General features: G+C 53.6%; 51 protein-coding genes. 33 read left to right on the forward strand and 18 right to left on the reverse strand.

What is annotated here, in order from left to right:
* Window positions 1-91: 91 nt before the first annotated feature.
* The 5 genes from rbsB to kup all read right to left on the reverse strand — a co-directional run bounded on the left by rbsB (window position 92) and on the right by kup (window position 5,969).
* Window positions 92-982 carry a ribose ABC transporter substrate-binding protein RbsB gene (rbsB, locus tag ABLU67_RS04920; protein ID WP_004855794.1) on the reverse strand — a complete coding sequence of 297 codons (891 nt, stop codon included), beginning with the start codon at window positions 980-982 and terminating at the stop codon, window positions 92-94.
* A 27-nt stretch (window positions 983-1,009) separates the two neighbouring features.
* Window positions 1,010-1,975 (reverse strand): ribose ABC transporter permease, encoded by a 966-nt coding sequence (gene rbsC, locus ABLU67_RS04925; protein ID WP_004855792.1) that lies wholly within the window; start codon window positions 1,973-1,975, stop codon window positions 1,010-1,012.
* A gap of 5 nt (window positions 1,976-1,980) precedes the next feature.
* Window positions 1,981-3,486 carry a ribose ABC transporter ATP-binding protein RbsA gene (gene rbsA, locus ABLU67_RS04930; protein WP_009653315.1) on the reverse strand — a complete coding sequence of 502 codons (1,506 nt, stop codon included), beginning with the start codon at window positions 3,484-3,486 and terminating at the stop codon, window positions 1,981-1,983.
* Window positions 3,487-3,496: 10 nt separating this feature from the next.
* Window positions 3,497-3,916 carry a D-ribose pyranase gene (gene rbsD, locus ABLU67_RS04935; protein WP_004855789.1) on the reverse strand — a complete coding sequence of 140 codons (420 nt, stop codon included), beginning with the start codon at window positions 3,914-3,916 and terminating at the stop codon, window positions 3,497-3,499.
* A gap of 184 nt (window positions 3,917-4,100) precedes the next feature.
* Entirely contained in the window at window positions 4,101-5,969 is a 1,869-nt protein-coding gene (gene kup / locus ABLU67_RS04940; protein ID WP_014227355.1) for a low affinity potassium transporter Kup, read from the reverse strand.
* Window positions 5,970-6,186: 217 nt separating this feature from the next.
* Here kup and ravA point away from each other — a divergent pair, with 217 nt between their 5' ends.
* Window positions 6,187-7,686: an ATPase RavA gene (gene ravA, locus ABLU67_RS04945; protein ID WP_014227354.1), complete on the forward strand. Its 1,500-nt coding sequence runs from the start codon at window positions 6,187-6,189 to the stop codon at window positions 7,684-7,686.
* On the forward strand, window positions 7,683-9,131 hold the full coding sequence (gene viaA / locus ABLU67_RS04950; protein WP_014839869.1) for an ATPase RavA stimulator ViaA: 1,449 nt from the start codon (window positions 7,683-7,685) through the stop codon (window positions 9,129-9,131). The genes ravA and viaA overlap by 4 nt, the downstream gene beginning before the upstream one ends.
* A 7-nt stretch (window positions 9,132-9,138) precedes the next feature.
* Here viaA and asnA read toward each other — a convergent pair whose 3' ends face one another.
* Complete coding sequence (gene asnA / locus ABLU67_RS04955) at window positions 9,139-10,131, reverse strand: aspartate--ammonia ligase (protein ID WP_064377609.1); 993 nt, start codon at window positions 10,129-10,131, stop codon at window positions 9,139-9,141.
* Between the two features lie 152 nt (window positions 10,132-10,283).
* Here asnA and asnC point away from each other — a divergent pair, with 152 nt between their 5' ends.
* The 13 genes from asnC (at window position 10,284) to ABLU67_RS05020 (ending at window position 21,783) form a co-directional block, all read left to right on the forward strand.
* On the forward strand, window positions 10,284-10,742 hold the full coding sequence (asnC, locus tag ABLU67_RS04960) for a transcriptional regulator AsnC (RefSeq protein ID WP_004107306.1): 459 nt from the start codon (window positions 10,284-10,286) through the stop codon (window positions 10,740-10,742).
* Between the two features lie 92 nt (window positions 10,743-10,834).
* Window positions 10,835-11,275, forward strand: a complete 441-nt coding sequence (mioC, locus tag ABLU67_RS04965) for an FMN-binding protein MioC (RefSeq protein WP_009653317.1) — start codon at window positions 10,835-10,837, stop codon at window positions 11,273-11,275.
* 381 nt (window positions 11,276-11,656) lie between these two features.
* Window positions 11,657-13,546 (forward strand): tRNA uridine-5-carboxymethylaminomethyl(34) synthesis enzyme MnmG, encoded by a 1,890-nt coding sequence (gene mnmG, locus ABLU67_RS04970; RefSeq protein ID WP_004855773.1) that lies wholly within the window; start codon window positions 11,657-11,659, stop codon window positions 13,544-13,546.
* A gap of 113 nt (window positions 13,547-13,659) precedes the next feature.
* Complete coding sequence (gene rsmG, locus ABLU67_RS04975; protein ID WP_064375107.1) at window positions 13,660-14,283, forward strand: 16S rRNA (guanine(527)-N(7))-methyltransferase RsmG; 624 nt, start codon at window positions 13,660-13,662, stop codon at window positions 14,281-14,283.
* Window positions 14,284-14,899: 616 nt separating this feature from the next.
* A complete protein-coding gene (gene atpI / locus ABLU67_RS04980) occupies window positions 14,900-15,280 on the forward strand; it encodes a F0F1 ATP synthase subunit I (protein ID WP_004127040.1) in 381 nt (126 codons plus the stop codon).
* An 8-nt stretch (window positions 15,281-15,288) separates the two neighbouring features.
* On the forward strand, window positions 15,289-16,104 hold the full coding sequence (gene atpB / locus ABLU67_RS04985; RefSeq protein ID WP_004127037.1) for a F0F1 ATP synthase subunit A: 816 nt from the start codon (window positions 15,289-15,291) through the stop codon (window positions 16,102-16,104).
* A gap of 47 nt (window positions 16,105-16,151) precedes the next feature.
* The gene (gene atpE / locus ABLU67_RS04990; protein ID WP_000429386.1) at window positions 16,152-16,391 is read left to right on the forward strand and encodes a F0F1 ATP synthase subunit C; all 240 of its coding nucleotides are present in this window, start codon (window positions 16,152-16,154) and stop codon (window positions 16,389-16,391) included.
* A 56-nt stretch (window positions 16,392-16,447) separates the two neighbouring features.
* Window positions 16,448-16,918 carry a F0F1 ATP synthase subunit B gene (gene atpF, locus ABLU67_RS04995; protein WP_004107293.1) on the forward strand — a complete coding sequence of 157 codons (471 nt, stop codon included), beginning with the start codon at window positions 16,448-16,450 and terminating at the stop codon, window positions 16,916-16,918.
* A 14-nt stretch (window positions 16,919-16,932) separates the two neighbouring features.
* Window positions 16,933-17,466 carry a F0F1 ATP synthase subunit delta gene (atpH, locus tag ABLU67_RS05000; RefSeq protein WP_004855764.1) on the forward strand — a complete coding sequence of 178 codons (534 nt, stop codon included), beginning with the start codon at window positions 16,933-16,935 and terminating at the stop codon, window positions 17,464-17,466.
* A gap of 12 nt (window positions 17,467-17,478) precedes the next feature.
* Window positions 17,479-19,020 (forward strand): F0F1 ATP synthase subunit alpha, encoded by a 1,542-nt coding sequence (gene atpA / locus ABLU67_RS05005; RefSeq protein ID WP_004127029.1) that lies wholly within the window; start codon window positions 17,479-17,481, stop codon window positions 19,018-19,020.
* 50 nt (window positions 19,021-19,070) lie between these two features.
* Window positions 19,071-19,934, forward strand: a complete 864-nt coding sequence (gene atpG / locus ABLU67_RS05010) for a F0F1 ATP synthase subunit gamma (protein WP_004107278.1) — start codon at window positions 19,071-19,073, stop codon at window positions 19,932-19,934.
* Window positions 19,935-19,960: 26 nt separating this feature from the next.
* Complete coding sequence (atpD, locus tag ABLU67_RS05015; RefSeq protein WP_004107276.1) at window positions 19,961-21,343, forward strand: F0F1 ATP synthase subunit beta; 1,383 nt, start codon at window positions 19,961-19,963, stop codon at window positions 21,341-21,343.
* 20 nt (window positions 21,344-21,363) lie between these two features.
* Window positions 21,364-21,783: a F0F1 ATP synthase subunit epsilon gene (locus tag ABLU67_RS05020; RefSeq protein ID WP_004107274.1), complete on the forward strand. Its 420-nt coding sequence runs from the start codon at window positions 21,364-21,366 to the stop codon at window positions 21,781-21,783.
* Between the two features lie 413 nt (window positions 21,784-22,196).
* On the opposite strand, the gene ABLU67_RS05025 is transcribed toward ABLU67_RS05020, so the two are convergent.
* Complete coding sequence (locus tag ABLU67_RS05025; protein ID WP_224384580.1) at window positions 22,197-24,368, reverse strand: right-handed parallel beta-helix repeat-containing protein; 2,172 nt, start codon at window positions 24,366-24,368, stop codon at window positions 22,197-22,199.
* 345 nt (window positions 24,369-24,713) lie between these two features.
* Between ABLU67_RS05025 and glmU the strand changes: the two genes are divergently transcribed.
* The 10 genes from glmU to ABLU67_RS05075 all read left to right on the forward strand — a co-directional run bounded on the left by glmU (window position 24,714) and on the right by ABLU67_RS05075 (window position 37,301).
* The gene (glmU, locus tag ABLU67_RS05030; protein WP_038423896.1) at window positions 24,714-26,084 is read left to right on the forward strand and encodes a bifunctional UDP-N-acetylglucosamine diphosphorylase/glucosamine-1-phosphate N-acetyltransferase GlmU; all 1,371 of its coding nucleotides are present in this window, start codon (window positions 24,714-24,716) and stop codon (window positions 26,082-26,084) included.
* 182 nt (window positions 26,085-26,266) lie between these two features.
* Window positions 26,267-28,096 (forward strand): glutamine--fructose-6-phosphate transaminase (isomerizing), encoded by a 1,830-nt coding sequence (glmS, locus tag ABLU67_RS05035; RefSeq protein WP_064357576.1) that lies wholly within the window; start codon window positions 26,267-26,269, stop codon window positions 28,094-28,096.
* A 315-nt stretch (window positions 28,097-28,411) separates the two neighbouring features.
* Window positions 28,412-29,452, forward strand: a complete 1,041-nt coding sequence (gene pstS, locus ABLU67_RS05040; protein WP_004127017.1) for a phosphate ABC transporter substrate-binding protein PstS — start codon at window positions 28,412-28,414, stop codon at window positions 29,450-29,452.
* A 188-nt stretch (window positions 29,453-29,640) separates the two neighbouring features.
* Window positions 29,641-30,600 (forward strand): phosphate ABC transporter permease PstC, encoded by a 960-nt coding sequence (gene pstC / locus ABLU67_RS05045; protein WP_004107261.1) that lies wholly within the window; start codon window positions 29,641-29,643, stop codon window positions 30,598-30,600.
* Window positions 30,600-31,490, forward strand: a complete 891-nt coding sequence (gene pstA, locus ABLU67_RS05050) for a phosphate ABC transporter permease PstA (RefSeq protein ID WP_004855748.1) — start codon at window positions 30,600-30,602, stop codon at window positions 31,488-31,490. Before pstC ends, pstA begins: the two co-directional genes overlap by 1 nt.
* 47 nt (window positions 31,491-31,537) lie before the next feature.
* The gene (pstB, locus tag ABLU67_RS05055; RefSeq protein WP_004855746.1) at window positions 31,538-32,311 is read left to right on the forward strand and encodes a phosphate ABC transporter ATP-binding protein PstB; all 774 of its coding nucleotides are present in this window, start codon (window positions 31,538-31,540) and stop codon (window positions 32,309-32,311) included.
* Window positions 32,312-32,360: 49 nt separating this feature from the next.
* Window positions 32,361-33,086 carry a phosphate signaling complex protein PhoU gene (phoU, locus tag ABLU67_RS05060; protein WP_004107251.1) on the forward strand — a complete coding sequence of 242 codons (726 nt, stop codon included), beginning with the start codon at window positions 32,361-32,363 and terminating at the stop codon, window positions 33,084-33,086.
* Between the two features lie 583 nt (window positions 33,087-33,669).
* Window positions 33,670-35,316: a carbohydrate porin gene (locus tag ABLU67_RS05065; RefSeq protein WP_348852184.1), complete on the forward strand. Its 1,647-nt coding sequence runs from the start codon at window positions 33,670-33,672 to the stop codon at window positions 35,314-35,316.
* A 41-nt stretch (window positions 35,317-35,357) separates the two neighbouring features.
* Window positions 35,358-36,524 carry an alpha/beta hydrolase-fold protein gene (locus ABLU67_RS05070; RefSeq protein WP_224384579.1) on the forward strand — a complete coding sequence of 389 codons (1,167 nt, stop codon included), beginning with the start codon at window positions 35,358-35,360 and terminating at the stop codon, window positions 36,522-36,524.
* 54 nt (window positions 36,525-36,578) lie between these two features.
* Entirely contained in the window at window positions 36,579-37,301 is a 723-nt protein-coding gene (locus ABLU67_RS05075; RefSeq protein ID WP_224384578.1) for a glucosamine-6-phosphate deaminase, read from the forward strand.
* A gap of 55 nt (window positions 37,302-37,356) precedes the next feature.
* Here ABLU67_RS05075 and yieH read toward each other — a convergent pair whose 3' ends face one another.
* Window positions 37,357-38,022 (reverse strand): 6-phosphogluconate phosphatase, encoded by a 666-nt coding sequence (gene yieH / locus ABLU67_RS05080; RefSeq protein ID WP_032718760.1) that lies wholly within the window; start codon window positions 38,020-38,022, stop codon window positions 37,357-37,359.
* Between the two features lie 167 nt (window positions 38,023-38,189).
* On the opposite strand from yieH, the gene adeP reads away from it, so the two are divergent.
* Window positions 38,190-39,527: an adenine permease AdeP gene (gene adeP, locus ABLU67_RS05085; protein ID WP_014839859.1), complete on the forward strand. Its 1,338-nt coding sequence runs from the start codon at window positions 38,190-38,192 to the stop codon at window positions 39,525-39,527.
* A gap of 48 nt (window positions 39,528-39,575) precedes the next feature.
* On the opposite strand, the gene ABLU67_RS05090 is transcribed toward adeP, so the two are convergent.
* The 5 genes from ABLU67_RS05090 to ABLU67_RS05110 all read right to left on the reverse strand — a co-directional run bounded on the left by ABLU67_RS05090 (window position 39,576) and on the right by ABLU67_RS05110 (window position 43,763).
* Window positions 39,576-40,142 (reverse strand): NADPH-dependent FMN reductase, encoded by a 567-nt coding sequence (locus tag ABLU67_RS05090; protein WP_004855733.1) that lies wholly within the window; start codon window positions 40,140-40,142, stop codon window positions 39,576-39,578.
* Window positions 40,143-40,179: 37 nt separating this feature from the next.
* Window positions 40,180-40,917 (reverse strand): hypothetical protein, encoded by a 738-nt coding sequence (locus ABLU67_RS05095; RefSeq protein WP_025107549.1) that lies wholly within the window; start codon window positions 40,915-40,917, stop codon window positions 40,180-40,182.
* 146 nt (window positions 40,918-41,063) lie between these two features.
* Entirely contained in the window at window positions 41,064-42,023 is a 960-nt protein-coding gene (gene yidZ, locus ABLU67_RS05100) for an HTH-type transcriptional regulator YidZ (protein ID WP_025107550.1), read from the reverse strand.
* A complete protein-coding gene (locus ABLU67_RS05105; RefSeq protein ID WP_224384577.1) occupies window positions 41,992-43,176 on the reverse strand; it encodes an MFS transporter in 1,185 nt (394 codons plus the stop codon). The genes yidZ and ABLU67_RS05105 overlap by 32 nt, the downstream gene beginning before the upstream one ends.
* Before the next feature lie 179 nt (window positions 43,177-43,355).
* Window positions 43,356-43,763, reverse strand: a complete 408-nt coding sequence (locus tag ABLU67_RS05110; protein WP_224384576.1) for a GNAT family N-acetyltransferase — start codon at window positions 43,761-43,763, stop codon at window positions 43,356-43,358.
* 923 nt (window positions 43,764-44,686) lie between these two features.
* On the opposite strand from ABLU67_RS05110, the gene ABLU67_RS05115 reads away from it, so the two are divergent.
* The 5 genes from ABLU67_RS05115 (at window position 44,687) to ABLU67_RS05135 (ending at window position 50,187) form a co-directional block, all read left to right on the forward strand.
* Window positions 44,687-45,229, forward strand: coding sequence for a fimbrial protein (locus ABLU67_RS05115; RefSeq protein WP_025107553.1), 543 nt, complete (start codon window positions 44,687-44,689; stop codon window positions 45,227-45,229).
* Between the two features lie 76 nt (window positions 45,230-45,305).
* The gene (locus ABLU67_RS05120) at window positions 45,306-46,013 is read left to right on the forward strand and encodes a molecular chaperone (protein ID WP_032751796.1); all 708 of its coding nucleotides are present in this window, start codon (window positions 45,306-45,308) and stop codon (window positions 46,011-46,013) included.
* A gap of 2 nt (window positions 46,014-46,015) precedes the next feature.
* A complete protein-coding gene (locus ABLU67_RS05125; RefSeq protein WP_025107555.1) occupies window positions 46,016-48,616 on the forward strand; it encodes a fimbria/pilus outer membrane usher protein in 2,601 nt (866 codons plus the stop codon).
* Between the two features lie 189 nt (window positions 48,617-48,805).
* Window positions 48,806-49,675 carry a fimbrial protein gene (locus ABLU67_RS05130; RefSeq protein WP_025107556.1) on the forward strand — a complete coding sequence of 290 codons (870 nt, stop codon included), beginning with the start codon at window positions 48,806-48,808 and terminating at the stop codon, window positions 49,673-49,675.
* A gap of 11 nt (window positions 49,676-49,686) precedes the next feature.
* Window positions 49,687-50,187: a fimbrial protein gene (locus ABLU67_RS05135; protein ID WP_025107557.1), complete on the forward strand. Its 501-nt coding sequence runs from the start codon at window positions 49,687-49,689 to the stop codon at window positions 50,185-50,187.
* A gap of 298 nt (window positions 50,188-50,485) precedes the next feature.
* On the opposite strand, the gene mnmE is transcribed toward ABLU67_RS05135, so the two are convergent.
* The 5 genes from mnmE to rpmH all read right to left on the reverse strand — a co-directional run bounded on the left by mnmE (window position 50,486) and on the right by rpmH (window position 54,430).
* A complete protein-coding gene (mnmE, locus tag ABLU67_RS05140) occupies window positions 50,486-51,850 on the reverse strand; it encodes a tRNA uridine-5-carboxymethylaminomethyl(34) synthesis GTPase MnmE (protein ID WP_025107558.1) in 1,365 nt (454 codons plus the stop codon).
* Between the two features lie 194 nt (window positions 51,851-52,044).
* Entirely contained in the window at window positions 52,045-53,691 is a 1,647-nt protein-coding gene (gene yidC / locus ABLU67_RS05145) for a membrane protein insertase YidC (protein ID WP_004855708.1), read from the reverse strand.
* Between the two features lie 2 nt (window positions 53,692-53,693).
* Window positions 53,694-53,951, reverse strand: a complete 258-nt coding sequence (yidD, locus tag ABLU67_RS05150) for a membrane protein insertion efficiency factor YidD (RefSeq protein ID WP_004871831.1) — start codon at window positions 53,949-53,951, stop codon at window positions 53,694-53,696.
* Entirely contained in the window at window positions 53,915-54,274 is a 360-nt protein-coding gene (rnpA, locus tag ABLU67_RS05155) for a ribonuclease P protein component (protein WP_004871829.1), read from the reverse strand. Before rnpA ends, yidD begins: the two co-directional genes overlap by 37 nt.
* Before the next feature lie 15 nt (window positions 54,275-54,289).
* A complete protein-coding gene (gene rpmH / locus ABLU67_RS05160; protein ID WP_004871828.1) occupies window positions 54,290-54,430 on the reverse strand; it encodes a 50S ribosomal protein L34 in 141 nt (46 codons plus the stop codon).
* Window positions 54,431-55,051: 621 nt separating this feature from the next.
* Between rpmH and dnaA the strand changes: the two genes are divergently transcribed.
* Window positions 55,052-56,452 (forward strand): chromosomal replication initiator protein DnaA, encoded by a 1,401-nt coding sequence (gene dnaA / locus ABLU67_RS05165; RefSeq protein ID WP_004871826.1) that lies wholly within the window; start codon window positions 55,052-55,054, stop codon window positions 56,450-56,452.
* Between the two features lie 4 nt (window positions 56,453-56,456).
* Window positions 56,457-57,557, forward strand: coding sequence for a DNA polymerase III subunit beta (gene dnaN, locus ABLU67_RS05170; protein WP_004107206.1), 1,101 nt, complete (start codon window positions 56,457-56,459; stop codon window positions 57,555-57,557).
* Window positions 57,558-57,671 lie beyond the last annotated feature (114 nt).

Below are 57,671 nucleotides of genomic sequence, written 5' to 3' on the forward strand. Positions count from 1 at the left end.
CCCCTAACGCCCCCCACGGCAAGCGGGGGGCCCATGCCCTGCTTTTCTTTATTATGTTGTCCCTCGGACCGTCGCCGATCCGAATCGCACATTATTGCTTAATGACCAGTTTCAACTCAACCGGATAGCTGGTTTCCACTTTTTCGCCCTTCAGCACTTTATCGGCTGTCTCAACGCCTTTCACGCCGATCTGCTCCGGTAACTGGGCGATGGTCGCTGCCAGTTTGCCACTATTTACCGCTTTTTCGCCATCCGGAGTGCCGTCAAATCCAACAACCATCACATCAGATTTGCCTGCCGTTTGCAGGGCACGCAGCGCGCCCAGCGCCATTTCATCGTTTTGGGCGAATACGGCCTGCACATCAGGATGCGCCGTCAGCAGGTTCTGCATGACGTTGAGGCCCTTGGTACGGTCAAAATCTGCCGGCTGGCTGGCCAGAACGTTAAACTTATGCGCAGCAACGGCCTGCTGGAAACCTTCTCCACGCTCGCGCGCCGCGGACGTCCCGGCAATGCCCTGTAGTTCAATGATCTTCGCGCTTTCACCGACTTTCTTCGCGATATAGTCACCGGCCATCTTACCGCCCAGCACATTATCAGACGCGATATGGCTCACCACGTCGCCTTTTGACGCCTGACGGTCGAGGGTGATAACCGGAATTTTAGCCTGGTTAGCCAGCTTCACGGCGTTACCCACCGCATCGGAATCCGTTGGGTTGATCAGCAGCAGTTTGGTACCACGAACGGTTAAATCCTGCACGTTAGCCAGCTCTTTGGCCGGGTTATTCTGCGAGTCCAGAACCACCAGGTTATAGCCCAGTTTGTCCGCTTCTTTTTGCGCGCCATCCTTCAGCGAGACAAAGAACGGGTTGTTAAGGGTTGAGATAACCAGAGCGATAGTGTCTTTTGCCATCGCGTTTGCGCTTACGGTCGCACTTAACGCTACAGCAGAGACCAGGGTCGCCAGTTTTTTCATATTCATAGTTAAGATGTCCTGTAGAGTTATCAGTTACTGCTTCTTGTTATCTACCAGTACCGCCAGCAAAATAACCACCGCTTTCACGATCATCTGGTAATAGGATGAAACGCCTAATAAATTCAGTCCGTTGTTCAGAAAGCCAAGGATCAACGCGCCAATCAGCGTCCCGACAATACGGCCTTTACCGCCCGCAAGGCTGGTACCGCCGAGCACCACCGCCGCAATCGCATCCAGTTCATATCCGGTGCCCGCCGTCGGCTGCGCGGAAGAGAGACGCGCGACCTCAATAATGCCGGCCAGCGAGGCCAGCATGCCGCACAAAGAATAGACGATGATTTTAACTTTATTCACGCTGATGCCGGAAAGACGCGTTGCCGCTTCGTTGCCGCCGAGCGCGTAGATATAACGACCCAGGCGGGTATGGTGCAGCATGTACCAGGCGGCCAGGAAGACGATCGCCATAATCCACACCGGCGTTGGGATCCCAAGCGGACGGCCAATCCCGAACCAGCCAAACAGATCGGCGTTGTCGGTAAAGCCGGTGTTTACCGGGCTGCCGTTGGTATACACCATCGTCACGCCGCGCAGCAGCAACATCATGACCAGCGTGGCGATAAATGCCTGTACGCGCCCTTTCGCCACGATTACGCCGGTCACGGCGCCAATTGCCGCACCTAACGCCAGCGCAGCGGCCACCGCCACCAGCGCGTTGACCTCAATCCCTACAATGGAAGCCGCCACCGCGCCGGTCAGCGCCAGCAGGGAGCCGACGGACAGGTCGATGCCCGAAGTCAGGATAACCAGCGTCATCCCAACCGCCATAATGGCGTTAACTGAAGTCTGCTGCAGAATATTGAACAGGTTATTCACGGTAAAAAAGTTGGGGCTCATGGTCGAGACAATCGCAATCAGCACCAGCAGGGCAATCAGCGATTTTTGCTCCATCAGCCACGCTTTTGTGAAGTAGCGACGACCAGAAACAGCCGGGTTATTCATCTTTTTTACTCCTGATTCACACGGTTAAGCTTGCCCACAGCGGCAGCCATCAATACTTCCTGGGTGGCCTGCTCGCGTGTGAATTCACCGCCGAGGTGCCCTTCATGCATCACCATGATGCGATCGCTCATGCCCAGCACTTCCGGCATCTCCGAAGAGACCAGAATGATGCTCAGGCCTTCGGCTTTAAACTGGTTAATCAGCTGGTAGATCTCTTTCTTCGCCCCGACGTCGACGCCGCGGGTCGGTTCATCAAGGATCAGCACCTTCGGACGGGTCATCAAGCCGCGGGCAATCGCCACCTTCTGCTGGTTACCGCCCGATAGCAGCCCAATAGCCTGCTCCATCGACGGCGTTTTCACATTAAACAGGCGGATAAAATCACCTACCGCCTGCTGTTCATCTTTATGCTTCAGGCTACCGCCGCCGCGGCTGAAGTAACGCAGCGCGGTGAGCGACATATTCTCTTTAACCGACATGCCGAGCACTAAACCATCGCGCTTGCGGTCTTCGGAGATATAAACAATGCCGTTGGCCAGGCCATCCTGCGGAGAACGCGTAATGACCTCATGCCCATCCAGGGTAACCGATCCGCTGCTGCGCGGCAGCGCACCGTACAGCACCTTCATCAGTTCGGTTCGTCCGGCGCCCATCAGCCCGGCGACGCCGAGGATTTCGCCCTGGCGCAGAATAAAGGAGATGTTCTCCACTCCTGATCCACACAGGTTGTCGACCTTAAGGCGAACCGCGCCCGGAGCTTTGTCCAGATGCGGATACTGATCCTCCAGCTTGCGGCCGACCATCATCTCAATCAGCAGATCTTCATCCAGGCTGGCCACTTCGCGCTCGGCGATAAACTGCCCATCGCGGAAGACCGTGACGTCATCGCAAATCTCGAAGATCTCTTTCATACGGTGAGAGATATAGACAATACCGCGCCCCTGCGATTTCAGTTCGCGGATCACGCGGAACAGGGATTCGGTCTCGGTGTCGGTTAGCGCGTCGGTGGGCTCATCCATAATGATGACCTTCGACTCAAAGCTCAGCACTTTAGCGATCTCGACCATCTGCTGATCGCCGATCGACAAATCGCCCACCAGCTTTTGGCTGTTGAAGCGTAAGTTCAGCTTTGCCAATAGCTTGTCAGCTTCGGCATACATCGTTTTCCAGTCAATTTTGCCAAAGCGATTCACAAACTCACGACCGAGGAAAATATTCTCGGCGATCGTCAGCTGGGGGATCAGGTTGAGTTCCTGGTGAATGATGCCGATTCCGGCTTCCTGAGAAGATTTAGGTCCGTTGAAGGTGGTCTCTTTCCCCAACCACAGCAGCGAACCGGCATCGCGGGAGTAGATACCGGTCAGCACCTTCATCATGGTGGACTTGCCGGCACCGTTCTCCCCGACCAGCGCCATCACGCGGCCTGGATAGACATTTAGCGAGGCGCCGGAGAGCGCCTTGACGCCAGGGAACGCTTTATCGATCCCTTTTAGTTGCAATAAGGCTTCCATATCGGCGACCTCAGAACGTCACGCCGGCACAGAGAATAACGTTCGCATACGGGGAACACTCCCCGCTGCGAATCACCGCCTGACTGTCTGCGGTTTCTTTTTTAAACTGCTCATGACTGGTGTAACGAATTTCAATGGTGTTTCCCTGGTGCTGCTGCAGCTGCTCAAGGTGAGTGAGCAACGTCGCATGGAGCTGCGGATTAAGGGTTTTAATCTCTTCCGCCAGGATAGCCGCTTCAACCTGCATTTCGCTCGTCACCACCTCCAGAACCTGCATAAAGGAGGGAACCCCGTGGGTTAACGCCATATCAATACGCGCGCTGCTGCGGGGAACCGGTAAACCAGCGTCGCAAACAACCAGCGTATCGGTATGCCCCAGACGGGAGATGACCGACGAGATATCAGCATTGAGGACGGTACCTTTTTTCATTTTCTCTTTTGCTCCATTAGCGAAACGTTTCGCTGGTATAAGTATTAGCAATAAGAGAACAGAAAACCATCACCAGATGTGAGAATTGTGATCGTCATCGAAACGTTTCGCAACGCAGCAGCGAGAAAGTCTGAAGCGAGCAGATAAAACAAAAAAGCCCTTCATTAAGAAGTGCCCTAGTGAATCAAATCTCAACCTGGGTGCCGAGTTCAATAACCCGGTTAGGCGGGATTTCGAACTGATCCGGCGCCCGCAGGGCGTTGCGCTGCAGCAGCAGATACAGCTTGCCGCGCAGGCGCAGATACCACGGCCGCTTGCCGATGATCAACGACTCATGCGACATAAAGAAGGAGGTCTCCATCATCCGGCAGCTCAGGCCTTCCAGCCCGCAGCGGTGGAAAACCTCTTCGACGTTCGGCGTTTCGCGCCAGCCGTAGCTGGCAACGACGCGCCAGAACGACGGCGATATCTGTTCAATCTGTACGCGACGAACGTTATGTACGTACGGCGCGTCTTCGGTACGCAGCGTGAGCAAAATCACCCGCTCGTGCAGCACCTTGTTATGCTTCAGGTTGTGCAACAGCGCGAAAGGAATCACGTTCAGCGCCCGGGACATATAAACAGCGGTACCCGGCACGCGAACCGGCGGCGATTTTTCAAGAGAAGAGATCATCGCCTCCAGAGAATTACCGTGCTCATGCATCCGACGCAGAAGGCGGAAACGCTCGCTCTTCCAGGTGGTCATGATGGTAAACATCACCAGACCGAGGGTCAGAGGCAGCCAGCCGCCGGAGACGATTTTATCGAGGTTCGCGGAGAAGAGCGGGATATCAATGCACATAAAGGCAACCAGCAGCAGCGCCACAATAAACTTATTCCAGTGCCAGTTTTGCCGCGCCACCGTCGTGAACAAAATGGTGGTCAGCACCATCGTTCCCGTCACCGCAATACCGTATGCCGCCGCCAGATTCGAGGAGTGCTCAAAGTTAACAATAACGATGACCACCGAGATATAGAGCAGCCAGTTGATAAACGGGATGTAAATCTGCCCGGACTCCATTTCCGAGGTGTGAATAATACGCATCGGCGACAGGTACCCCAGACGCACGGCCTGGCGAGTCAGAGAGAAGACGCCGGAGATAACCGCCTGGGAAGCGATAACCGTCGCCAGGGCGGCAATGATCAGCATTGGGATCAGCGCCCACTCCGGCGCCAGCAGAAAGAACGGGTTTTTAATCGCTTCCGGATGTTTAAGCAGCAGCGCCCCCTGACCAAAGTAGTTCAGTACCAGCGAAGGCAGCACGACCGAAAACCAGGCCAGGCGAATCGGCAATTTGCCGAAATGCCCCATGTCGGCATACAGCGCTTCCACGCCGGTAATCGACAGCACCACCGCCCCCAGCGCCACAAACGAGACGGTTTTATATTCGAGGAAGAAATGAACCGCCCAGTAAGGGTTCAACGCCTGCAGCACTTCAGGGTTAGCGAAAATACTGCGCGCGCCCAGTACCGCCAGCAGCAGGAACCAGATCAGCATAATCGGCGCGAACAGCTTACCCACCATGCTGGTACCGTGCTTTTGAATGGCAAATAGCAGCGTCAGGACAATGATGGATATGGGCACAACCCAAGTATCCAGGTCCGGAGCGATAATTTCCAGACCTTCTATCGCCGACATCACCGAGATGGCAGGGGTAATGACCACCTCGCCATAAAAGAAGCTGCCGCCGATAAGCCCAAGGATCACCAGGATGGACGTGGCGCGCGCGGAAGTGTTTCGCCCCGCCAGCGACATTAACGTCAGGATCCCGCCTTCACCGGCGTTATCTGCCCGCATCACGAAGGTGATGTATTTGAGTGAAACGGTAAGAATTAATAGCCAAAAAATGAGCGACAGGAAGCCAAAAACAGCATCACGCTCAACGCCAAAGCCAAACTGACCTGACAGACATTCACGAAGTGTATACAGTGGACTGGTGCCGATATCGCCGTATACCACGCCGATTGCCGCCAGCGTTATTGCCGGCAGCGATTGCTTATTATCAGTGCTCATAGACTAGTCTTTTCGTTTATAAAACAAATGTGTGCCTAGTCCCTTGGCCCACAAAAAGCGCACAGTATGCACGATTATTTGCTGAATCGTACCCCTAACTGACATCATCTTAACCTGACTCAAAGAAAATAAATCGATTCTTCAGGCTATTACCACCCCTAATCAAACATCTATACTCGACCTAACAACGACATTCTAAAAAGCACGCAACTCTATTATGGCTCAATCACATTTACTGGCAGAAAGAATTTCCCGGCTCAGCGCCGCGCTGGAAAAAGGACTCTTCGAACGCAGCCACGCAATACGCCTTTGCCTGCTTGCCGCCCTCAGCGGCGAGAGCGTTTTTCTGCTGGGCCCGCCGGGGATCGCCAAAAGCCTGATTGCCCGTCGCCTCAAGTTCGCCTTCCAGCAGGCTCGCGCATTTGAATACCTGATGACCCGTTTCTCCACGCCGGAAGAGGTCTTTGGCCCACTCTCCATTCAGGCGCTGAAAGATGAAGGGCGCTACGAACGTTTGACCGCCGGCTATCTTCCGGAAGCTGAAATTGTTTTTCTCGATGAGATCTGGAAAGCGGGCCCGGCGATTCTCAATACGCTGCTGACGGCGATAAACGAACGCCATTTCCGCAACGGGGCGACCGAAGAGAAGATCCCCATGCGCCTGCTGGTGGCGGCGTCGAACGAGCTCCCGGAGGCAGACAACAGTCTGGAAGCCTTATACGATCGTATGCTTATCCGCCTATGGCTGGATAAGGTACAGGATAAAACGAACTTCCGCTCAATGCTGATAAGCCAGCAGGACGAGAACAGTAATCCTGTCCCGGCGAGTTTGCAGGTCAGCGACGAGGAATTTCTGCAATGGCAGCAGGATATCGGCAGCGTGAAGCTACCGGACAGCGTATTTGAACTGATTTTCCAGCTGCGCCAGCAGCTGGATACGTTGCCAAACGCGCCTTACGTCTCAGATCGTCGCTGGAAAAAAGCCATTCGTCTGCTGCAGGCCAGCGCCTTTTTCAGCGGCCGCGACACCATTGCGCCAATAGACCTGATCCTGCTGAAGGATTGCCTGTGGCACAATATTGAGACGATGAATCTGATGTCCGTGCAGATTGAGACCTTAATGACCAGCCACGCCTGGCAGCAGCAGGCGATGCTCACCCGCCTCGGGTCGATTATTCAACGGCGCATTCAGCTTCAACAGCAGCAAAGCGATAAGACCGCGCTAAAAGTCACCCGTCTCGGCGGGATGTTCAGCCGTAAACCTCATTATGAACTGCCTGCTGAAGTGCAGGACCCCACGCTAACGCTGCTTCTCCAGCAGCCGCTAAAACTGCACGACCTGGAAGTGATTCATATTACGTTTGTTCGTGAAGAGCTTGCTCACTGGCTGGAGAAAGGGGGTGAGATCCGCGGCAAGCTCAACGGCATTGGTTTTGCCCAGCAGCTGAATATGGATGTCGATACCAGCCAGCATCTGGTCGTGCGCGATGTGAGCCTGCAGGGGTCGCGACTCTCCCTGCCCGGTAGCGAATCACGGGAAAATATGCCGGCAGAAATCAGGCAACAGTTGGAGGCGCTGGACGACGAATGGCATCAGCAACATAACCGCTTCAGCGAACAGCAAAAATGTCTGTTTATTCCCGGCGAGTGGCTGGGGCGCATTGAAGCCAGCCTGCAGGACGTGGGAACGCAGATTAAACAGGCCCGCCAGTCATGACGCTGGACATGCTGAATGTCATGCTGGCAGTCGGCGAAGAGGGCATGATCGATGAGATGCTGCTGGCCCTGCTGGCAGCGCCTCAACTCGCGGTATTCTTTGAAAAATTTCCGCGGCTCAAAAATATTATCGCCGCCGACATTCCTCGCTGGCGGGAAGCGGTCAGATCGCGACTAAAAGAGACCAACGTCCCGCCCGAGCTGGATGCGGAAGTTCAGTGCTATCAGCAATCACAGCGGCTTTCCACCTCGCAGTTTATCGTCCAGCTGCCGCAAATTCTGAGCCAGCTGCATAAGCTGCACTCCCCTTTTGCCAGCCAGGCGCAGCAGCTGGTGGACAACAACAGCACCTTTACGCCGGCGCTGCACACGTTATTCCTTCAGCGCTGGCGTCTGAGCCTGGTGGTGCAGGCAACCTCTCTTAATCAGCAGCTGCTGGATGAAGAGCGCGATCAGCTTCTGAGCGAAGTTCAGGAGCGCATGACCCTCAGCGGCCAGCTCGAGCCCGTGCTGGTGGAGAATGATAATGCGGCGGGACACCTGTGGGACATGAGCGCCGGAGAACTGAAGCGAGGCGATTACCAGCTGATCGTTCGCTACGGGGACTTTTTAAGCCAACAACCTGAACTCATGCAGCTCGCCGAACAGCTGGGGCGCTCGCGTGAAGCGAAAGCGGTGCCGAAAAAAGATGCGCCGATGGAGACCTTCCGCAGCCTGGTGCGCGAACCGGCTACCGTACCGGAGCAGGTCGACGGTCTTCAGCAGAGCGACGATATTCTACGTCTGCTGCCGCCTGAGCTGGCTACCCTCGGCATCACCGAGCTGGAGTTTGAGTTCTACCGCAAGCTGGTTGAAAAGCAGCTGCTGACCTATCGACTACATGGCGATGCGTGGAAGGAAAAGATCACCGAACGGCCGGTAACGCGCCAGGACGTTGATGAACAGCCGCGCGGGCCGTTTATCGTCTGCGTCGATACTTCCGGCTCAATGGGCGGTTTCAATGAACAGTGCGCCAAGGCGTTTTGTCTGGCGCTGATGCGGGTCGCTCTGGCGGATAACCGCCGCTGCTTCATTATGCTGTTTTCCAGCGAAGTGGTGCACTACGAACTCACCGGCCCGCAGGGGCTGGAACAGGCGATTCGTTTCTTGAGCCAGCGCTTTCGCGGCGGCACCGATCTGGCCAGCTGCTTCCGGGCGGTGATTGAGCGTATGCAGAATCCGCAGTGGGTCGATGCTGATGCGGTGGTGATTTCTGATTTTATCGCCCAGCGCTTGCCGGATGAGGTGATCAATAAGGTGGGAGAGCTACAGCATAAACATCAACATCGTTTTCATGCGGTGGCGATGTCGGTACACGGCAAGCCCGGCATTATGCGCGTATTCGATCATATCTGGCGCTTTGATACCGGGTTGCGTAGCCGCCTGCTGAGACGCTGGCGGCGTTAATCACTGATTAAAGAAGCGCAGCAATGCTCTGACGAACCTGGGTTGGCCACACGCCGCACTGCACCTGGCCGATATGCTCAAGCTGCAGCAGCAGCATCGTCAGGCGAGACTGGCCAATGCCGCCGCCAATCGTCTGCGGCATCTCTCCGCGCAGCAGCGCCTGGTGCCATTCCAGCTGCAGGCGATCTTCGTCGCCGGTCATCGCGAGCTGACGCTTCAGCGCTTCGGCATCGACGCGGATCCCCATTGAAGAGAGCTCGAATGCATCTTCAAGCACCGGGTTCCACACCAGAATATCACCGTTCAGACCGGCATAGCCTTCAGCGGCAGGCGTGCTCCAGTCATCGTAATCCGGCGCGCGAACGTCGTGACGCTGGCCATCGGAAAGCTTGCCGCCGATACCGATCAGGAATACCGCGCCCAGCTCTTTCGCGATCGCCCGCTCGCGGCCCTTGGCATCAAGATCCGGATAGCGGCTTAAAAGCTCCTCGCTGTGAACAAACTGGATCGTCTCCGGCAAGAAAGGCGTAAGGCCAAATTCTTTACTGACGGCGTCTTCGGTCGCTTTGATCCCGGCATAGATCGCTTCAACGGTTGCTTTCAGCGTGCCGCTGTGGCGCTCTCCGTCGCCCATTACGCGCTCCCAGTCCCACTGGTCAACGTAAACGGAATGGATGGGAGTTAATCGGTCTTCATCGGGGCGAAGGGCCTTCATGTGCGTGTACAGCCCTTCGCCCGCGCTGAAGTCGTGTTGTCCCAGGGTTTGACGTTTCCACTTCGCCAGTGAATGAACCACTTCGAACTGGGCGTCTGGCAGTGTTTTCACTTTAACCTGAACCGCTTTTTCGCAACCAGAGAGGTTATCCTGGGTCCCATCGCCCACGCGGCTTAAGATCGGCGCCTGGACTTCGATCAGGCCGAGCTTCTCTTCAAGCTGGCGGGAAAAGTGTGACTTAACGAAACTAATCTGGCGTTGTTTTGCGATGTATGCGGTTTTCATTTTTTATAACTCCTGCGTCCTGTTGCCATTGATTAAGCAACAAAACAGCGCTGCAATTCAATAATCCAACAACAAAAAGCCTGCATCGATTTTGATTCATTAAAATTTGAGGCTAAAATAGAAATATTCGTCAAACTTCATAAGAAAAACCTATGGAAAATTATCAGATCGACAATCTGGACCGCGGCATTCTTGAGGCCTTAATGGCCAACGCGCGCACCGCCTATGCTGAACTGGCAAAACAGTTTGGCGTCAGCCCGGGGACCATTCACGTGCGGGTAGAGAAAATGAAGCAGGCCGGAATTATTACCGGCGCACGCATCGACGTCAGCCCCAAGCAGCTGGGTTACGATGTAGGATGTTTTATCGGCATCATTCTGAAGAGCGCGAAAGACTACCCCTCCGCGCTGGCCAGGCTAAACAGCCTGGATGAGGTTACTGAAGCCTATTACACCACCGGACACTACAGCATCTTTATAAAGGTGATGTGCCGATCGATTGATGCGCTCCAGCATGTACTTATCAACAAGATCCAAACAATTGATGAAATTCAGTCCACTGAAACGCTGATCGTCCTGCAAAACCCGATTATGCGTACCATCCGCCCGTGAATCGGGCTTTTTAATCCCACATTTTTCCACAGGTAGATCCCAGCTCGCTCACAGCGTACAATACGCCACTCTGAATAGTGGAGCGGGCGATCATGGCAGAGATAACTCTTATCAGCGGCAGTACGCTGGGTAGCGCAGAATATGTATCAGAACATCTGGCGGAAAAGCTGGAAGAGGCTGGACACAGCACGACTATTCAGCACGGCCCGCTGATCGACGATCTGCAGGCGGAAGGGATCTGGCTGGTTATCTCTTCGACGCATGGCGCCGGGGACATTCCCGATAATCTTCTGCCTTTCTATGAAGCGCTTCAGGAGAAGCAGGTCGACCTCTCTGCGGTCCGTTTTGGCGCAGTCGGCATCGGTAGCCGTGAATACGATACCTTCTGCGGAGCAATTGATAAGCTCGAGACGGCGCTCAACGCCTGCGGGGCAAAACAGATCGGTGAAACGCTAAAAATTAACGTTCTCGAACATGAAATTCCGGAAGATCCGGCCGAGATTTGGCTGGGATCCTGGAAAAACTTGCTCTGAGAATTGTAAAGATCATACTTTCTTCTGTGGATAACTATGCTTAAAAGCTTGGATCAACCGGTAGTTATCCAAAGTATAACCCTTGACTGATTTTTGTGCTGTGTATAACCCTTCATTTTGATCCCAGCTTATACGGACCAGGATCACCGATCATTCACAGAAAGCGATCCTTCTTAAGCGTTTGATCTTAAATCGCGGATCTGACTTATCCACAAGACAAGCCGATCCTAATAAGAGATCACAATAAAACAGATCTCTAAATAAAAGATCTTCTTTTTAATACTCAGGATCCCGGCGCTTTCTCGAAAGGCTAAAGTTGAGTAGAATCCACGGCCCGGGCTTCACTCTATTTTCAAACCGCTTTATGCGAGGCATACCACCATGTTTTATCAGGATCCTTTTGACGTCATCATCATTGGCGGGGGTCATGCAGGCACTGAGGCCGCGATGGCCGCAGCGCGAATGGGTCAACAGACTCTGCTTTTGACACACAATATCGACACTCTGGGGCAGATGAGCTGCAACCCGGCGATTGGCGGCATTGGGAAAGGACACCTGGTAAAAGAAGTGGATGCGCTTGGCGGCCTGATGGCGAAGGCAATTGACCACGCTGGCATCCAGTTTAGGATACTAAACGCCAGCAAAGGCCCGGCCGTACGGGCAACTCGCGCTCAGGCAGACCGTGTGCTGTACCGGCAGGCCGTACGTACCGCGCTGGAAAACCAGCCTAATTTAATGATCTTCCAGCAGGCGGTGGAAGATCTGATTGTCGAAAACGATCGTGTTGTTGGCGCCGTCACCCAGATGGGGCTTAAATTCCGCGCCAAAGCGGTGGTACTGACCGTCGGAACCTTTCTCGACGGTAAGATCCATATCGGTCTGGATAACTACAGCGGCGGTCGTGCAGGCGATCCTCCGTCGATCCCGCTGTCCCGCCGCTTGCGTGAACTGCCGCTGCGCGTCAGCCGCCTGAAAACCGGTACCCCGCCGCGTATCGATGCGAGGACGATTGATTTCAGCGTTCTGGCACAGCAGCACGGCGATAATCCGATGCCGGTCTTCTCGTTTATGGGAGATGCTTCGCAGCATCCGCGTCAGGTGCCGTGCTACGTCACGCATACCAACGAGAAAACGCATGACGTGATCCGTAATAACCTCGATCGCAGCCCGATGTATGCCGGCGTGATTGAAGGGATCGGTCCCCGCTACTGTCCTTCGATCGAAGACAAGGTCATGCGCTTTGCCGATCGTAACCAGCATCAAATTTTCCTCGAGCCGGAAGGCCTGACGTCCAACGAAATTTATCCAAATGGCATCTCCACCAGCCTGCCGTTCGATGTCCAGATGCAAATCGTCCGCTCAATGCAGGGGATGGAAAATGCAAAAATCGTTCGTCCTGGCTACGCTATTGAGTACGATTTCTTTGACCCGCGCGACCTGAAACCGACGCTGGAAAGTAAATTTATTCATGGCCTGTTCTTTGCCGGCCAGATTAACGGCACCACCGGTTATGAAGAAGCCGCCGCTCAGGGCCTGCTGGCAGGCCTGAACGCCGCTCGTTTCTCCGCCGAGAAAGAGGGGTGGGCGCCTGGCCGCTCTCAGGCTTACCTTGGCGTCCTGGTAGACGATCTGTGTACTCTCGGTACCAAAGAACCGTACCGCATGTTTACCTCTCGTGCGGAATACCGCCTGATGCTGCGTGAAGACAACGCCGATCTGCGCCTGACCGAACAAGGTCGTGAACTGGGTCTGGTGGATGACGAACGCTGGGCGCGTTTCAACGAGAAGCTTGAGAGCATTGAACGTGAACGTCAGCGTCTGAAAACCAGCTGGGTTAATCCGCTGGCGGAAAGCGCTGCGGAAGTGAATGCTCGACTGACGGCGCCTTTGTCCCGTGAAGCTAACGGTGAAGATTTGCTCCGTCGTCCGGAAATGACCTACGAACAGCTGGTGCAGATGACGCCGTTCTCGCCGGGTCTTGAGGACAAGCAAGCGGCTGAACAGGTCGAAATTCAGGTAAAATACGAAGGCTACATCGCGCGCCAGCAGGATGAAATCGAGAAACAACAGCGCAACGAGAACACGTTGCTGCCTGCTACGCTTGATTATCGCCAGGTGAATGGGCTGTCGAACGAGGTCATTGCCAAGTTGAACGACCATAAGCCGTCTTCGATAGGGCAGGCATCGCGTATTTCCGGCATTACGCCTGCGGCAATCTCGATTTTGCTGGTGTGGTTAAAAAAGCAGGGAATGCTGCGCCGTAGCGCCTGATATTCCACTGAACGATACATGGGCGAATAGCGCATCAGATATCCGTCAGGTCAATTTCTCAGCCCGGTAAGCGTATCGCCTCCGGGCTCATTGTTTTTAAACAGGTAAAGATCGTGCTCAACAAACTTTCTCGTCTGCTTGATGAAGCAGGTATTTCACTTACCGATCACCAGAAAAACCAGCTTGTCGCCTACGTTGGCATGCTGGATAAGTGGAATAAGGCCTATAACCTGACCTCGGTTCGCGATCCTGACGCGATGCTGGTACGCCACATCCTCGACAGCATTGTTGTTGCGCCATACCTTAAAGGAACGCGTTTTATCGATGTCGGTACGGGGCCTGGGCTGCCGGGGATCCCGCTGGCTATCGTGCGTCCTGAATCCCACTTCACCCTGCTGGACAGTCTGGGCAAGCGAGTACGTTTCCTTCGGCAAGTCCAGCATGAGCTCAAACTGGATAACGTCACCCCGGTACAAAGCCGTGTGGAAGAGTTCCCGGCAGAGCCGCCGTTTGACGGCGTGATTAGCCGCGCATTTGCGTCGCTGAATGACATGGTGAGCTGGTGCCATCATTTACCTGCAGAGAACGGTCACTTTTATGCGCTCAAGGGCTTAGCGCAGGAAGATGAAATGGCAAATCTGCCGGAAGGGGTCGTCATTAAGGAAGTTGTCGAACTGCATGTGCCTCAGCTGGAAGGGGAGCGTCACCTTGTGGTGATTCAGCCAAAAATGATTTAATTTTTATCAAAAAATGTGAAAAAAACACGGTCCGTGGATGTTACAAAAATAAAAGTCACGGCAGGGTATTATCGGACTGTCTTTAACCCTGGGGTTACCAGGGGTTTTCTTTCCGTTAACTTTGCCCTGTTGCTTTACCAACAGAATAGTCAACATTGAAAATATCAGTACGCTAAAAATCTCGCTGCTTGCACTTCATACTGATGTTAAATTTTTATTATGAATGTCAATAAAAGGTTTTTATTGTATATGGGATTGTTTTAGAAAGAATACCTGGTTTTTATGTTGAATATCAAACGGATAAAAAATTGAGTTTTATGTACAGAATTAATTCGATTTCGCGAAAAATGTTTATTATGTGATCTGATGCACGCTTTAATTGCCGATTTTTCGCGGTATTTGCAGTTTTGCATGACGGCTCACAGATCGGTGAAATGCATGAAAAGTTGTCTGTCGGAAAATAATTAAACATTTATTCACTATTTTGCTACTTATTGTTTGAAATCACGAGGCGTCACCGTATAATTTGTCCGCTTTTTGATGCTTGACTCTTCGTCTTAAAGGACGTTTTATACGACACGCGACATACCTCGAAGGGAGCAGGAGTAAAAACGTGATGTCAGTGTCGCTCTTGAGTCGAAACGTTGCTCGTAAGCTTCTGTTTATTCAGTTACTGGCAGTAATAGCAAGTGGACTGCTGTTCAGCCTCAAAGACCCTTTCTGGGGCATCTCCGCGGTGAGTGGAGGTTTGGCGGTTCTTTTGCCAAACATGATATTTATGATTTTTGCCTGGCGTCATCAGGCGCATACACCAGCTAAAGGCCGAGTGGCCTGGTCCTTCGCCATTGGTGAAGCCTTCAAGGTGTTGCTGACCTTCGCCTTTCTGGCGGTGGCGCTGGCGGTTTTGAAAGTGGTATTTTTGCCGCTGATAGTGACGTGGGTTTTGGTGCTGGTGGTACAAGTTCTGGCGCCAGCTGTAATTAACAACAAAGGGTAAAAGGCATCATGGCTTCAGAAAATATGACGCCGCAGGATTACATAGGCCACCATCTGAACAACCTTCAGCTGGACCTGCGTACATTCTCGCTGGTGGATCCGCACAACCCCCCGGCCACCTTCTGGACGCTCAACATTGACTCCATGTTTTTCTCAGTGGTGCTCGGTCTGTTATTCCTGTTTATGTTCCGCAGCGTGGCTAAAAAGGCGACAACCGGCGTACCTGGTAAATTCCAGACCTTCATTGAGATGATCATCGGCTTCGTCCATGGCAGCGTCAAAGATATGTATCACGGCAAGAGCAAGGTCATTGCTCCGCTGGCCCTCACCGTGTTCGTCTGGGTATTCCTGATGAACCTGATGGATCTGCTGCCTATCGACTTTATCCCTTGGATCGGCGAACACGTTCTCGGTCTGCCTGCTCTGCGCGTGGTGCCGTCAGCTGACGTTAACATCACCCTGTCGATGGCGCTTGGCGTATTTATCCTGATTCTTTTCTACAGCATCAAAATGAAAGGCGTGGGCGGGTTCGTTAAAGAACTGACCCTGCAGCCGTTCAATCACTGGGCGTTCATTCCTGTCAACTTAATCCTTGAAGGGGTAAGCCTGCTGTCAAAACCTGTATCACTGGGTCTGCGACTGTTCGGCAACATGTATGCCGGTGAGCTGATTTTCATTCTGATTGCTGGCCTGTTGCCGTGGTGGTCACAGTGGATTCTGAATGTGCCATGGGCCATTTTCCACATCCTGATTATTACGCTGCAAGCCTTCATCTTCATGGTTCTGACGATCGTCTATCTGTCGATGGCATCTGAAGAGCATTGATTTTTACCAACATACTACGTTTTAACTGAAACAAACTGGAGACTGTCATGGAAAACCTGAATATGGATCTGCTGTACATGGCTGCCGCTGTGATGATGGGTCTGGCGGCAATCGGTGCTGCGATCGGTATCGGCATCCTCGGGGGTAAATTCCTGGAAGGCGCAGCGCGTCAACCGGATCTGATTCCTCTGCTGCGTACTCAGTTCTTTATCGTTATGGGTCTGGTGGATGCTATCCCGATGATCGCTGTAGGTCTGGGTCTGTACGTGATGTTCGCCGTCGCGTAGTAAGTTGTTCGAAAGAAACCTAAGCCACAGAGTTATTTTTTAAGAGGTATTGTGCTGTGAACATGAACGCAACAATCCTCGGCCAGGCCATCGCGTTTGTTATCTTCGTATGGTTCTGCATGAAGTATGTATGGCCGCCTTTAATGGCTGCCATCGAAAAGCGCCAGAAAGAAATTTCTGACGGTTTAGCTTCTGCAGAACGCGCTAAGAAAGATTTGGACCTTGCACAGGCCAACGCGACCGACCAGCTGAAAAAAGCGAAAGCGGAAGCCCAGGTAATCATCGAGCAGGCGAACAAGCGTCGCTCTCAGATCCTGGATGAAGCAAAAGCGGAAGCAGAACAGGAACGCACCAAAATCGTCGCACAGGCGCAGGCTGAAATCGATGCCGAACGTAAACGTGCCCGTGAGGAGCTGCGTAAGCAGGTTGCTATCCTGGCTGTTGCTGGCGCCGAGAAGATCATCGAACGTTCCGTGGATGAAGCTGCTAACAGCGACATCGTGGATAAACTTGTCGCTGAACTGTAAGGAGGGAGGGGCTGATGTCTGAATTTGTAACGGTAGCTCGCCCCTACGCCAAAGCAGCTTTTGACTTTGCCGTCGAACACAACAGCGTTGAACGCTGGCAGGATATGCTGGCGTTTGTTGCTGAAGTGACTAAAAACGAAGAAATGGCAGAGCTACTCTCTGGCGCACTGGCGCCGGAAACGCTCTCTGATGTGTTTATCGCGGTTTGTGGTGAGCAACTGGACGAAAATGGTCAAAACCTGATCCGGGTGATGGCTGAAAATGGTCGTCTGAAAGCGCTCCCTGATGTTCTCGAGCAGTTCATTCACCTGCGCGCTGCCAGTGAGGCAACCGCAGAGGTAGAAGTTATTTCTGCCGCTCAAATGAGTGACGAACAGCTTGCGAAAATTACCGCCGCGATGGAAAAACGTCTGTCACGCAAAGTTAAGCTGAATTGCAAAATCGATAAGTCTGTAATGGCAGGCGTAATCATCCGTTCGGGTGATATGGTCATTGATGGTAGCGTACGCGGCCGTCTTGAACGCCTTGCAGACGTCTTGCAGTCTTAAGGGGACTGGAGCATGCAACTGAATTCCACCGAAATCAGCGAACTGATCAAGCAGCGCATTGCTCAGTTCAATGTTGTGAGCGAGGCTCATAACGAAGGTACTATCGTTTCTGTAAGTGACGGTGTTATCCGCATTCACGGCCTGGCCGATTGTATGCAGGGTGAGATGATCGCTCTGCCGGGTAACCGTTACGCTATCGCACTGAACCTGGAGCGCGACTCCGTAGGTGCAGTTGTGATGGGTCCGTACGCTGACCTTGCCGAAGGTATGAAGGTTAAATGTACTGGCCGTATCCTTGAAGTTCCGGTTGGCCGCGGCCTGCTGGGACGTGTGGTTAACACCCTGGGTGCACCGATTGATGGTAAAGGTCCGCTGGAGCACGACGGCTTCTCCGCCGTTGAAGCTATCGCGCCGGGCGTAATCGAACGTCAGTCCGTCGATCAGCCGGTGCAGACCGGTTATAAATCCGTTGATGCCATGATCCCAATCGGTCGTGGACAGCGTGAACTGATCATCGGCGACCGTCAGACCGGTAAAACCGCGCTGGCTATCGACGCCATCATCAACCAACGTGATTCCGGCATCAAGTGCGTCTACGTAGCTATCGGCCAGAAAGCGTCCACGATTTCTAACGTGGTACGTAAACTGGAAGAACACGGCGCGCTGGCTAACACCATCGTTGTGGTTGCAACCGCATCTGAATCTGCCGCACTGCAATACCTGGCGCCGTACGCCGGTTGCGCAATGGGTGAATACTTCCGCGACCGCGGTGAAGATGCGCTGATCATTTATGATGACCTGTCTAAACAGGCCGTTGCTTATCGTCAGATCTCCCTGCTGCTCCGCCGTCCGCCTGGACGTGAAGCATTCCCGGGCGACGTTTTCTACCTCCACTCTCGTCTGCTGGAGCGTGCTGCACGTGTTAACGTCGAATACGTTGAAGCTTTCACCAAAGGTGAAGTGAAGGGTAAAACCGGTTCTCTGACTGCGCTGCCGATTATCGAAACCCAGGCGGGTGACGTTTCTGCGTTCGTTCCGACCAACGTAATTTCCATTACCGATGGTCAGATCTTCCTGGAAACCAACCTGTTTAACTCCGGTATTCGTCCTGCGGTTAACCCGGGTATCTCCGTATCCCGTGTTGGTGGTGCAGCTCAGACCAAGATCATGAAGAAACTGTCCGGTGGTATTCGTACCGCTCTGGCACAGTATCGCGAACTGGCGGCGTTCTCCCAGTTTGCCTCTGACCTTGATGATGCAACCCGTAAGCAGCTGGACCACGGTCAGAAAGTGACCGAACTGCTGAAACAGAAACAGTATGCGCCGATGTCCGTTGCGCAGCAGTCTCTGGTTCTGTTCGCGGCAGAACGTGGTTATCTGGCGGATGTCGAGCTGTCGAAAATCGGTAGCTTTGAAGCCGCTCTGCTGGCTTACGTCGACCGTGATCACGCTCCGTTGATGCAAGAGATCAACCAGTCCGGTGGCTATAACGACGAAATCGAAGGCAAGCTGAAAGGCATCCTCGATTCCTTCAAAGCAACCCAATCCTGGTAAAGTCTGGCGGCTTGCTCTAGGGCAGGCCGCAAGGCATTGAGGAGAAGCTCATGGCCGGCGCAAAAGAGATACGTAGTAAGATCGCAAGCGTCCAGAACACGCAAAAGATCACTAAAGCGATGGAAATGGTCGCCGCTTCCAAAATGCGTAAATCGCAGGAGCGTATGGCGGCCAGCCGTCCTTATGCAGATACGATGCGCAAAGTGATCGGTCACCTTGCGAACGGTAATCTGGAATATAAGCACCCTTACCTGGAAGAACGCGACGTTAAACGCGTGGGCTACCTGGTGGTGTCTACCGACCGTGGTCTGTGCGGTGGCTTGAACATTAACCTGTTCAAAAAGCTGCTGGCGGAAATGAAAGCATGGTCCGATAAAGGCGTTCAGTGCGAACTCGCAATGATCGGCTCCAAGGGCGTGTCGTTCTTTAATTCCGTTAGCGGTAATGTTGTCGCCCAGGTGACGGGTATGGGGGATAACCCATCCCTGTCCGAACTGATTGGTCCGGTAAAAGTGATGTTGCAGGCCTACGATGAAGGCCGTCTGGACAAGCTGTATATTGTCAGCAACAAATTTATTAACACCATGTCTCAGGTTCCAACCATCACTCAGCTGCTGCCGTTACCGGCTTCAGAAGATGGTGAGTTGAAGCGTAAATCCTGGGATTACCTGTATGAACCCGATCCGAAAGCGCTGCTGGATACCCTGCTGCGCCGTTATGTGGAATCTCAGGTTTATCAGGGCGTGGTAGAAAACCTGGCCAGCGAGCAGGCCGCACGTATGGTGGCGATGAAAGCCGCGACCGACAATGGCGGCAGCCTGATTAAAGAGCTGCAGTTGGTATACAACAAAGCTCGTCAGGCCAGCATTACTCAGGAACTCACCGAGATCGTCGGTGGAGCATCCGCGGTATAACCAGGTTAATTCGTAGAGGATTCAAGATGGCTACTGGAAAAATTGTCCAGGTAATCGGCGCCGTGGTCGACGTCGAATTCCCTCAGGATGCCGTACCGCGCGTGTACGAGGCTCTTGAGGTACAAAATGGTAGTGAGAATCTGGTGCTGGAAGTTCAGCAGCAGCTCGGCGGCGGTATTGTTCGTACCATCGCCATGGGTTCTTCCGACGGTCTGCGTCGCGGTCTGGAAGTAAAAGACCTCGAGCATCCGATCGAAGTCCCGGTAGGTAAAGCAACGCTGGGTCGTATCATGAACGTACTGGGCCAACCGGTAGACATGAAAGGCGACATCGGTGAAGAAGAGCGTTGGGCTATCCACCGCGCAGCACCTTCCTACGAAGAGTTGTCAAACTCTCAGGAACTGCTGGAAACCGGCATCAAAGTTATCGACCTGATGTGTCCGTTTGCGAAGGGCGGTAAAGTTGGTCTGTTCGGTGGTGCGGGTGTAGGTAAAACCGTAAACATGATGGAGCTGATCCGTAACATCGCGATCGAGCACTCCGGTTACTCCGTGTTTGCGGGCGTAGGTGAACGTACTCGTGAGGGTAACGACTTCTACCACGAAATGACCGACTCCAACGTTATCGATAAAGTATCCCTGGTGTATGGCCAGATGAACGAGCCGCCGGGAAACCGTCTGCGCGTTGCGCTGACCGGCCTGACCATGGCTGAGAAGTTCCGTGACGAAGGTCGTGACGTTCTGCTGTTCGTCGATAACATCTATCGTTACACCCTGGCCGGTACTGAAGTATCCGCACTGCTGGGCCGTATGCCTTCAGCGGTAGGTTACCAGCCGACTCTGGCGGAAGAGATGGGCGTTCTGCAGGAACGTATCACCTCCACCAAAACCGGCTCTATCACTTCCGTACAGGCGGTATACGTACCCGCGGATGACTTGACTGACCCGTCTCCAGCCACCACCTTTGCGCACCTTGACGCAACCGTGGTACTGAGCCGTCAGATCGCTTCTCTGGGTATCTATCCGGCAGTTGACCCGCTGGACTCCACCAGCCGTCAGCTGGATCCGCTGGTTGTTGGTCAGGAGCACTACGACACCGCTCGTGGCGTTCAGTCCATCCTGCAGCGTTATCAGGAACTGAAAGACATCATCGCCATCCTGGGTATGGATGAACTGTCTGAAGAAGATAAGCTGGTGGTAGCTCGCGCGCGTAAGATTCAGCGCTTCCTGTCCCAGCCGTTCTTCGTGGCAGAAGTATTTACCGGTTCTCCGGGCAAATACGTCTCCCTGAAAGACACCATCCGTGGCTTTAAAGGCATCATGGAAGGCGAATACGATCACCTGCCGGAGCAGGCGTTCTACATGGTCGGTTCTATCGACGAAGCCGTGGAAAAAGCCAAAAAACTTTAACGCCTTAATCGGAGGGTGATATGGCAATGACTTACCACCTGGACGTCGTCAGCGCAGAGAAACAAATGTTCTCTGGTCTGGTCGAGAAAATCCAGGTAACGGGTAGCGAAGGTGAACTGGGTATTTACCCGGGGCACGCGCCGCTGCTCACCGCCATTAAGCCTGGTATGATTCGCATCGTTAAGCAGCACGGTCACGAAGAATTTATCTACCTGTCAGGCGGCATTCTTGAAGTGCAGCCGGGTAGCACGACCGTTCTGGCTGATACGGCAATTCGTGGCCAGGATCTCGACGAAGCGCGAGCCCTGGAAGCGAAACGTAAGGCTGAAGAGCACATTAAGAGCTCTCATGGTGACGTGGACTACGCTCAGGCGTCTGCGGAACTGGCCAAAGCGATCGCTAAACTGCGCGTTATCGAGTTGACCAAAAAAGCGATGTAACACCGGCTTGAACGCTAAAAGCCAGTCTGGTTTCCAGGCTGGCTTTTTTTATGGCTTCGTTTCAGAAAAAACAAAACTAAAAAGCGGGTTTAAAAATTTTGTGATGCATATCTCATTTTTGTTGATCGTTTAAAAGATGAAGCGTAGACTTGTTTTTGTGATGTTAGTCACAAAAAAATTCATCAAAAACGTAATCGCTATCCAGGAAGAGATCATGAAACTGCTTAATAAAATCGTCGCTTTCTTCAGTGCTATGAACGTAACCTTCGGTACGTTCAACCACTAAGAAGTCAACTTTCCAGACTGTTTTTGCGCTGTACCGCTAACTAAAACGACAACACATGCGGTGTGAAGCAGACAGAAAGTGAAAAGGTCGCCCCAGGGCGACCTTTATGTTTTTCACGCATAGCGGGTTAGTCGCGGCTGAGGAAGTTACCGGTGTTGAAGCTGCCGTCGGCCTCACGCGTCAGCGGGTCCGGCAGCGCCAGCGTCTGATAATCGGCGCTGTTAATGCGTTTTCCCTGGGCGTTGATGCTTCTGCCGCCGTGGATAAAATAGTTGCTATCGTCAATATTCCCGACAACGGCATCGTCATATTTCCCAGGCTGGCTGCGCAGGGAAAGGTTCTCGCTGAAGGTGCCCTGCGTTTCCGGCGCACCGTACGGACTCGGGCGGAACAGGTAGTTAAAGCGCTGGTTATCTACCGCGACGTTGTTAACCACCACCAGCTTGCCGGGGTTAAAGTTGTCGGTAAAACCGTCCAGATGGTTATCGATGGCGATGCTGTTACGTACCTCGTGGGCGACCGGCTGCCCTTCCCCACCGAGCTTAAACCCGTTACTGGTATTATTGCGGGCAATAGAGTTCTCGATCACCACAACGCCGTTTGCACCGTCCTCAATTTTATTAAACAGGTCGAAACCGTCGTCGATATTATCGTGCGAGTAACAGCCCTCCAGCCGGTTACCCTCTCCTACGCGCATTTTCACCGCGAAGCCGTCGGCGTTAATTTTGCCCGGATCCTCGTTACTAAAGGATTCAGAATTCACTACCCGGTTAAAGCTGGCCCACAGCGGGCGTCCAACATCCGCCGGAGAGGAAATTTGAATGCCGGTATCATCGTTACGATACGCGGTGACGTTCTCGATCAGGTTATGGCTGCCCTGTACGCGCAGGCTCTTGTCCGTAATCTCAATCCCATCGATATGCCAGTAGCTGGCATCCAGCAGCAGCCCGTGAATCACCGCTTTTCCGTCGGCTTTTAGCGTTTTGATTTTGTCCTTCAGGCCGCTGGCGCTGACAGGAATGGCCGTTTGCGGGTAATCTCCGGCGGCTAATACAATTTGCCCGCCGGGCGGGACGAGTTTGATAGCGGAGACGAAATCCAGCGGCGAGTCCGCCGTCCCTTTTGCCTGAGGTTGTCCCTCTGGCGCGGCGTAGAGCGTATTGCCTGTCACTTGGGGACTCTGTTCAACCGTCAGCGTCTGGGTCAGCGTTTCCGCGCCGGTGGCCGTAGTGAAGCGGATTTCGAACGTGCTTTTATCTTTCAGTACGGCAGGCTGGGTAAACATTTCCCCGGCCTTCACGGTTTTATCCTGCCCGATCACCACTTCATCCTGACGAACGGTGATGCGCCCATCGCTGTTGGTGCGCGCCTGTAGGATGTAAGCTTTGCTCTGGCTTACTGTTCCCGAAGCAATTTGCATAACCGGCGGCCAGCCTTTAGCGACATACGGCGCGGAGGGAACCGTATGTGCCGCTGAGGTGGTGAGCGAGGCGTTGCTGACGGTGATTTTTGCATTACGTGAGGCGAAGAAGCCGACGTAGTAATGTTCTTTATCCTGCCGGGCAACCAGATCGGCGTGAGGAACCTGCTGGCTTACCCATTCATTACTGCCCGTTGCTGCCCATGAGGTAATAAACCCGTCGTTGGTGCGTTCCAGTCTGAGCTGGAACGTCGGCGTTTGCTGGATATCGATTTTCTCTTTATAGCTCTGACGCTTTATTGATGCGCCCGCATTGCCCCACGGTTGGGTTATCCCTTCCCGGCTGATAGTCTGCAATTTGATATGTGAGCCATCTTTTTTATCCTGCGTCATAATGGCATTCATCACCATATTGGATGCCGCCGGAAACTCTTCGTAGCCGACCTTCAGCGGCTGTTGACGCGGAACTCCTATTACATCGCGGACCAGCAGTCCCGCACCTTCCTGTGCCGCAGGACGCGCGCCATTTTCCGGGCCAAACTGATTGACGGTCACCGTAGCCTGCAGGATAAAATTCTGGCTGGTCGGTAGCCGGGTGTAAAAGAAGGTCAGTCCGTCGTGAGAATTGGCTATTTTACCTCCCCGGCTCTCGATGGTAATGGGCTGGCTGAGGTCGGCGACGTCCTGCGGCGTCAGTTTTTTTCCGGCGATGGTGACATCGTTGACGCCAATTTTTTCCGGCAGAACATTCGAGGAAAAATTGCTGTCGGTAGATTGCCCAAAGGCGATTGCCCGCCACTGATGACCATCGTTGGCCTGCAGCGGTAGCGCGATCATCGTACTGCAAAGGGTTAATGCCAAAGGTATTTTGTTATTCATTCTTTTCTCCTGGGTAATTATTAACCGGCATTATCAGGAAAATGAAATGGTGTTTCTATTTATTACGTCACAATTAATGAATATTAAAACTGTGTTTTATTTTATGGGTTTTCTTTATTTACCCGCCAAAAAAACAGCAAAAGCAGAGGGATAGCCGGCATTGCCACTCATTAAAATGCTTTTTTTGCGCTAAACGGGTTTGCGCTGACTAAAAATACCCACCTAAAATGGTGTATAGCGTTACGCTTGTGCATTTTATCTTCGTCTCGTTTCATGATGAAAAATATGTAGATATTTCAACGTGAAAGGCTTTTACTTTTCGTTCCAACAGCAGTCAGGATGCGTATGTCAAACAGTCCGATGAGCGTGGTTATTCTTGCCGCTGGCAAAGGTACCCGCATGTATTCCGATCTTCCTAAGGTGTTGCATTCGCTGGCCGGGAAGCCAATGGTGCAGCATGTTATTGATGCAGCTAAAGAATTAGGCGCTTCCGCCGTACATCTGGTGTACGGGCACGGCGGCGATCTGCTTCGCCAGACGCTGCACGAAGATAACCTCAACTGGGTCCTGCAGGCCGAACAGCTAGGTACCGGCCACGCCATGCAGCAGGCGGCGCCGTTCTTCAGCGATAATGAAGATATCCTGATGCTGTACGGCGACGTGCCGCTCATTTCCGTCGAAACATTGAAGCGTCTGCGGGAAGCGAAACCGCAGGGCGGCATCGGTCTGTTGACGGTGAAGCTTGACGATCCGACCGGCTACGGCCGCATTACGCGCGATAACGGCGCGGTGACGGGCATTGTCGAGCATAAGGACGCCAGCGACGAGCAGCGCCGGATTCAGGAAATTAATACCGGGATTCTGGTCGCCAATGGCGCGGATCTTAAACGCTGGCTGGCTAAGCTCACCAACAACAACGTTCAGGGTGAATACTACATCACCGATATTATCGCCATGGCCTATGAAGAAGGTCGTGAAATTGCCGCTGTTCATCCTCAGCGTCTAAGCGAAGTGGAAGGCGTGAATAACCGCCTGCAGCTCTCCCGGCTTGAGCGCGTCTGGCAGTCTGAAAAGGCTGAAGAACTGCTGCTCGCGGGCGTTATGCTGCGCGATCCGGCGCGTTTTGATCTGCGCGGCGTGCTGAAACACGGGCGCGATGTCGAAATTGATACTAACGTTATCTTCGAAGGTGACGTGGTGCTGGGGGATCGGGTAAAGATTGGCACCGGCTGCGTCATCAAGAACAGCACCATTGGTGATGATTGCGAGATCAGCCCCTATACCGTGGTAGAGGATGCTCATCTGGCAGCCGCCTGTACCATTGGGCCGTTCGCGCGGCTGCGCCCAGGCGCTGAGCTTCTCGAAGGCGCGCACGTCGGCAACTTTGTTGAAATTAAAAAGGCGCGTCTGGGTAAAGGCACGAAGGCCGGGCATCTCTCCTATCTCGGAGACGCCGAGATAGGCGATAACGTGAATATCGGCGCGGGCACCATCACCTGTAACTATGATGGCGCAAATAAGCATAAAACGGTGATCGGCGATGACGTGTTTGTTGGCTCAGACAGCCAGCTGGTCGCTCCGGTGACCGTCGGCAAGGGGGTCACCATTGCCGCAGGAACAACGGTCACGCGTAACGTTGCCGATAATGAATTAGTGTTAAGCCGCGTGCCGCAGGTTCATAAACAGGGCTGGCAGCGCCCGGTGAAGAAAAAGTAACGCTATTTCTCTTTCGCCCTTTTCGGGGAAAAGAGCGGGGTGAGGGGGTAAAATAATCCTCCCCCCACGGCAGTACCCATAAAAATAACCCCACTCTCTACAAGGCTCGGGGCGCCCGAAAGTACGGGTAAACAGGTTGACCGACAACGTATGGCATACAGCCAAAATCGGAATTAAAAACTATGTGTGGAATTGTTGGCGCAGTCGCGCAGCGTGATATTGCTGAAATCCTTCTCGAAGGTTTACGTCGTCTGGAATACCGCGGTTATGACTCCGCCGGTCTGGCCGTCGTCGATAACGAAGGTCATATGAACCGCGTTCGCCGCCTCGGGAAAGTACAGATGCTGGCCCAGGCGCTGGAAGAACATCCGTTGCACGGCGGTACCGGGATTGCCCATACCCGTTGGGCGACGCACGGCGAACCGTCTGAAGGTAACGCGCATCCGCATGTTTCTGACCATATTGTGGTGGTGCATAACGGGATTATCGAAAACCATGAGCCGCTGCGCGAGCTGTTGCAGTCGAGGGGCTACGTTTTCGCCTCCGAGACTGACACGGAGGTTATTGCGCACCTGGTTCACTGGGAGCTGGAACAGGGCGGTACTCTGCGTGATGCGGTTCTGCGGGCTATCCCGCAGCTGCGCGGCGCTTATGGCACCGTGATCATGGATTCCCGCGATCCGGGTACGCTGCTGGCCGCTCGTTCAGGAAGCCCGCTGGTGATTGGCCTGGGGATGGGGGAAAACTTCATTGCCTCCGATCAGCTGGCGCTGCTGCCGGTTACCCGCCGCTTTATCTTCCTCGAAGAGGGCGATATTGCGGAAGTCACCCGCCGTTCCGTGACTCTCTTTGACAAATCCGGCGCCGAAGTGCAGCGCCCGGATATTGAATCCAGTCTGCAGTACGACGCGGGCGATAAAGGTATCTATCGTCACTATATGCAGAAAGAGATCTACGAGCAGCCGAACGCCATCAAAAATACCCTCTCCGGGCGCATTAGCCACGGCGAGGTTGATTTAAGCGAGCTGGGCCCGCAGGCTAACGAGCTGCTGTCTAAGGTCGAGCATATTCAGATCATCGCCTGCGGCACCTCCTACAACTCAGGTATGGTGTCCCGCTACTGGTTTGAGTCGCTGGCAGGGGTGCCGTGCGATGTTGAAATCGCCTCCGAGTTCCGCTATCGCAAATCGGCCGTGCGTCGCAACAGCCTGATGATCACCCTCTCTCAGTCCGGCGAGACGGCGGACACCCTCGCCGGCCTGCGCCTGTCGAAAGAGCTGGGCTATCTGGGGTCGCTGGCGATTTGTAACGTGCCTGGATCATCCCTGGTGCGTGAGTCCGATCTGGCGATGATGACCAACGCCGGGACGGAAATCGGCGTCGCCTCGACTAAAGCCTTCACGACGCAGCTGACCGTTCTGCTGATGCTGGTGGCGAAACTGGCGCGACTCAAAGGCCAGGATGCGTCGATTGAACATGATATCGTGCATGGTCTGCAGGCGCTGCCGAGCCGCATTGAGCAGGTGCTTTCGCAGGACAAGCGCATTGAGGCGCTGGCTGAGAACTTCTCTGACAAACACCACGCGCTGTTCCTTGGCCGCGGCGATCAGTATCCCATTGCCCTGGAAGGGGCGCTGAAGCTGAAAGAGATCTCCTATATTCATGCGGAAGCCTATGCTGCCGGCGAGCTGAAGCATGGTCCGCTGGCGCTGATTGACGCTGAAATGCCGGTGGTGGTGGTCGCGCCGAACAACGAACTGCTGGAAAAATTGAAATCCAATATTGAAGAGGTTCGCGCTCGCGGCGGCCAGCTGTACGTTTTTGCTGACGGCGATGCGGGTTTCACCGGCAGCGACAATATGCACATCATCGAGATGCCGCATGTTGAAGAGGCGATCGCGCCAATCTTCTATACCGTACCGCTGCAGCTGCTGGCGTATCACGTCGCGCTGATCAAAGGGACTGACGTTGACCAGCCGCGTAACCTGGCGAAATCAGTTACCGTGGAATAACGATTTTACAGCGTTGAAAGGGCTGCCGTCGGGCAGCCCTTTTTATTTGCGGCGAACAGCGAGATCCCCCCGCTTTATGACAGCCTGTCATTTTTGAGACGCTTTTGCGCTGTCATAAAAATAAAATTTTCCGCTAATCTTTCTATCATTAACCATAGTAACAATATGATTTGTATTGTTTTTATTTAACGTAAATTCCCGTCTTTTTGCTTGTCATAAAACTGTAATAATTCGTACATTTTACTGTCACCTGTTTGTCCTATTTTGCTCACCATAGCTTCGAAACAATGGTTTACGAATCCAGCAGGAGACATTATGAACGTTATGCGTACCACCGTCGCAACAGTTGTCGCCGCGACCTTATCGATGAGCGCTTTCTCTGTTTTTGCAGCAGCAAGCCTGACTGGCGCAGGTGCAACTTTCCCCGCGCCGGTGTATGCCAAATGGGCAGATACCTATAACAAGGAAACGGGTAATAAAGTCAATTACCAGGGTATCGGCTCCTCTGGCGGCGTAAAACAAATTACGGCCAACACCGTAGACTTCGGTGCTTCTGATGCACCTCTTGCTGATGACAAGCTGGCTCAGGAAGGTCTGTTCCAGTTTCCGACCGTTATCGGCGGCGTAGTGCTGGCAATTAACCTGCCTGGCGTGAAATCCGGTGAGCTGGTGCTTGACGGTAAAACGCTGGGTGATATCTACCTGGGCAAAATCAAAAAATGGGATGACGCGGCGATTGCTAAGCTCAACCCGGGCATGAAGCTGCCTTCTCAGAACATCGCGGTGGTTCGTCGTGCTGATGGTTCCGGTACTTCCTTCGTTTTCACCAGCTATCTGGCGAAGGTGAACGAAGAGTGGAAATCTAAAATCGGCGCGGGCTCAACCGTTAACTGGCCGACCGGTCTGGGCGGTAAAGGCAACGACGGCATCGCCGCGTTCGTTCAGCGTCTGCCGGGCTCTATCGGCTACGTAGAATATGCCTACGCAAAACAGAACAACCTCGCTTACACCAAACTGCTGTCCGCCGATGGCAAGCCGGTGAGCCCGACTGAAGATAACTTCGCTAACGCGGCGAAAGAAATCGACTGGAGCAAATCCTTTGCACAGGATCTGACGAATCAGAAAGGCGACAACGCATGGCCGATCACTTCAACCACCTTCATTCTGGTCCACAAGGCTTCCAACAAGCCAGAGCAGACCGCCGAAGTGCTGAAGTTCTTCGACTGGGCGTATAAAAACGGCGGTAAAGAAGCCAACGCGCTGGACTATGCTACCCTGCCGGAAAGCGTGGTTGAGCAAGTTCGCGCGGCATGGAAGACCAACGTAAAGGACAGCAGCGGTAAAGCGCTGTACTAATACCCGTCAGCCTTCGAGCTACAGGTGCGTTGGCAGCGCTTGTTCACCCCGGTCACATAGCCCATCTATGTTCCCGGGGATCCACAAGCCAGCTGCCTGCAGCTCGAATTATTTAGGGTATGGCATTACCTTTGCCAGAAAGATCAGTAAACTACGATTTTTTCTGGCCCGAAACTGAAGAGTAACTTATGGCTGCAACCAAGCCGGCATTTAACCCTCCGGGGAAAAAGGGTGACATAATTTTCAGCGTGCTGGTAAAACTGGCGGCGCTGATTGTGCTATTGATGCTTGGCGGCATCATCGTCTCCCTTATCATTTCGTCCTGGCCAAGCATTGAGAAATTTGGCTTTGCCTTTCTGTGGACCAAAGAGTGGGATGCACCGAACCAGATTTTCGGCGCCCTGGTACCCATTTACGGGACGCTGGTCACCTCATTTATCGCGCTGCTGATCGCCGTACCGGTGAGCTTCGGTATTGCGCTGTTCCTGACGGAACTGTCACCCGCCTGGCTGAAGCGCCCGCTGGGTATCGCTATTGAGCTGCTGGCCGCGATCCCCAGTATCGTTTACGGCATGTGGGGCCTGTTTATTTTCGCCCCGCTGTTTGCGACCTATTTTCAGGAGCCGGTTGGCAACGTTCTGTCGACCATTCCGTTCGTTGGCGCGCTCTTTGCGGGCCCGGCATTTGGTATCGGTATTCTGGCGGCGGGCGTGATTCTGGCCATCATGATCATTCCTTACATCGCGGCCGTTATGCGTGACGTCTTTGAACAGACGCCGGTGATGATGAAAGAGTCCGCCTACGGTATCGGCTGCACAACGTGGGAAGTTATCTGGCGTATCGTTCTGCCTTTCACCAAAAACGGCGTGATCGGCGGGGTAATGCTCGGTCTGGGGCGCGCGCTGGGGGAAACCATGGCGGTGACCTTTATTATCGGCAACACCTACCAGCTTGATAGCGCTTCGTTATATATGCCGGGCAACAGCATCACCTCCGCGCTGGCGAATGAGTTTGCCGAAGCGGAAACCGGACTGCACGTTGCCGCATTGATGGAGCTGGGCCTGATTCTGTTCGTTATCACCTTTATTGTTCTGGCCGCATCGAAGTTTATGATCATGCGCCTGGCTAAGAATGAGGGGGCTCGCTAATGGCGACGATTGAATTACAAACCACCGCGGAGCTGGCGGAATCCCGTCGCAAAATGCAGGCAAAACGCCGCATGAAAAACCGTCTCGCTCTGACGCTATCGATGGCGACCATGGCGTTTGGTCTGTTCTGGCTGATCTGGATCCTGATGTCCACCGTCACCCGCGGCATCGACGGCATGAGCCTGGCGCTGTTTACTGAAATGACGCCGCCGCCAAATACGGCGGGCGGTGGTCTGGCAAACGCCCTGGCGGGCAGCGGATTGCTGATCCTCTGGTCGACGGTTATCGGTACCCCGCTGGGGATTCTGGCGGGAATTTATCTGGCGGAATATGGCCGTAAATCCTTGTTGGCCGAAGTGATTCGTTTTATTAACGATATCCTGCTTTCCGCGCCGTCGATTGTCGTCGGTCTGTTTGTTTACACCATCGTCGTTGCGCAGATGCAGCACTTTTCCGGCTGGGCGGGCGTGATTGCGCTGGCGCTGCTGCAGGTGCCTATCGTTATTCGTACCACTGAAAACATGTTGAAGCTGGTACCGGACAGCCTGCGTGAGGCGGCATATGCGTTGGGTACGCCGAAGTGGCGCATGATCTCTGCGATCACCCTGAAAGCATCGGTATCGGGCATTATGACCGGTATTCTGCTGGCCATCGCCCGTATCGCCGGGGAAACGGCGCCGCTGCTGTTTACCGCGCTCTCCAACCAGTTCTGGAGCACCGACATGATGCAGCCGATTGCTAACCTGCCGGTGACGATTTTCAAATTTGCCATGAGTCCCTTTGCGGAGTGGCAGCAACTGGCATGGGCCGGGGTCTTGATTATCACCCTGTGCGTATTGCTGCTGAACATTCTGGCGCGCGTTGTTTTCGCGAAGAATAAACACGGTTAATTTTTGCGGCGCGGCGAAACGCGGCGCCGAATGAGGAAAAGAACGAGATGAGTATGGTGAATGCGACCCCGGGTAAACTTTCAGTTCGTAACCTGAATTTCTACTACGGAAAATTCCATGCCCTGAAAAACATCAACCTGGATATTACCAAAAACCAGGTTACGGCGTTTATCGGACCGTCAGGCTGCGGTAAATCCACGCTGCTGCGTACGTTCAACAAAATGTTTGAGCTGTACCCGGAGCAGCGTGCGGAAGGCGAAATTCTGCTCGATGGCGATAATATTCTGACCAACACCCAAGATATCGCCCTGCTGCGCGCCAAAGTGGGGATGGTGTTCCAGAAGCCGACGCCGTTCCCGATGTCGATTTATGACAACATCGCCTTTGGCGTGCGCCTGTTTGAGAAGCTTTCCCGCACGGATATGGATGAGCGCGTGCAGTGGGCATTGACCAAAGCCGCATTGTGGAATGAAACCAAAGATAAACTGCATCAGAGCGGATATTCTCTCTCCGGTGGCCAGCAGCAGCGTCTGTGCATCGCGCGCGGTATCGCTATTCGTCCAGAAGTTCTGCTGCTGGATGAGCCCTGCTCGGCGCTGGACCCGATCTCTACCGGGCGTATTGAAGAGCTGATCACTGAACTGAAACAGGATTACACCGTCGTTATCGTGACCCACAACATGCAGCAGGCCGCGCGTTGCTCCGACCATACGGCATTTATGTATCTTGGCGAGCTGATTGAATTCAGCAACACGGACGATCTGTTTACCAAGCCCGCTAAGAAGCAAACTGAAGATTATATTACTGGCCGCTACGGTTGATTGCCCTTCTGCTACCAGGCTCTAACCTATTGGGCAATCAGGAGATACTATGGATAACCTAAATCTTAACAAACATATTTCCGGCCAGTTCAATGCTGAACTGGAGTACATCCGCACCCAGGTCATGACCATGGGTGGGCTGGTGGAGCAGCAGCTTTCTGATGCGATCACCGCGATGCATAACCAGGACAGCGAACTGGCAAAGCGCGTTATTGACGGCGACAAGCAGGTCAATATGATGGAAGTGGCGATCGATGAGGCCTGCGTGCGCATCATCGCCAAGCGTCAGCCGACCGCCAGCGACCTGCGTCTGGTGATGGCGATTATTAAAACCATCGCCGAGCTGGAACGCATCGGCGACGTCGCGGATAAAATCTGCCGCACCGCGCTGGAAAAATTCTCCCAGCAGCATCAGCCGCTGCTGGTGAGCCTGGAATCGCTGGGGCGCCACACCGTGCAGATGCTGCATGATGTGCTGGACGCCTTTGCGCGTATGGACCTTGATGAAGCGGTGCGTATTTATCGCGAAGATAAGAAAGTCGACCAGGAATATGAAGGCATCGTGCGCCAGCTGATGACCTATATGATGGAAGATTCGCGCACCATTCCAAGCGTCCTGACCGCCCTGTTCTGTGCCCGCTCGATTGAGCGTATCGGCGACCGTTGTCAGAACATCTGCGAATATATTTTCTACTTCGTTAAAGGTCAGGATTTCCGTCACGTTGGCGGCGACGAGCTGGATAAACTGCTGGCCGGGAAAGATCCTAAAGAGTAATAAATCACAGAGACTAATTCTGATAAAGGATTTATCAGAATTAGTTATGATTAATATTACTCCTGTTTTTAATTAACAAAATTGGTGCGATTGTCGTCACAAATAATAATTTCATCAATTGTGGTTTGATTTTAATAGCGTAACAATGCGGTACATTAATCGGGTGACTTGTTGCGGCAAGGCTCGAATAAAACTCTGGATTGTTACTGCGCAAGCAGGCAAAACCTGACATCACCGTTAACCTGGTGATGTCAGGTTTTTTTTTGCCAGATAATCCGCCATTAGCCGATGAAAGGGATTGTTACCGCAGCGCGGGCAAAACCTGAAGCAAGCCTCCTCTGTTTTCTGCAGGGGGATTGCTTCAGGTTTTTTTTGATTTGATGCAAGGCTGTTTGTGGGTAAACCAGGATGGTATTAACCGAATAAATAATAGTGCTGGTTTTAATAACGTTCTTTTTTCCTTAAGGGGAAGCACCTTTTCGGTAACAAGCTTTATTCGATAGAAAAATAAAAATACGCCTTCGCGTTAGTTGACATTTTATCGCGATATTCAGTTGCACCTGTTTTTATATAAAGGGAACTTATGTTTAAAAGAAATCTGATTACCTCGGCCATACTTATTATGGCGCCGCTCGCTTATACAACCCATGCTATGGCGGAATCGCTAACCGTTGAACAGCGTCTTGAGCTTCTGGAGAAGGCGCTTAAGGATACGCAGAGCGAACTAAAAAAATATCAAGATGAAGAGAAGGCCAGAAATCGACTCTGGATTGCCAGTACGCAGCCTGGCGCACCTGAGCAGAGTGCGTCCGCGCAGGTTGTCAGCGCGCCCGCGCCGGCAGGCGGCGCTGCAAAACCGGCGGCGGTTCTGGTGAAAAACGAACAGCCCGCGGCTAACGGCGAGTCCATTTATAGCTCGATGACAATGAAGGATTTCAGCAAGTTTGTGAAGGATGAAATTGGCTTCAGCTATAACGGCTATTACCGTTCCGGCTGGGGGACCGCATCCCATGGTTCACCTAAGTCCTGGGCGATTGGCTCGCTGGGTCGCTTTGGTAATGAATATTCGGGCTGGTTTGATTTACAACTTAAGCAGCGGGTCTATCAGGAAGGCAATAAGCGGGTTGATGCGATCGTGATGCTTGACGGCAACGTCGGGCAGCAGTATTCCTCCGGCTGGTTTGGCGATAACGCTGGCGGCGAGAACTATATGCAGTTCTCTGATATGTACGTCAACACCAAAGGTTTCCTGCCATTCGCGCCGGAAGCGGATTTCTGGGTGGGTAAGCACGGTGCGCCGAAAATTGAAATCCAGATGCTGGACTGGAAAACGCAAAGAACCGATGCCGCAGCCGGCGTTGGCCTTGAAAACTGGAAGGTGGGCGCGGGTAAGTTTGATATTGCGCTGGTGCGCGAGGACGTTGATGACTACAACCGTACGTTGACCAAAAGCCAGCAAATTAACACCAATACTATTGATATTCGTTATAAAGAGATCCCGCTTTGGGATAAGGCGTCATTGATGGTCAGCGGCCGGTATGTCGCGGCAAATCAGAGTTCATCCGAGAAATATAATGAAGGTAATAATGGATATTATGAATGGAAAGATACCTGGATGGCGGGGACGTCGTTAACGCAGAACTTTGATAACGGCGGATTTAACGAATTTTCCTTCCTGCTGGCAAATAACTCCATCGCCAGCAGCTTCTCGCGCTATGCGGGATCCAGTCCGTATACCACATTCAACGGCAGATACTATGGCGATCATACCAACGGCACCGCCGTTCGCTTGACCTCGCAGGGGGAAACCTATTTGAGTGATGACATTATTATGGCGAACGCCATCGTTTACTCCTTTGGTAATGATGTCTACAGCTACGAGACCGGCGCGCACTCCGATTTTGAGTCTCTTCGCGCCGTCGTGCGCCCGGCCTGGATCTGGGATAAATATAATCAGACCGGCGTTGAATTGGGCTATTTCAAGCAGCAGAACAAAGATAGTACCGGCAAGAAATATAACGAATCCGGCTACAAAACTACCCTGTTCCATACCTTTAAAGTGAATACCAGTATGCTGACCTCCCGCCCGGAAATTCGTTTCTATGCGACTTATATTAAAGCGAAGGATATCGACCTGGATAAGGCGGCTAACAGCAATACCAGCAGCATTTTTGAAGATGGTAAGAACGATCAGTTTGCCGTTGGCGCTCAGGCTGAAATCTGGTGGTAAGGCTGGCAACGGTCAGGACAAAATTCTAAAGAGGAATAAAGATGAAACGACATGCTATTTACTTCGCTCTGGCGCTGGCGGGCGCGGCGTTTACCGCTCATGCCGCGCCGTTTCCGGTCACGCCGAGCGCGGCGATCCCGGTCAGCCAGTATATTACGCAGGTTAACGCCGATAAGAGTATCACCTTCCGCCTGTTTGCCCCGGATGCAAAACGGGTGTCCGTGGTGACGGGGGCAACGCCGGATACCTTTGTCTCCCATGATATGAGCAAAGATGAGCAGGGGATCTGGACATGGAAAAGCGATGCGCTGGCACCCAAACTCTACGAATACTATTTTGATGTCGACGGATTCCGTTCCGTCGATACCGGTAGCCGCTATCAGAAGCCACAGCGTCAGGTGAATACCAGCCTGATCCTGGTACCCGGCAGCATTCTTGACGATCGCGCGGTCGCCCACGGCGAGCTACGAACCCTGACCTATCATTCAAAGGCGCTGAACGCTGAGCGTCGCGTCTACGTGTGGACGCCGCCAGGCTATACCGGTACCGGCGAACCGCTGCCGGTGCTCTATTTCTATCACGGTTTTGGCGACAGCGGACTGTCGGCCATCGACCAGGGCCGTATTCCGCAAATCATGGATAACCTGCTGGCGGAAGGCAAAATCAAGCCCATGCTGGTGGTGGTGCCGGATACCGAAACCGATATTCCTGACGCGATTGCGGAAAACTTCCCGCCGCAGGAGCGGCGTAAAACCTTCTATCCGCTGAATGCGAAAGCGGCTGATAAAGAGCTGATGAACGATATTATTCCGCTGATTGATGCGCGCTTTAACGTGCGTAAAGACGCGGACGGCCGGGCGCTTGCCGGGCTGTCGCAGGGCGGTTATCAGGCGCTGGTCTCCGGAATGAACCATCTGGAGAGCTTCGGCTGGCTGGCGACGTTCAGCGGCGTAACGACAACCACGGTACCGGATGCCGGCGTCGAGGCGCAGCTACACAACCCACAGGCGATCAACAAGCAGCTGCGTAACTTTACCGTCGTCGTGGGCGAGAAAGACGTGGTTACCGGCAAGGATATCGCCGGGCTGAAAGCGGAGCTGGAGAAGCAGAAAATCAACTTTGATTACCATGAGTATCCGGGCCTGAACCATGAAATGGACGTCTGGCGTCCCGCCTACGCCGAATTTGTACAGAAGTTGTTCAAATAACATGAAGGAGCCAGTTCGCTGGCTCCTTATCTTCAATACCTTGAGGGAGACAATATGAAATTAATCGTGACGGAAGATTATGCAGAGATGAGCCTGGTCGCCAGCCATCACGTTCTGGGCTACATCACCGCGCCGCGCAGGGTGAACCTGGCGGTAACGGCAGGCAGTACGCCGAAGAAAATGTATGAACATCTGACGGACGCGGTTAAAGGTAAATCGTTCTATTCTCAGGTCCATTATTACAACTTTGACGAGATTCCGTTCCGCGGACAGGATCGTGAAGGCGTGACAATTTCCAATCTGCGCAGCCTGTTTTTCACCCCCGCGCAAATCTCTGAAGAGAATATCCACCCGCTCAGCCATGAAAACTTCAGGCATCACGACCAGCGGTTACAGGACGAAGGGGGCCTCGATCTGATAGTGATGGGCCTCGGCGCTGACGGCCATTTTTGCGGTAATTTGCCGAATACCACGCGCTTCCACGATGTGACGGTGGAAGTCCCTATCGTCGGCGATATGGTGGATCTGGTCGCTCACGGCGAGATGGACGGCGACTTCTCTGCGGTGCCGGATAGCTACGTCACGATGGGGCCAAAAAGCGTCATGGCGGCGAAAAACCTGCTGCTTATCGTCAGCGGCGCCGCAAAGGCGCAGGCGCTACAACAGGTGATTGAAGGCGAAGTCAGCGAACGGGTTCCGGCTTCGGTGCTGAAACTGCATCCATCCCTGGTGATAGTGGCTGATAAAGCGGCGGCTGCGGAGTTGAGTCAACCGTAATCCACTTTCAGCGTAGCGCAGGCGGGACGCGCCCTGATAGCGCTACGCTCCAGGTTTATCGCGTTATATTCCAGCCGCGCGCCTGCCATAACTCAGGTAGCTCTTCGAGGCGGGTAAACGTCGTCACCTTCGGATGTTCGATCGGCTTATTATGCGGATCGGCGCAGAAGTAGAACACTTCCATGCCGGCGGCGATCCCCGACTGCGCGCCTGCGCTGGAGTCGTCGACAAGAATGCAGTTCTCGACGTTAACGTTCATCGCTTTTGCGGCATGCAGCATCAGGGCCGGATCGGGCTTCCAGCGCTGGATATCGTAGCCGCTGTACAGACGCTCCGGGAAATGGTGCAGCATTGCGGTTTTACCGAGAGAGTGCTGCATTTTGCTCACCGGGCCGTTGGAGACCACGCACATCGGCACGCTGACCGCGTCCAGCAGCGCCTGTGCGCCAGAAATGACTTCCAGTTCAGTATCAAACAGGCGCGCGACTTCATCGCGGTACACCGGCTCAAGGGTCGCCTTGTCCAGATTAACGCCGTACTCCGCGTTAATGGTGTCGATAATCTCGTACAGCTTAACGCCTTTGAAGCGCTTAAAAATCTCGTCTAAATCCAGCGTAATGCCGAATTCCCTGAACATGTGAACGTAGGCGCGGGAGCAGATCACCTCGCTGTCGACCAGCGTGCCGTCACAGTCGAAAAATACTGCTTCTGGTTGGGTCATGTCGTTTCCATTTTAATAAGTTAACGTTTTCGTCTTGCTGATTAGTGAGACGCAATCGTTGCCGTATAAGCAAAATCGATGAAAAAAAGTATCTCACAACCGCCCTTATTGTCGCATTTTGGTATAGGATAGCGACGAATTTTCCCTCCTTTGTTCGGAAACCGATAATGAGTCAACAACAAACCAGCCAGTCATCTGGCCCGGGTCTGCTGGAGCGCGTGTTCAAACTACGTGAACACGGCACGACGGCACGCACCGAAGCGATTGCAGGTTTCACCACTTTTCTGACAATGGTGTACATCGTTTTTGTTAACCCACAGATCCTCGGCGTGGCGGGTATGGATACCAGCGCCGTGTTCGTCACAACCTGTCTGATCGCCGCGTTCGGCAGCATCATGATGGGCCTGTTCGCTAACCTTCCGGTGGCCCTGGCGCCGGCGATGGGACTGAACGCCTTCTTTGCTTTTGTCGTGGTACAGGCAATGGGCCTGCCGTGGCAGGTCGGGATGGGCGCGATTTTCTGGGGGGCGGTTGGCCTGCTGCTGTTGACGATTTTCCGCGTACGCTACTGGATGATCGCCAATATCCCGGTTAGCCTGCGTATCGGTATCACCAGCGGTATTGGCCTGTTCATCGGTATGATGGGCCTGAAGAACGCCGGCGTGATCGTCGCCAACCCGGAAACCCTGGTGAGCATCGGCAACCTGACGTCCCACAGCGTACTGCTGGGCATTCTTGGCTTCTTTATTATTGCGATTCTGGCTTCCCGCAACATCCACGCCGCGGTGCTGGTTTCTATCGTGGTTACCACGCTGCTGGGCTGGCTGCTGGGCGACGTTCACTACACCGGAATCGTATCCATGCCGCCGAGCGTCACGACGGTCATTGGGCATGTTGACCTGGCAGGCTCGCTGAATCTCGGCCTGGCGGGCGTGATCTTCTCGTTTATGCTGGTGAACCTGTTCGACTCCTCCGGTACCCTGATCGGCGTGACCGATAAAGCTGGTCTGGCCGATGCGCAGGGTAAGTTCCCGCGGATGAAGCAGGCGCTGTTTGTCGATAGCGTCTCGTCCGTTGCGGGCTCCTTTATCGGCACCTCTTCCGTAACCGCCTATATTGAATCTTCCTCGGGCGTTTCCGTAGGCGGACGTACCGGCTTAACCGCCGTGGTCGTTGGTCTCTTGTTCCTGCTGGTGATCTTCCTGTCGCCGCTGGCGGGTATGGTCCCGGCCTATGCCGCAGCCGGCGCGCTGATTTACGTTGGCGTCCTGATGACCTCCAGCCTGGCGCGCGTGAAGTGGGATGATTTAACCGAATCAGTGCCGGCGTTTATTACCGCCGTGATGATGCCGTTTAGCTTCTCCATTACGGAAGGTATTGCCTTAGGCTTTATCTCTTACTGCGTAATGAAGATCGGTACCGGTCGACTGCGCGACCTCAGCCCATGCGTGATTGTGGTTTCGCTGCTGTTTGTGCTGAAGATTGTGTTTATCGACGCGCATTAATACCCGCGCCGTCACACTCAGCCGTTCTGGCGAGTGTGACGGCGTCTATCAGGCTTTAACCCGCTGAATATATTCGGCAAAAGCGCTAAGCTGTCCGCTCAGATGATCGAGCGTGCTCTGATCGACGACTTTCCCCTCCTGCGGATCCACTTTGTTCTGAATCACGCCGCCCATAAATTCGGGCTTATTCATCACCATAGCGTCGAGGAATACCAGAATCTGACGCAGGTGATACTGACAGCGCGCACCGCCAATAGCCCCCATCGAACTGGTTTGAATCAGTACCGGCTTACCGGCCAGCGGCTGTTCCGGCAGGCGAGATAGCCAGTCGATGGCGTTTTTCAGGCCGCCGGGCACCGAGTAGTTGTATTCCGGCGTAACGATAACCACGCCATCAGCCTCGCGAATTTGCTGAGCGATATCCTGAACGCTTTGTGGGAATCCCTCTTCCTGCTGGACGTCGGCATCATAGAGAGGAATATCGCCAATGGACGGTAACGCGGAAACCGCCATTCCTGCGGGCGCGATGCCGGGGAGGGTACGCGCGACCATGGCATTAAAAGAGCCTTTGCGCAGACTTCCGAGTAACGTAACAACTTTCAACGTATCAGACATGATTGCTCCTTTGCATCATGATGGCCGGGTTATCCGGTCAGTTGAGGGAGAAGGCTTTTTCTACCGGTAAATGGGTGAAACGCATCAGCCGGGCGGACGGCTCTCTGGCGCGAGCCTGCGCGTCGGGCAGGCTACGCCAGCCCTCTTTACCATTATATTCCCAGACTTTCAGCTGGCCGATATCCGGACTGGCGGCGATGGACCAGACCAGCACCGTTTCGGCATCGCACACCGCTTCGATTGACTGCGTCCCGCTTGTCCGTAATCGTCCGGAGCCCGGAAGAAGCTGGAGGTTAACGGCGTTTTCACCGGTCAGTTTCATGACGCTTTTGCGGAGTGCGTCAAGCTGAGCGCGCGCTTCATCAGGATCGTGCTGGTTGCTAATCCATACCCGCTCATTACTGTTAAAGACGTAGCGGTCGGCGTCGGGCGAGGCATGTAAACTGCGGGAGGCGTGCGGTAATTCCATATCCAGGCCGCAATCACCTTCGGTGGATAACGCGACGCCGACAATATTCCCGGCATAGGAGATGGAAAAACGCGGGAGATTTTCGTCGCGGAAAGCGGGTTTTCCATTCTCTTCGTCAATAATTTCAGGAAGTTCGCTGATGCCGTACAGCATAAAGAGGAGTTCTGCGAGGAGTGACCGTGATGCGCGATAGCGGCTTTGTCGGTACTCAGGCAGGCGGCAGGCGGATTGATGACAGGCCGCTGACAGGCGTGTTGATAGCGGTTCCCGGGTGTTGAGTATCCCTCTTGCAAAATGCGTTGCCATTCGTCGCTCCGTGATTAATGGTCAATGATAGAAATTGCGAATTATATTATCGCTCAGAATTGCCAGGTTTTAATGCGGAAATCACCCCTTGCGCAATAAATTGCATAAATTTTACAATTTATTGCGCAAGACGGGCTAATCCAACGCTAGAGCGGTTCAGTATAGAGCTGCCTGAGCGTTTCTCGCAGCCAGACGATCTTCGGATTGTAGCTGTTGCGCTTATGCCACAGGAGGGTGAAGGGGACGCGTATTTTCTCCAGCTGGGACGGCTCCAGCGGCAACGGGAGTGAAACCAGCGGCAGATGGTGCTGTTGATTGTAACGCTGGCAATAGCGCGGGGCGGTGGCCAACATCGTATGATGAGGCTGGGCCGCCATAAACAGCGACTGCTCAAAACCCGGGACGGTCAACGCCACGGTGCGTTTATGCCCCAGATCGTGCAGAACATCATCCAGCGCCCAGGTATCGCTTTGTTCCCAACAGATATTGATATGCGGATAACGCAGGAAAGTGTCCAGATTCCACTCCTCGTTCAGCGCGGGATGATCGGCGCGCAGCCATACCTGCGGGAGATCGGTAAACAGGATTTCAAAATCGATATACCAGGGCAGCAGGCTGAGCTGTTCACGGGAGCGAGGATGGGTTTCCCGGCCGCAAAAACCGATGTCGACTTCACCGCGAATAATCGCATCCAGCGAATCATAATCCCAGTTACGCAGGCGGATCAGCGCCTGCGGATAGCGCTGGTAGATCCGCTGTGAAAGCGTATTCAGCAGGATCATCAGCAGCGGCGACTCTGCCGCCAGCTCAAACTTTAACCCGCTCGGCATGGTGTGATGAGGCTTATCGAGGATCTGATTACCCATCTGCATCCAGTCCGCCAGATCCTGCTCCATACTGCTCATCAGCGGCGTGGGTGACAGTCCCAGAGGCGTTTTGACAAACAGCGGATCGTCAAACCAGGCGCGCAGTTTGGCCAGCGATTTACTCACTGCCGACGGCGAAACGTTCATCCGTTTCGCCGTGCGGGTGACGCTGAGCTCCTGGGTTAAGAGCTGCAGGCACAGCAGCAGGTTAAGATCGAGACTCGACAGGGGTTTCTTCATAGCGTTGCGCGGCCCGCGCCGGAGAGGTGACCATAATCAGAACAATGCTCACTATGCTACAGGCAATAAGTATCCCGATCAGCATATTCATCGCGCTGAGTCCGATGATAGCCGCCAGCCAAATCCACAGTGAAGAGCCGCAGACCTGAGCAATTCCCAAAACAGAACTCGCCACGCCGGCGCGCAGGGTGAATGGCCCAAGGGCCTGACTCATTGCTACGCCAAAGCCGGCGGAGAACCCGGCGCAAATCAGCCCCAGACCCAGCATCGTCATCGTCTGGCTGGTGGAGAGGCTCAGCAGCACGCCGGCGATAAAGAACAGTACCTGCGAGGTCAGCATCAGGGTGCGGGGCTTAAATAGCGTCAAAGCGAACGGCGTTGAGAACGACACCACCATGCTAACAAGCGCCATTAGCGCCATCGCCATGGAATAGGTGCCGCGATCGAAGCCCATCACTTCCATCATGATCACCGGGGAGACGTTAACGTAAGTCAGGATAGCCGTCACGCTCAGGGTGGTTATGATAATTCGGCTGAGAAAAAAGCGGTTAAGCAGCGACTCGGGGATATTATTTTGCTGCATCGCCGCATGTGGCGCGGCTATTGGGCGCGTTTCCCGCAAGATAAAGACCGAGAGCAGTCCCACCAGAACGCCCATGCCGGCCATGGTATAGAACAGGCTCTGCCACGGGTATTTCAGCATAATCAGGTGGCCGAGTACCGGCGCCAGAACCGGAATAATGCAGGTGATACCGTTAAGAAGGGAAAGCACTTTCGCCCGGCGGCGATCGTCGAGGGTATCGCGCAGCACCGCAAAGGCGACGACGTAGCAGCTGCCCGCGCCAATCCCCTGAATAAAACGCCCAGCCAGGAAGTGTGCGCTGACCTGCGCCTGCGAGCAGAGAAGGGAGGCCAGTATGAAGACAACGGCACCGAAAATAGCCACCGGCTTGCGCCCTGATTTATCGGCGATACGACCCGCAAATAGCATCGCCGCGGCCATTCCCGCCAGATAAACCGAAAAGGCGATATGCAGCTGCGCTTCACTGGCCCCCAGATCCTGCGCAATGCGCGGTAGACCGACCAGATACATATCGATGCCGGATGGATAAAGCAGAACCAGCGCAAAACTGCAGATAAGAAAGCGTGCCATAGAACCCCTCGCATTAGAATGCCGTACAGAATAGTGGGGTTCGTGCGGGAGTACGAGTTGCCATTTGGACAACAACGATTTCCTGGGAGGAAAAACGGTTGAAAGATGTGCAGCGATAATTTAATTATTTGTTTTTATATCGCTTTTTGATATTTCCAATCAAGCGATCGCGTCCCGCATTATTTCCAGATCTTGGCCATACCTTCACTTTCTGGCCTGACGCTGGAAAACCCAAATTTGGCGTACAGTTCGGGAACATCCGCCACCAACGAGACGTATGCCCCTTTAACCGCGTTTTCATCCAGCCAGGAGACGATTTTCTGCATGATCTGGCGACCGAGACCTTTTCCCTGATGGGCCGGGTCCACGGCGACGTCGACGATTTCAAAGTTCAGCGCGCCGTCGCCGACGATGCGTCCCATACCAACGGGCACGTCCGCATAGAGGACATGCACGCCGTAGCAGCTACGCGGCAGACCCGCGCGGGCGCCTTCCAGCGGACGTGGCGACATACCTGATATGACGCGCAGGCGACAAAAATCCTCCGCCGTAGGGACGGTATCAATAAACGTGTAATCAGCCATCATTGTCGTATCCGGTAAGTGGGAGTACCGATAAGGGTAATAGACAAAGCGATACGCCGTGAAGACGCTAAAGGAAAATAATTAACCCGCTTTAACAGGACGTTAAGGCGAGTGAGTACGCTTTATTTAATCTCATTTCTGATGCCCTGCTGATAGGGTGTGTTTTTTCCGCAACTATCTGTTTATGCCCATCATACTTCAAGTTGCATGTGCGTTGGCTTTGTTACTCGGCCTAAGACCTCGCCCCTACGGGAACAGAGCAAGCGCTGTTCAAGGCACAAGTACCTACCGTCATATGGCATACGAGTAGTGACTCCCCGAGTGTTATGAACCCCTGCTTTGGAGGCTCGTATAATATTTTTTTGCATTTATCCTGACCCCATAAATAGGCGATGGTTGAGAGCCGTCTGCATTCAAATTTTTATTTAAAGAGCAGCCATGATCGATGCTGGAATCTCGACGCTCGGCTGTATAAAAAGGCAATGTTGTGAAGCGTTATTTTGTAGTGCGTTAAGAGAAAGCGAGCAAGTACCTGAACATATTAGAACTGGGATAACCAGGGGGCTTTTAAAATGATAGTTGAGTGCCTTTATCTATCTTGTTGTTTTTTAAAAATGTTTTGGTTGTTTTGATGTTTTTTTCGGGGTGTTGAGCGAAGTCCAATAATGGATGAAATATTCTGTTGAGATGGTTGGGGGTTCTATTTCATAATCTTTTGCAGATTAATATTACATAAGGAAGTTGGCGTGTAAGCATTAGGGTGCTGATTGAAATGCGCCATGGGCTTTCTTTTTCAATATTTTACTCCGCTGTTTGTCATCTTAAATAATGTATTTAGGGGTCATTCTTCCCTGAATGAACCGTTGTATGGTTCTATTTTAAAAGAATGAATGAGTAATGATTATATTTTTATTAAGGATTAAATAATGAAAAAGCAATTTGTAATGACTGCTGTGGCAGCATTGTTCAGCGTAGGGATGGGTGTGGCTCATGCGGTTGATGGAACGATCAACTTCGTCGGTACCGTTACTGCCGACAGTTGCACCGTGGATATCAACGATCAGACAAACCCAACCCTGAACCTGGGTACCGTGAACACGGTTGATCTGGCGAAAGCTGGCGACACCGGTCCGGCAACGAACTTTACGCTGGATCTCACCGCTTGCCCGAATACGGTTACCGCAGCAAGCGTGACTTTTACTGGCAATGCCGATGGCTCTATGAACACGGCGTTCAAAAATGAGTCCAGCGACAGCGGCGCGGCTACTAATGTTGGCGTTCAGCTGTACGACGCATCTGCAGCCAAAGTCAGCCCGTCTTCTGCTGTCGACGTTAGCTCTTTCCTGACGGCGGACGCTACCACTACCGAAGCACATATTCCATTCACCGCGCGTATGGTTGCTGTGGCTGATACCGCAACTGCCGGTACGCTGGTTTCTCACGCTGACTACACCATCAGCTACCAGTAACCCTCCGTATCAGGGAGAACGCCAGGGCACGGAGGCCCTTGTTTTCAAACGATTAGGAAAGAGGATGCAACGGTTCATGAGAAAGTCAGTTATTTACGGTCTGCTGGCGGCTGCGATGTGCGCCGTAACATCTGCGCACGCAGGGGTCGTTATCGGCGGTACGAGACTGGTTTATCACGGCGGCGATAAGGAAGCGTCCATTCAGGTGATGAACAGCGCTAACGGTCAGATTCCCTACCTTATTCAAAGTTTTGTCGATGACAAAGGCCCGAAAGGAGATCGTCCTGGTACCACCGGTTCGCTGCCCTTTACCGTTACGCCACCGCTGTTTCGACTGGATGCTGGTTCAGAAAATACTATTCGCGTTGTCAGAACAGGGGGGAATTTCCCGGCAGATCGGGAAAGCGTTTACTGGCTGGATGTGAAGGCGATACCGGCAAACAATCCGGCGGATAAGGGCAAGAACGTGCTGCGCTTTTCGCTGAAAAACCGAATCAAACTTTTTTATCGTCCCAAAGGCGTTGCCGATCCCACCAGTGAGGCAATGGAGGCGATCGGTTTTCACAGGACGGGCAACAAGCTGACCGTCACCAATCCAACCCCTTGGTATCTGAGCTTCTTTAAGCTGAACGTCGGTGACAAAGTGGTCGATACGGCGTTTACCATGGTCGCGCCGCACGGTTCGACTGATTACACCATTCCGGCAGGGGCAGGCGGGAAAATCACCTGGCAATATATCAATGATTATGGCGCAGGATCGTTGGTTCTGGACGGGAAAGGGTAATCATGTCTCAACCATCCATAGACGTAGCGGGCAAAAGCAGCGCTTTTTTATTACAACCGCTTGCCTGCATTATTATTTTAGCGCTGTATGGAACGCAGGGCGCGCTGGCTCAGGATGAGTTCGATATGGCGGCGCTGGAGACCAGTGGACCCAAACTTAACGTTGATCTCAGCCAGTTTTCCCAACCCGGTTCACAGCTACCGGGTCGCTACCACGTAGACGTTTATGTGAACCATGAGCAGGTTGACACGCAAACGCTGGACTTTGTGCAGGATAAACATGGGCAGCTTACGCCTGTGGTGACCCCCGCGCTGTTGGCGCAGTGGGGTATTAAGATTGGTGATATCGATGCGCTGCGGAACAAGAACAGTATCAACGATCTGGCTGCAACCGTCCCGGATAGCCAGATCAGACTCGATTACAGCCAGATGCGTCTGGATCTCACCATACCGCAGGCTGACGTCAACAGCGCGGCGCAGGATTCCGTCAGCCCGACGCTGTGGGATGAAGGAGTGCCGGCGCTGCTGCTGGGCTATGACTTTAACGGTTCAAACACCTGGCGCGACGAGAACGATTCTGGAAGGGAAGATAGCTATTTTCTGAACCTGCACAGCGGCATTAACCTGGGCGCGTGGCGGCTGCGAAACTACAGCACCTGGACCTACAGCAAATCGCCGGAATATCATGACACCACAAGCGGCGAAGACGTTAGCAGCGGCGGGAGCAGCGAAAGCGACTGGAGCTCCATCAACACCTTTTTACAACGCGACGTGCAGGCCGTACAGGGGCTGTTAACGCTGGGCGATGCGACCACTCCTTCCGATGTTTACGACGGTTTTACGTTCCGCGGCGTCCAGCTTTCTTCAGACGATGACATGCTGCCTGACAGTCTGCGCAACTTTGCGCCAACGGTACATGGCATTGCAACCAGCAACGCGACGGTCACCATTCGCCAGAATAATAGCGTGATTTACCAGAAGCAGGTACCGCCGGGGCCGTTTAAGATCGACGATCTCTACCCAAACTCCACAAACGGCGACCTACTGGTAACGATTAAAGAGTCAGACGGCAGCGAACGCAGCTTCGTCCAGCCGTTCTCCAGCGTGGCAATCATGCAGCGCGAAGGGCATCTTAAGTATGACTTCACCGGCGGTAAATACCGCAGCAACAGCGATGGTCAGGAGCCGAAGTTCGCCCAGATGACGCTGATCTACGGCCTACCGTACGATATGACGATATACGGCGGTACGCAGCTGGCGGATAGCTACCAGAACGGGCTGTTGGGGATGGGATTCACCCTCGGTGAACTGGGCTCCATCTCCTTTGACGGGGCCTATTCCTCGGCCGATTTGAGCAATGACGAGCACAAAGAGGGGCAGTCCATACGCGCCCAGTACTCAAAAAGTATGCTCAGCACCGGCTCAACGATCACGCTGGCGGCATACCGTTATTCCACTAAGGGCTACTACAGCTTTCAGGATGCGGCGGATCTAATCGTCAATGATTCTCACGATGACGATCTGAACGACCAGGATGAATTTGACTTAAGCCATAACAAACGTTCCCGCTGGCAGCTGTCACTCAGTCAGTCGCTACCAGAGGGCTGGGGATCGCTTTATGCGAGCGGCTACCAGCAGGATTACTGGAACGAAGGTGGATATGAGCGAAACCTGTCCCTCGGCTACGACACCAGCTGGGATGGCATGACGTTGGGCCTGAATTACACCTTCAGCAGCATGCCGGGAACAGAGGACGACCATCAGGGCGCGTTGAATATCAGTATCCCGCTGAGTAAATGGCTGCCGAAAGCCTATGCCGGATATAGCCTCAACACTAACCGCCACGGAGACACCACCCAGCAGGTTAGCTTGTACGGTACGGCTTTGAAGGATTCGAACCTTAGCTATAGCGTGATGGAAGGCTACAGCAACCATGAAAATTCCGGCAATAACGGCACGCTATCCGTCGATTATACCGGTCGCGCGGGCGAAGCGAACATGGGTTACAACTACGATCCGGACAGCAGGCAGGTGAACTATGGCGTGCAGGGCGGAGTGGTGGTGCACCCTTACGGCGTCACCTTTTCGCAGTCGCTGAGTGAGGATATCCAGTCGCTGGCGCTGGTGCGCTCGCCGGGGGTCAGCGATGTGACCGTGGAAAACGGCACCGGGGTCAGCACCGACTGGCGCGGTTATGCCATCGTACCTTATCTCACGCCGTATCGCCGCACGACGGTAAGGCTTGATACCAGCACCCTGGCCGACAATGCGGAAGTCGATAGCTCCACGGCGCAGGTGGTGCCGACGGAAGGGGCGATTGTACTGGCGGGGTTTAAAACGCATATCGGCGCGAGGGTGTTGATGCATCTGCATCACGCGAATACGGACGTTCCTTTCGGCGCCACCGTCACGCTGGCAGAGGACGACAGCGTCAACAGCATCGTTAGCGACGGCGGTTCAGTGTATCTGACCGGGATGCCGCAGCAGGGCGACATCCTGGCACAGTGGGGCAAAGGAAAAAATGCGCAGTGCCATGCCCATTATCAGCTGCCGCAAGAGGGTGAAAAAACTGGCGTAATTAATCTTGATGCGCAATGTCAGTAGAGAAAAGGTGGTGAAATGAAAAACAGAACAACATGCAGGCCGCCGTTGACAGGGCAGCGCGAGGCAAACACACGGTTTTTTCGCCAGGCGGTAATGGCTGGATGCGCTTGCACGCTATCGCTGAATGTCTGGGCTTCAGAGTGTTACTCGAGTGTTGCCTCAACGAGCGTTGATCTGAAAACGATATCGGTGTCGCCGGATCTGGCCGTTGGACAATCGATTACCGGCGGCGATAAAACGTTTGATTCGGTTCAGTTTGCGTCATGTGAATCCTCATTTACGGTAGAGAAATACTTTTATGGTTATCTCTATTCGTCGTTGGCTTCGGCGGGAACCTATAACGGCCGACTGACTTTTAAAACCAATTTGTCCGGCGTTGGCGTTCAGCTTGGCGCCAGCATGTCGGATACGAAAGGGGCCTCGGGCAACGGCTGGATAACCAGCGGCTCGTCAATAAAGCTGTTAACCGATGACAGTATCGGTTGGGGGGCGATGATTTATATGTCGATTACCCCAAAGCTTAATTTAATTAAAATCGCCGACTCGGTAAGCGGCGGTACGCTCTCCGGAAAGGTTGGTTACGGTCAGGCGAACGGCAACCAGGGGTCGGCAAATATCGATATTAATTTCACTGGCACGTTGTCGGCCAGCGGCTGTACCCTCTCCGGCGGCTCGGATCTGAGTTTTACGCTTGATGATGTGCAAAAAAGCGAACTGCCTTCGGTCGGGAGCACTTGGGGAGAGAGCAGTGAAAAAGATATATCGCTGAGCTGTACTGCCGGAACGAATGTCTATTTTACCCTTAGCGGCACACAGGAACCTGGCACCAGTGATACCAGTATATTAAAGAATAATGGCACCGCTAAAGGACTTTCCGTGCAGGTGATGGATCTGCATGGCGGCGGTAATCACCCGGTCAATCTGAATTACCGCTGGTCGCCGATTACCAGCTCAGGGACGACGGCAAAAATACCGCTCGCCGCGCGTTATATTCGCACGGGCGACTTAACCCCGGGCTCCGTTGACGCCAGCGCCACCTACACGCTTGATTATGATTAAGGAGAATGAATATGTTTCTGCGTTTATTTTTTCTCCCTTTGTTACTGCTAGCGATAGCGTCATTAGCTGAGGCTGACGGGGGCAATATTCATATTACGGGAAATTTGACGGCTCAATCCTGCACAGTAGATGGCGCTACAGATTTTACGCTTTCTTTGGGTACGGTTGACCGGGCGGATTTACCTTCTGTGGGTTCAACGGCTAATCAGGTTGGACTCAATATCCCGCTAAGTTGTATCAGCGGTACGAAAGTAATAATACAGATTGACGGCACCAGCGTAAGTGACAATAACACGGTCATGGTAAATACCGGTACCGCGGAGGGGGTCGGTACGCAATTACTGGAGCCCAACAATAACAACAGGCCTGTCCCACTCGGGAGTTCCTGGACAATTATCGAAAATTCACAGACCAGCGAAGTGATTACCCTTGGCGCCAGATTCTACAGAACAGGCGATGTGGTTCCCGGAACAGTGAATGCGACGGCGACTTATACCCTCTCATATGAATGAAAATGACAGGGTAGATATTTTTCTGCCCTGTCAGGTTATCGCGCTGTGCTTTCATCAGACTGCAGGCGGTCAGTAATGAAATCTCGATATGATTTATGCAGGTGCAGTTCGTGAGTTCTTTTGCTTGCCGCTAAACATTTGATGTGATTTTTAGCGTAAAAAGTGAACAATGACACAGCGTTTTTAATTCAGAATACAAAATCGCGGATGGTCCCGCACGACTACGCGCCAGTACAAACAATAAAAACCCACATTAACAATCAGTTAATGCGGGTTAGTCAATGCTCACATACTGAGCTTATTTACCGATACAGAAACTTGAGAAAATGCGTCCCAGCAGGTCGTCGGAGGTAAACTCGCCGGTGATTTCGCTCAGGCTCTGCTGGGCCAGGCGCAGCTCTTCCGCCAGCAGCTCGCCAGCCCAGGCGCCCAGTAGCTGCGCTTTACCCTGCTGAAGATGCTCTGCGGCGTCGGACAGCGCCTGCAAATGGCGGCGGCGCGCCAGAAAGCCGCCTTCCATATTGGTTTCAAAGCCCATGCTCTGCTTGAGATGATTACGCAGCACGTCTACGCCTTCGCCGGTACGCGCCGAAAGGCGAACAAGTGAGTGGTCATTCACTTCGCTCAGCCCCAGCGTTTCGCCGGTGATATCCGCCTTGTTGCGCACCACGGTAATCGGCAGGTTTTTCGGCAGACGGGCGATAAAATCTGGCCAGATATCTGCCGGATCGGTCGCATCGGTGGTGGTACCATCGACCATAAACAGCACGCGATCGGCTTGTTCAATCTCCTGCCAGGCGCGTTCGATGCCGATACGTTCGACCTCATCGTTCGCATCGCGCAGGCCGGCGGTATCAATGATGTGCAGCGGCATACCGTCGATATGGATATGCTCGCGCAGCACGTCGCGGGTGGTACCGGCAATATCGGTGACGATAGCCGCCTCCCGGCCCGCCAGCGCGTTCAGCAGGCTTGATTTCCCGGCGTTCGGCCGCCCGGCAATGACGACCTTCATCCCTTCGCGCAGCAGGCTACCCTGGCGCGCTTCGGCGCGCACGGCGTCAAGATCGGCGATAACGTCATTTAGCTGGGCTTCGATTTTGCCATCGGAGAGGAAGTCGATCTCCTCGTCCGGGAAATCAATGGCCGCTTCCACGTAGATGCGCAGGTGCGTCAGCGCTTCCACAAGATGGTTTACGCGAGTGGAGAATGCGCCCTGCAGCGAATTCAGCGCAGAACGCGCCGCCTGCTCGGAGCTGGCGTCGATCAGGTCGGCAATGGCTTCTGCCTGTGCCAGGTCGAGCTTGTCGTTTAAAAACGCGCGCTCGGAGAACTCGCCGGGCCTGGCGATGCGCACGCCCGGCAGCGTCAGAATGCGTTTCAGAAGCAGGTCGAGGATAACGGGGCCGCCGTGGCCCTGAAGCTCCAGCACGTCTTCGCCGGTAAAGGAGTTCGGGCCGGGGAACCACAGCGCAATCCCCTGATCCAGCGCGCTGCCGTCGCTGTCTTTAAACGGCAGGTAGTCGGCATAGCGCGGCTTCGGCAGCTTGCCCAGCACCGCCTGCGCAACGTCGCGCGCTTTCAGGCCAGAGATGCGCAGAATGCCCACACCACCGCGTCCCGGTGGGGTTGCCTGGGCGACGATAGTGTCGTTATGGCTCATGGTGACTCTCTATGTAGATGTAAAAAAGGCGGTCTATTGACCGCCTTCTCTGGCATTAACTTTGCCGTAGATTCTCGAAATAGTTCAAGTTGCAGGAAGGCGGCAAGTTAGAGAGGCCCCGGGAGCTTACTGAAGTAAGTGACCGGGGCGAACTAACGAAGCCAACGCATCTGCGGCTTGAAGAATGAAGAGAATCAGGATTTTTTCTTCTCGCGGCTATGCAGGCCACGCTTCTCCAGACCACGGTAAATCAGCTGCTGCTGAATAATGGTGACCAGGTTGCTGACGATATAGTAAACCACCAGACCGGATGGGAACCACAGGAAGAACACCGTGAAGATGACCGGCATAAAGGTCATGATCTTCTGCTGCATCGGGTCGGTCACGGTGGTCGGAGACATCTTCTGGATGAAGAACATCGTCGCGCCCATGATGATCGGCAGGATGTAGTACGGGTCTTGCGCAGACAGGTCGTGGATCCACAGGATAAACGGCGCATGACGCAGTTCAACCGAGGCGCTCAGCATGTAGTACAGCGCAAGGAAGATTGGCATCTGGATAATCAGCGGGAAGCAGCCACCCAGCGGGTTAACCTTCTCAGCTTTATACAGGGCCATCATTTCCTGGCTTTGACGCTGCTTGTCGTCGCCCAGACGCTCGCGCATTGCCTGAATCTTCGGCTGCAGCATACGCATCTTCGCCATGGAGGTGTACTGCGCTTTAGTCAGCGGGTACATGATGCCACGAACGATAAAGGTGATGACGATGATGGAGAAGCCCCAGTTGCCCAGGAAGCTATGGATCCATTTCAGCAGTTTGAACAGCGGCTGAGAGATAAACCACAGCCAGCCGTAGTCGACGGTCAGGTCAAGATGCGGCGCAACGGCGGCCATTTTGTCCTGAATAGCCGGGCCGACCCACAGGGTGCTTTCCAGCTTATCGGTTTGACCCGGCTGCACCAGAACCGGCTGAGATTTGTAGCCGATTGCCACAATACCGTTGCCGAGATTCGCGGTGTAGAAGTTGTTAGTACCGGTGTTCTGCGGAACCCATGCGGTAGTAAAGTACTGCTGCAGCATGGCAACCCAGCCGTTTTTGGTGCTGACGTTCAGGTTTTCGTTATCGACGATAGTATCGAATTTGTATTTTTCGTACTTCGTTTCAGACGTTGAGTACGCCGCGCCACGGAAGGTGTGCATCGTCGTCAGACCGCCGGTCTGCGTGTCGCGATGCGTCGGCAGGTTGGCGGTTTGCTTCAGCTGGCCAAAGGTCGACAGTTCCAGCGGTTTTTCGCTGGCGTTCTGCACGCTATAGCCGACGTTCACCGCATATTCACCGCGCTTCAGGGTGAAAGTTTTGGTGAATACGTTGCCTGCTTTATCGGTGTACGTCAGAGGAATGACGATTTCGTTCTGGCCATCAGCCATCACAAACGCATCTTTATCGACGTTATACAACGGACGCGGTCCGTTAGCCGGGTTGTCCGGGCCATCACGACCGGTCAGGCCGCTCTGCGCCTGATAGGTAAACTGCGGCGTGGTTTCCAGAAGCTGGAACGGCTCAGTTGACTTCAGCTCTTTCGGATAATCCAGAAGCAGCGCTTGCTCAACATCACCACCGCGGGTGTTGATGGTCAGGTCAAGCACATCGGTTTTTACCGTAATCAGTTTCCCCTGGCCACTGGCCGGTACGCCCTGGTCGGCGGCGCTACCCGTTGCTGTGGTCGTTGTCTGCGTGGTCTGCTGCTGGGGTTGAGGATTGTTATCCTGCTCCCAGGCTTGCCAGATCATGAAAGACACGAACAACAAAGCGATGATAAGAAGATTGCGTTGCGAATCCATCGTTAGTGTTCTCTGGTATCAAATGGTCCAGGCGGGACGGGATCGTCACCACCAGGGTGTAAAGGGTGGCATTTTAATACGCGTTTCACCGTCAACCAACTGCCTTTTATCAATCCAAACCTGCGCAATGCCTCAATTCCGTATTGAGAACAGGTCGGCGTGAAACGACAGTGCGGCCCGAGTAGCGGACTAATCAGGCGCTGATAGACCCGAATCAGGCCTATCAGGACCCGCGAGCCAGGCGACAGTGGCGGCGCCATAATTTTTCCAACGCTTCCGAGAGAGCACGGTTATCGAGGTCGGCAACCCCTTTCTTCGCCACCACCACGAAATCCATTGGCGGGAGTTCATGTTGACGTAAACGGAAGCTTTCACGCGTCAGACGTTTAATCCGATTGCGTTCATGCGCGCGCTTGACGTTTTTCTTGGCGACGGTAAGACCGATGCGGGGATGCCCCAGCGAATTTTGGCGGCCGAGGATGGTGATTTGCGGCGTGCCAGCCCGTAATGGCTGCTGGAAGACGAAAGTGAAATGACTGGGAGTTAACAAGCGTAACTCCCTGGGAAATGCGAGCTTAACCACTCAGGGTTAGCTTTATTACTTGGAAACGGTCAGACGAGCGCGGCTTTTAGCACGACGACGTGCCAGAACCTGACGACCATTTTTAGTAGCCATACGAGCACGGAAGCCGTGAGAACGGTTGCGCTTCAGTACAGACGGTTGAAAAGTGCGTTTCATGGCGATTTCTACCTAAACTTGAATAATTTCACTGACTTTCGCGTAAATCCGAACGAATTTCGAACGGCCTACGCCTCAGCGTGGGTGATTAAAGAGGCCGGATTGTAATAATTGTACACTCCGGAGTCAATTCTCTTTCCTTATTTCTCGCACCTTGCCGCACAAAAAACAGGCGATGGCACGCTGCGGAAAACGGGCTTTACGCGCCGGGTGGTGGATTATACGACCTGGTGGATAAAGCGCAAGGATCGCAAAGGATCTTTGTTAGATCGATTAAGCCCAAAACCAGGATAGTTCATTAATTTTTCCAATATGCGGCTGAAATCGTGCCCCACTCCAGCCAGGATCGATTACACTTACCCAGCTTCGATCCTTCCTGTGGATAAATCGGGAAGAATCTGTTGAGAAACACAAGATCTCTTTCTCAGTTTAGGCTATGATCCCCGGTCCCGATCGGGATCCAGAGATCCGCATCGGGTAATAACCGCAGATAGCGGTTCGCACGTCACCCCTTTTGTGCAGGGGCTTTTCGGCTATGCAGGGTCTTGTCGACGTGTGCCAACAATCACGATTGTTTCAGTTTCTCTTTATATATCGATTTTTGTTCGAGTGGAGTCCGCCGTGTCACTTTCGCTTTGGCAGCAGTGTCTTGCCCGATTGCAGGATGAGTTACCAGCCACAGAATTCAGCATGTGGATACGCCCTTTGCAGGCGGAATTGAGCGATAACACGCTGGCACTGTATGCGCCAAACCGTTTTGTGCTCGATTGGGTAAGGGATAAATACCTCAATAATATCAATGGACTCCTCAATGATTTTTGCGGTGCGGATGCCCCACAGCTGCGGTTTGAGGTGGGCGCTAAGCCTGCCGTTCAGATGCAGAGAGGTACGGTAAGCGTTGCGGCCGCAGCACCTGCGCAGCAGATCCAGACGGCGCGCGTTGCGCCCACTATCGTGCGTCCGGGCTGGGATAACGTTCCGGCGCCGGCAGAACCGACCTACCGCTCTAACGTCAACGTCAAACATACGTTTGATAACTTCGTCGAAGGTAAATCCAACCAGCTGGCTCGCGCGGCGGCGCGTCAGGTTGCGGATAATCCCGGCGGCGCGTACAACCCGCTGTTTCTTTATGGCGGCACCGGCCTGGGTAAAACGCACCTTTTACATGCGGTGGGTAACGGAATTGTGGCGCGTAAACCCAATGCGAAAGTGGTTTACATGCACTCCGAGCGTTTTGTACAGGACATGGTAAAAGCCCTGCAAAACAACGCCATTGAAGAATTTAAGCGCTATTACCGCTCCGTTGACGCACTGCTGATCGATGACATTCAGTTTTTTGCTAATAAAGAGCGCTCGCAGGAAGAGTTTTTCCACACCTTTAACGCCCTGCTGGAAGGCAATCAGCAGATCATCCTGACGTCGGATCGCTATCCGAAGGAGATCAACGGGGTTGAAGATCGTCTGAAATCACGCTTCGGCTGGGGGCTGACGGTTGCGATCGAGCCGCCTGAGCTGGAAACCCGCGTGGCGATCCTGATGAAAAAAGCCGATGAAAACGACATCCGCCTGCCGGGCGAAGTGGCGTTCTTCATTGCCAAGCGCCTGCGCTCTAACGTACGTGAGCTGGAAGGGGCGCTGAACCGCGTTATCGCCAACGCCAACTTTACCGGCCGGGCGATCACCATCGATTTCGTACGCGAAGCGCTGCGCGATCTGTTGGCTTTACAGGAAAAACTGGTCACCATCGACAATATTCAAAAGACGGTGGCGGAGTATTACAAAATTAAGGTAGCGGACCTGCTGTCTAAACGCCGCTCCCGTTCGGTGGCGCGCCCCCGCCAGATGGCGATGGCGCTGGCAAAAGAGCTGACCAACCACAGTCTGCCGGAAATCGGCGATGCGTTTGGCGGCCGCGACCATACCACCGTCCTGCACGCTTGCCGTAAGATTGAGCAACTGCGTGAAGAAAGCCACGATATCAAAGAAGATTTTTCCAATTTAATCAGAACATTATCCTCGTGACGCTATGAAATTTACCGTAGAACGTGAACATTTATTAAAACCGCTGCAACAGGTGAGCGGTCCTTTAGGTGGTCGTCCGACGCTACCGATTCTTGGCAACCTGCTCCTTCAGGTTACCGATGGCGCGCTGTCGCTGACCGGTACCGATCTGGAAATGGAAATGGTCGCGCGCGTTGCGCTGATTCAGCCGCACGAAGCGGGAGCAACAACCGTTCCGGCGCGTAAATTTTTTGATATCTGCCGCGGCCTGCCTGAAGGCGCGGAGATCGCGGTACAGCTGGAAGGCGAGCGTATGCTGGTGCGTTCCGGTCGCAGCCGCTTCTCGCTCTCTACGCTGCCTGCAGCGGATTTCCCCAACCTTGATGACTGGCAGAGCGAAGTTGAATTTACCCTGCCGCAGGCGACCATGAAGCGCCTGATCGAGGCGACGCAGTTTTCGATGGCTCACCAGGACGTTCGCTATTACTTGAACGGCATGCTGTTTGAAACCGAAGGCAGCGAACTGCGCACCGTGGCGACCGACGGCCACCGCCTGGCGGTTTGCTCGATGCCGCTGGAAGAGTCCCTGCCCAATCATTCGGTGATCGTACCGCGTAAAGGCGTGATTGAGCTGATGCGTATGCTCGACGGCGGCGATACCCCGCTGCGCGTGCAGATCGGCAGCAATAATATCCGCGCTCACGTTGGCGACTTTATCTTCACTTCAAAGCTGGTAGATGGTCGTTTCCCTGACTATCGCCGCGTACTGCCGAAAAACCCGGATAAGCACCTGGACGCCGGCTGCGATATTCTCAAGCAGGCCTTTGCCCGCGCGGCGATTCTTTCTAACGAAAAATTTCGCGGCGTGCGCCTTTACGTCAGTGAAAATCAGCTGAAAATCACCGCCAATAACCCGGAACAGGAAGAAGCGGAAGAGATTCTGGACGTCACCTATGCCGGGACTGAGATGGAAATCGGCTTTAACGTCAGCTATGTACTGGATGTGCTTAACGCGCTGAAGTGCGAGAATGTGCGTATTCTGCTGACCGATTCCGTGTCGAGCGTGCAGATTGAGGATGCGGCTTCTCAATCCGCAGCCTATGTCGTCATGCCTATGCGATTGTAGAATCTGCAAAGGGGCTGGTTTACTTGCCATTTCGCCTTCCGGCAGTGCTCGAAATGCTCACGTACTTCGTGTACGCTCCGCTTTCTGCGCGCTGGCGGTAGACGAACTGGCTGC

The sequence above is a fragment of the Klebsiella sp. GN_Kp190 genome (genome assembly GCF_040061795.1).
GTDB lineage: Bacteria > Pseudomonadota > Gammaproteobacteria > Enterobacterales > Enterobacteriaceae > Klebsiella > Klebsiella michiganensis.

What these genes read in the sequence shown, in the direction of transcription:
- rbsB (WP_004855794.1), bottom strand. Translation starts at nt 982, where the DNA reads ATGAATATGAAAAAACTGGCGACCCTGGTCTCTGCTGTAGCGTTAAGT.
- rbsC (WP_004855792.1), bottom strand. Translation starts at nt 1,975, where the DNA reads ATGAATAACCCGGCTGTTTCTGGTCGTCGCTACTTCACAAAAGCGTGG.
- rbsA (WP_009653315.1), bottom strand. Translation starts at nt 3,486, where the DNA reads ATGGAAGCCTTATTGCAACTAAAAGGGATCGATAAAGCGTTCCCTGGC.
- rbsD (WP_004855789.1), bottom strand. Translation starts at nt 3,916, where the DNA reads ATGAAAAAAGGTACCGTCCTCAATGCTGATATCTCGTCGGTCATCTCC.
- kup (WP_014227355.1), bottom strand. Translation starts at nt 5,969, where the DNA reads ATGAGCACTGATAATAAGCAATCGCTGCCGGCAATAACGCTGGCGGCA.
- ravA (WP_014227354.1), top strand. Translation starts at nt 6,187, where the DNA reads ATGGCTCAATCACATTTACTGGCAGAAAGAATTTCCCGGCTCAGCGCC.
- viaA (WP_014839869.1), top strand. Translation starts at nt 7,683, where the DNA reads ATGACGCTGGACATGCTGAATGTCATGCTGGCAGTCGGCGAAGAGGGC.
- asnA (WP_064377609.1), bottom strand. Translation starts at nt 10,131, where the DNA reads ATGAAAACCGCATACATCGCAAAACAACGCCAGATTAGTTTCGTTAAG.
- asnC (WP_004107306.1), top strand. Translation starts at nt 10,284, where the DNA reads ATGGAAAATTATCAGATCGACAATCTGGACCGCGGCATTCTTGAGGCC.
- mioC (WP_009653317.1), top strand. Translation starts at nt 10,835, where the DNA reads ATGGCAGAGATAACTCTTATCAGCGGCAGTACGCTGGGTAGCGCAGAA.
- mnmG (WP_004855773.1), top strand. Translation starts at nt 11,657, where the DNA reads ATGTTTTATCAGGATCCTTTTGACGTCATCATCATTGGCGGGGGTCAT.
- atpI (WP_004127040.1), top strand. Translation starts at nt 14,900, where the DNA reads ATGTCAGTGTCGCTCTTGAGTCGAAACGTTGCTCGTAAGCTTCTGTTT.
- atpB (WP_004127037.1), top strand. Translation starts at nt 15,289, where the DNA reads ATGGCTTCAGAAAATATGACGCCGCAGGATTACATAGGCCACCATCTG.
- atpE (WP_000429386.1), top strand. Translation starts at nt 16,152, where the DNA reads ATGGAAAACCTGAATATGGATCTGCTGTACATGGCTGCCGCTGTGATG.
- atpH (WP_004855764.1), top strand. Translation starts at nt 16,933, where the DNA reads ATGTCTGAATTTGTAACGGTAGCTCGCCCCTACGCCAAAGCAGCTTTT.
- atpA (WP_004127029.1), top strand. Translation starts at nt 17,479, where the DNA reads ATGCAACTGAATTCCACCGAAATCAGCGAACTGATCAAGCAGCGCATT.
- atpG (WP_004107278.1), top strand. Translation starts at nt 19,071, where the DNA reads ATGGCCGGCGCAAAAGAGATACGTAGTAAGATCGCAAGCGTCCAGAAC.
- atpD (WP_004107276.1), top strand. Translation starts at nt 19,961, where the DNA reads ATGGCTACTGGAAAAATTGTCCAGGTAATCGGCGCCGTGGTCGACGTC.
- ABLU67_RS05020 (WP_004107274.1), top strand. Translation starts at nt 21,364, where the DNA reads ATGGCAATGACTTACCACCTGGACGTCGTCAGCGCAGAGAAACAAATG.
- ABLU67_RS05025 (WP_224384580.1), bottom strand. Translation starts at nt 24,368, where the DNA reads ATGAATAACAAAATACCTTTGGCATTAACCCTTTGCAGTACGATGATC.
- glmU (WP_038423896.1), top strand. Translation starts at nt 24,714, where the DNA reads ATGTCAAACAGTCCGATGAGCGTGGTTATTCTTGCCGCTGGCAAAGGT.
- glmS (WP_064357576.1), top strand. Translation starts at nt 26,267, where the DNA reads ATGTGTGGAATTGTTGGCGCAGTCGCGCAGCGTGATATTGCTGAAATC.
- pstS (WP_004127017.1), top strand. Translation starts at nt 28,412, where the DNA reads ATGAACGTTATGCGTACCACCGTCGCAACAGTTGTCGCCGCGACCTTA.
- pstC (WP_004107261.1), top strand. Translation starts at nt 29,641, where the DNA reads ATGGCTGCAACCAAGCCGGCATTTAACCCTCCGGGGAAAAAGGGTGAC.
- pstA (WP_004855748.1), top strand. Translation starts at nt 30,600, where the DNA reads ATGGCGACGATTGAATTACAAACCACCGCGGAGCTGGCGGAATCCCGT.
- pstB (WP_004855746.1), top strand. Translation starts at nt 31,538, where the DNA reads ATGAGTATGGTGAATGCGACCCCGGGTAAACTTTCAGTTCGTAACCTG.
- phoU (WP_004107251.1), top strand. Translation starts at nt 32,361, where the DNA reads ATGGATAACCTAAATCTTAACAAACATATTTCCGGCCAGTTCAATGCT.
- ABLU67_RS05065 (WP_348852184.1), top strand. Translation starts at nt 33,670, where the DNA reads ATGTTTAAAAGAAATCTGATTACCTCGGCCATACTTATTATGGCGCCG.
- ABLU67_RS05070 (WP_224384579.1), top strand. Translation starts at nt 35,358, where the DNA reads ATGAAACGACATGCTATTTACTTCGCTCTGGCGCTGGCGGGCGCGGCG.
- ABLU67_RS05075 (WP_224384578.1), top strand. Translation starts at nt 36,579, where the DNA reads ATGAAATTAATCGTGACGGAAGATTATGCAGAGATGAGCCTGGTCGCC.
- yieH (WP_032718760.1), bottom strand. Translation starts at nt 38,022, where the DNA reads ATGACCCAACCAGAAGCAGTATTTTTCGACTGTGACGGCACGCTGGTC.
- adeP (WP_014839859.1), top strand. Translation starts at nt 38,190, where the DNA reads ATGAGTCAACAACAAACCAGCCAGTCATCTGGCCCGGGTCTGCTGGAG.
- ABLU67_RS05090 (WP_004855733.1), bottom strand. Translation starts at nt 40,142, where the DNA reads ATGTCTGATACGTTGAAAGTTGTTACGTTACTCGGAAGTCTGCGCAAA.
- ABLU67_RS05095 (WP_025107549.1), bottom strand. Translation starts at nt 40,917, where the DNA reads ATGGCAACGCATTTTGCAAGAGGGATACTCAACACCCGGGAACCGCTA.
- yidZ (WP_025107550.1), bottom strand. Translation starts at nt 42,023, where the DNA reads ATGAAGAAACCCCTGTCGAGTCTCGATCTTAACCTGCTGCTGTGCCTG.
- ABLU67_RS05105 (WP_224384577.1), bottom strand. Translation starts at nt 43,176, where the DNA reads ATGGCACGCTTTCTTATCTGCAGTTTTGCGCTGGTTCTGCTTTATCCA.
- ABLU67_RS05110 (WP_224384576.1), bottom strand. Translation starts at nt 43,763, where the DNA reads ATGATGGCTGATTACACGTTTATTGATACCGTCCCTACGGCGGAGGAT.
- ABLU67_RS05115 (WP_025107553.1), top strand. Translation starts at nt 44,687, where the DNA reads ATGAAAAAGCAATTTGTAATGACTGCTGTGGCAGCATTGTTCAGCGTA.
- ABLU67_RS05120 (WP_032751796.1), top strand. Translation starts at nt 45,306, where the DNA reads ATGAGAAAGTCAGTTATTTACGGTCTGCTGGCGGCTGCGATGTGCGCC.
- ABLU67_RS05125 (WP_025107555.1), top strand. Translation starts at nt 46,016, where the DNA reads ATGTCTCAACCATCCATAGACGTAGCGGGCAAAAGCAGCGCTTTTTTA.
- ABLU67_RS05135 (WP_025107557.1), top strand. Translation starts at nt 49,687, where the DNA reads ATGTTTCTGCGTTTATTTTTTCTCCCTTTGTTACTGCTAGCGATAGCG.
- mnmE (WP_025107558.1), bottom strand. Translation starts at nt 51,850, where the DNA reads ATGAGCCATAACGACACTATCGTCGCCCAGGCAACCCCACCGGGACGC.
- yidC (WP_004855708.1), bottom strand. Translation starts at nt 53,691, where the DNA reads ATGGATTCGCAACGCAATCTTCTTATCATCGCTTTGTTGTTCGTGTCT.
- yidD (WP_004871831.1), bottom strand. Translation starts at nt 53,951, where the DNA reads ATGGCGCCGCCACTGTCGCCTGGCTCGCGGGTCCTGATAGGCCTGATT.
- rpmH (WP_004871828.1), bottom strand. Translation starts at nt 54,430, where the DNA reads ATGAAACGCACTTTTCAACCGTCTGTACTGAAGCGCAACCGTTCTCAC.
- dnaN (WP_004107206.1), top strand. Translation starts at nt 56,457, where the DNA reads ATGAAATTTACCGTAGAACGTGAACATTTATTAAAACCGCTGCAACAG.